Below are 55,746 nucleotides of genomic sequence, written 5' to 3'. Positions count from 1 at the left end.
GCCCCGAGCGCGAGGCCTGGGTGCTCAAGCACATCATGGACCGCAACAAGGGCCCGCTGGACAACGAAGAGATGGCGCGGCTGTTCCGCGAGATCATGTCCTCCTGCCTCGCCCTGGAGCAGCCGCTCAAGGTCGCCTACCTCGGCCCCGAGGGCACTTTCACCCAGGCCGCGGCGCTCAAGCATTTCGGCCATGCGGTGATCAGCGCGCCGATGGCGGCCATCGACGAAGTCTTTCGCGAAGTCGCCGCCGGTGCGGTGAACTTCGGCGTGGTGCCCGTGGAGAACTCCACCGAGGGCGCGGTGAACCACACCCTCGACAGCTTCCTCGAGCACGACATGGTCATCTGCGGTGAAGTGGAGCTGCGTATCCACCACCATCTGCTGGTGGGCGATACCACCAAGACCGACAACATCACCCGCATCTACTCCCACGCCCAGTCCCTGGCCCAGTGCCGCAAGTGGCTGGACGCCCATTACCCGAACGTCGAACGCGTGGCGGTGTCCAGCAACGCCGACGCCGCGAAAAGGGTGAAGAGCGAGTGGAACTCGGCGGCCATCGCCGGTGACATGGCGGCCAGCCTCTACGGCCTGACCAAGCTCTGCGAGAAGATCGAGGACCGTCCGGACAACTCCACGCGTTTCCTCATCATCGGCAGCCAGGAAGTGCCGCCGACCGGCGACGACAAGACCTCCATCATCGTCTCCATGCGCAACAAGCCTGGCGCCCTGCATGAGCTGCTGGTGCCTTTCCACAACAACGGCATCGACCTGACCCGCATCGAGACCCGCCCGTCCCGTAGCGGCAAGTGGACCTATGTGTTCTTCATCGACTTCGTCGGCCACCATCGCGATCCGCTGATCAAGGACGTTCTGGAGAAGATCAACCAGGAAGCCGTTGCCCTGAAGGTGCTGGGTTCCTACCCGAAAGCGGTGCTCTAGTGGACGGCAGCCGTCAGGTCGAGTGGCGCTCCTTGCTGGTGGGCCGTGGCCAACGCGCCAGCCTCAAGCAGCAGGAACCGTGCCTCGTCTGGCTCACCGGCTTCAGCGGCGCGGGCAAGTCGACCCTGGCCGACGCCCTGGAGCGTCGGTTGCACAGCGAGGGCCGGCACACCTACCTGCTCGATGGCGACAACCTGCGCCATGGCCTGAACGGCGACCTGGGCTTCACCGCGCAGGACCGCAAGGAAAACATCCGCCGGGTCGGCGAAGTCGCGGCGCTGATGGTCGACGCAGGATTGATCGTCATCGCCGCCTTCATCTCGCCCTTTCGCAGCGACCGCGACGCGATCCGCCAACTGCTTCCGGGACGCTTCGTCGAGGTCTTCGTCAATACCCCTCTGGATGTCTGCGAGCAGCGTGATCCGAAAGGGCTCTATCGCAAGGCGCGCGCGGGTCTGCTGAAGGATTTCACCGGCCTGGACTCACCGTTCGAGAAGCCACTGGCGGCCGAGCTGACCTTCGATACCACTGACCTGAGCGTGGAGACGGCGGTCCAGCAGATACATGACTACCTTCGACACCATCGATTTCTGGAAGGGCCGGGCGCGTAATGAACGGCCATGACCTGAACCGCAGCGAATCGACAACGATCATCGCGACCACAGGAACCAAGAGCATTGCTTATGAGCTGTGACTTCCTCGCCCTTGCCCAGCCGGGCGTGCAGAAACTTTCGCCCTACGTGCCCGGCAAGCCGGTGGATGAACTGGCCCGCGAGCTGGACCTCGATCCTGCCGGCATCGTCAAACTCGCCAGCAACGAAAACCCGCTGGGTCCGAGCCCCAAAGCGCTGGAGGCGATTCGCAACGAACTGTCCGAGCTGACCCGCTACCCGGATGGCAACGGCTTCGAACTCAAGCGCCGCCTGGCCGAGCGCTGCGGCGTGACCCCGGCCCAGGTCACCCTGGGCAACGGCTCCAACGACATCCTCGACCTGGTCGCCCGCGCCTACCTGGCACCGGGCCTGAACGCCGTGTTCAGCCAGCACGCCTTCGCCGTCTATCCCATTGCCACCCAGGCCGTGGGCGCCACCGGCAAGGTGGTTCCGGCCAAGGACTACGGTCATGACCTGCCGGCCATGCTGGCGGCCATCGATGCCGATACCCGCGTGGTGTTCATCGCCAACCCGAACAACCCCACCGGCACCTGGTTCGGTCCGCAAGCCCTGGAGGATTTCCTCGCCAAGGTTCCGGAGAACGTCCTGGTGGTGCTGGACGAGGCCTACATCGAGTACGCCGAGGGCGATGAACTGCCAGACGGGCTCGACTACCTGGCCCGTTACCCGAACCTGCTGGTTTCACGCACCTTCTCCAAGGCCTATGGCCTGGCCGCGCTGCGGGTCGGCTACGGCCTGTCCAGCGCCCAGGTGGCGGATGTACTGAACCGCGTGCGCCAGCCTTTCAACGTCAACAGCCTGGCCCTGGCGGCCGCCTGTGCGGCGTTGGAGGATGCCGACTACCTGGCCGAGAGCCGTCGCGTCAACGATGCTGGCATGGCCCAGCTGGAAGCCGGTTGCCGCGCCCTGGACCTCGGCTGGATTCCCTCCAAGGGCAACTTCATCGCCGTCGACTTCGGCCGCGATGCCGCGCCGATCAACCAGGCCATGCTGCAAGAAGGCGTGATCTTGCGCCCCGTGGCCGGCTACGGCATGCCTACTTTCCTGCGCATCTCCATCGGCCTGCCCGAAGAGAACGCCCGCTGCCTGGAGGCCCTGGCCAAGGTGCTCGGCCGTGGCTGATGTCATGTCCGTGCAACAGGGCGCGCCTATCTTCGGGCGCCTGGTGGTGATCGGCCTCGGCCTGATCGGCGGCTCCTTTGCCAAGGGGCTGCGCGAGAAGGGGCTGTTCGCCGAAGTGGTGGGTGTCGACAAGGACCAGGAGTCCTGCCGCATCGCTGTGGAAACCGGCGTGGTCGACCGTTGCGAGGCCGACCTCGCCGCTGCCTGTCGCGGTGCCGATGTGATCCAGCTGGCGGTGCCTATCCTGGCGATGGAAAAACTCCTGGCCGAGTTGGCCCGCCTGGAACTGGGCAACGCGATACTGACCGACGTCGGCAGCGCCAAGGGCAATGTGGTGCGCGCTGCGAGCCGGGTCTTCGATGGCATGCCGGCGCTCTTCGTGCCCGGTCATCCCATCGCCGGCTCGGAGAAGAGCGGAGTGGAGGCGGCCAACGCCAGCCTGTTCCGCCGTCACAAGGTGATACTCACGCCGCTGGAGAACACCGACAGAAACGCCCTGCAGCACGTCGACCAGCTCTGGCGCGCCCTGGGTGCAGATGTAGAACACATGGAAGTCGAGCACCATGACGAGGTGCTCGCCGCGACCAGCCACCTGCCGCACCTGCTGGCATTCGGCCTGGTCGACTCGCTGGCCAAGCGCAGCGAGAACCTGGAGATTTTCCGTTACGCCGCTGGCGGCTTCCGCGATTTCACGCGGATCGCCGGCAGCGACCCGGTGATGTGGCATGACATCTTCCTCGCCAACCGCGAGGCGGTGCTGCGCATCCTGGACGCTTTTCGCGCCGACCTCGACGCCCTGCGCGGCGCGGTCGACGCAGGGGATGGGCATGAATTGCTGGGCGTGTTCACCCGCGCCCGCTTCGCCCGCGAGCATTTCAGCAAAATCCTGGCCCGTAGGGCCTATGTGGACGCCATGCACAACAACGACCTGATTTACCTGGCGCAGCCGGGTGGCCAACTTGCCGGGCGCATCCGCGTGCCGGGCGACAAGTCCATTTCCCACCGTTCGATCATGCTCGGCTCCCTGGCCGAAGGCACCACTGAGGTCGAAGGCTTCCTCGAAGGCGAGGACGCCCTGGCGACCCTGCAGTCCTTCCGCGACATGGGCGTGGTCATCGAGGGGCCGCACCACGGCCGCGTGACCATCCACGGCGTCGGCCTGCACGGCCTGAAGCCACCGCCCGGCCCGCTCTACCTGGGCAACTCCGGCACCTCCATGCGCCTGCTCAGCGGCCTCTTGGCGGCCCAGCACTTCGACACCACCCTGACCGGTGACGCTTCGCTGTCCAAACGCCCGATGAACCGCGTGGCCAAGCCGCTGCGCGAAATGGGCGCGGTCATCGAAACCGGCGCCGAAGGCCGTCCGCCGCTCACCATCCGCGGTGGCCAGCGCCTCAGCGGCATGAGCTACGAAATGCCGATGGCCAGCGCCCAGGTGAAATCCTGCCTGCTGCTCGCCGGCCTCTACGCCGCCGGCGAAACCTCGGTAAGCGAGCCGGCACCGACCCGCGACCACACCGAGCGCATGCTGCAAGGCTTCGGCTACCCGGTGAAGGTGGACGGCAACACCGCCACTGTCGAGAGCGGCCACAAGCTCAGCGCCTGCCGTATCGAAGTGCCGGCGGATATCTCCTCGGCCGCTTTCTTCCTGGTGGCCGGCAGCATCGCCCAAGGCTCCGAGCTGCTGCTGGAGCACGTCGGCATCAACCCGACCCGTACCGGCGTGATCGACATCCTGCGCCTGATGGGCGGCGACATCACCCTGGAGAACGTCCGTGAAGTGGGCGGCGAACCGGTGGCGGACATCCGTGTGCGTTCGGCCAAGCTGAAGGGTATCGACATCCCCGAGGACCTGGTGCCGCTGGCCATCGACGAATTCCCCGTGCTCTTCGTCGCTGCCGCCTGTGCCGAAGGCCGCACCGTGCTGCGCGGCGCCGAGGAATTGCGGGTGAAGGAGTCCGACCGCATCCAGGTCATGGCCGACGGCCTGCAGGCCCTGGGCGTGAAGGCCGAACCGACTCCGGACGGCATCGTCATCGAAGGCGGCCCCATGGGTGGCGGCGAAGTCTGGAGCCATGGCGACCATCGCATCGCCATGTCCTTCAGCGTCGCGTCCCTGCGCGCCAGCGCGCCGATCCGCATCCATGACTGTGCCAACGTCGCTACCTCCTTCCCGAACTTCCTCGGCCTCGCGGCCCAGGTCGGCATCCGCGTTGCGGAAGAGGGCAAGGCATGAGCGCCATCGTGCCCGTGATCGCCATCGACGGACCCAGCGGCTCCGGCAAGGGCACAGTCGCCGGCCTGCTGGCCAAGCGCCTGGGCTGGCGCCTGCTGGACTCCGGTGCGCTGTACCGCCTGCTGGCCTTCGCCGCGCGCAACCACGGCGTCGACCTGACCAACGAGGAATCCCTCAAGGTCCTGGCGGCGCATCTGGACGTGCAGTTCAACGCCAAGGCCGGTGGTGGCCAGCGCATCATCCTGGAAGGCGAGGACGTCACCGACGTGATTCGCTCCGAACAGGTGGGCGCCGGCGCCTCCCAGGTCGCCGCGCTGCCGGTGGTGCGTGAAGCCCTGCTGCAACGCCAGCGCGCCTTCCTCGAAGCCCCCGGCCTGGTCGCCGATGGCCGCGACATGGGCACCGTTGTCTTCCCCCAGGCGCAGTTGAAGATCTTCCTCACTGCCAGCGCCGAGGAGCGCGCCCGCCGTCGCTACCTGCAGCTCAAGGGCAAGGGCATGGAAGCCGACCAAGCCTCCCTGCTGCTGGAAATCCAGGAGCGCGACGAGCGCGACAGCCAGCGCTCGGTGGCGCCACTCAAACCGGCCGAAGACGCACTGATCCTGGATTCCACCAGCCTCAGCATCGAAGAAGTGCAGGACAAGATCCTCGAAGCCTTCGCCGCCCTCGGCCTGGACGACTGATCCAGCGCCGCAACTGAAAACGCCGCAGTCTCATGACTGCGGCGTTTTTCTTTGTGCCGCAAGAATAGGTTGGGCAGAGCCCCGCCAAGCCCAACTATGTTGGAGGCGTTGCCGGGCGATCTGTGCCTGGCGCCGGAATGCGCGACGGGCGCGAGAATCATTGGGTTCCCGACCTGGCTGATCGATTGATTGAAGTCGCTCCCACAAGACCAGGTTGCAGCCCCACGGGTGCTGGATTTGGGAATCCGGGCGATTATCGGCCGTCACGCACGCGTTCCCATTCCCTCCTTGCCACCGCCTCATTGCACAGAAGCCCCGTCCCTGCTGGCCGCGCGCCCCGAGCCTGGCAGCGATACCTGATTGTTCTCGACTCGCGAACACTCATATCGGCAAAAGCGGCATTGTTGCCGATGAGGGCGTTTTGTAGCGTGCCCCAGCCGCACGAGCCGATCCGCCCCACGCATCGGCTCCGACAGGGCAAGCGGGCTGCCTTCCTCCGCATGTCACTGCCGACGGCCACAGGCGAACGAATAACAACAAGGTCAATGCCATGCGTCCTCACTCACCTCGCTCCCGTTCGATTCTGCACGACTCCCGCTCCAGCGCGCCTGCCCTGCGAACCCTGGTCGGCATCCACCTGCACCACCGCCTGACCGTGCGCGAAAGCGGCGCCTGACGCCGGTCCCGCACCGCACCGCAACCGATTGCAGATGCCCCATTGCTCGGCCCGCGAGGTCGCGCAAACGGGAGCGCTTCGTCCCGAAAACAAGAACAACAGCAGGAATGTCCTGAATGCGCTTAGTAAACAGCAGGGCCCCTTCGATGGCACTGAGCACTTTGATGCTGGGTGCCAGCCTCCTTCCGCACCCGCAAGCCCAGGCCTCGGGGATCCCCTTTGCGGGCAACCGGCCGCAGAGCTTCCAGTTCAGCTCGGACTTCACCGAGCCCTATGACTCCTTCGGCCAGTACGTCCAGTGGAACGACGACAGCGAGCGCTTCGACGACGACGGCGACAAGGTCAAGGGCAGCGGCACCGACACCTACGTCGGCCTGTCCTCGTTGCTGCATTACTGGAAGGTCGACGGCCTGCCGAACAACGGCTTCATCGCCAGCATCACCGTGCCGGAAGTGGCGGTGCGGGGCAACGGCGTGCGCGTCAGCGGCCTGGGCGATCCCCTGGTCGGCGGCCTCGTCTGGTACAACCCCACGCCACTGCGCACCCTGGGCGCACAGGCTTACGTGCAGCTGCCGGTTGGCGCCGACTCGGTCAGCAGCGATACCTATTCCCTCTGGCCGTCGCTCTTCTACAACGAGTGGTTCGGGCGAGTGAACGTCGACCTGCTGGTGGGCGGCATCCTCCGTGGCGATGGCCCCCATGGCACCGAGCCGGGCGATACCTTCCACGCCAACCTGCGCCTTGGCTACAACGTGCTCGACCGGCCCACCTACCAGATGACGCCGTTCCTCAGCTACGACCACCAGAAGACCCGGGAGTCCGACGATCGCTGGGGCGACGTCATCCCCAGCTCCGAATCCAACGAGACCGCCCTGGGTGCCGGCGTGCTGTTCCAGCTCAAGCCGGGCATCCAGAGCCTGTATGCGCAGAAGATGTGGGACCAGGTCTCGCTGCATTACTCCAAGGGCGTGCATGGCCGTAACACCACCGTGACCGACGGGGTGTTCCTGCAGCTCTGGCACTACTGGTAACCCGCCCGGCGCCTCGCCTTTTCCCATTTCCCGACGCGCCCCGGCATACCGCCAGGGGCCTTCATCGCACCTGGAGAGTCGACCATGAACGACGAACAACAGAAACTCGCCACCTCCCGACGCAACTTCATCAAGGCCGCCGGCGCCGGCACCGCGGCCATGGCCCTTGGCGGGCTGGCGGTCGGCAAGGCCAGCGCGGAAGGCGAGCCATTCGACAGCGAACACGACATCGTGGTCTGCGGCGGGGGAGGGGGCGGCCTGCCTGCCGCCCTGTTCGCCCGCTGGCTGGGCAACGATGTGGTCATCCTGGAAAAGGCCGCGAGCCCAGGCGGCACCGCTGCCAAGGCCGCGTTCTGGTACTGGGTGCCGAACAACAAGGCCATGCGCGATGCCGGCATGAGCGACCCCAAGCCCGACTTCCTGCGTTATGTCGCCCGTCTCACCCGGCCGCAGTCCTATGACCCTGCGCTGCTGAGACTGGGCTTGAGCGAATGGGAATACGAGATGTGCGAGGCCATCTACGACAGCGCCGCGCCCGCGGCGGACCTGCTGGCCGAGAAGGATGCGCTGCCCTACCGTCATTGCGCCGACGTGCCGGACTACTGGTGCGAGCTGCCCGAGGACAAGGCCTCCAAGGGCCGCGTGCTGGTGCCCCGGGATGCGCGCCCGAGCATGTCCGACGGCGGCCGCGTGGCGATCCGCACCCTGACCGCAGCGGCCCGCCGCGACGGCGTGGTGATTCGCACCGGCCACCGGGTGGCGAAGGTGATCACCAACGACCAGGGCGCCGCCATCGGTGTCGAGGTGGAAACCGAGGAGGGCACTCGTCTGCGGGTGCGCGCCCGCAAGGCGGTGATCTTCGCCAGCGGCGGCTTCACCCACGACCCGGAGCTGCGTCGCAACTTCCTCAATGCCCCGGTCTATGGTGGCTGCGCGGCCCTGACCAACGAGGGTGACTTCATCCGCATCGCCAGCGAACTCGGTGTGCAGCTGCGCAACATGAACTACGCCTGGTCCTGCCCGATCCTGCTGGAGAAGGCCGTGGCCAGGGACGGGTCCATGTCCGGGATCTTCACCATGACCGGCGACTCCATGCTGATGGTGAACAAGTACGGCAAGCGCGTGGTGAACGAGAAGACCGTCTACAACGAGTTGGTGCCCACCTTCTTCCAGTGGGATGGCAGCAGGGCCGAGTACCCCAACCTGGTGATGATTTCCATCTGGGACCAGCGCGCCCAGACCTACTGCGCCAGCGACGAGTACGGCTCGCCCATCGTCCCGGCGGGCGCCAACGACCGCCATGTGATCAAGGGCGACACCCTAGAAGCCCTGGCCAAGGCCATCGAAGAGCGTCTGGAGAAATACCGTTCCGAGACCGGCGGGCTGACGCTCGCTGCTGACTTCCTCGACAACCTGAAGGGCAGCGTCGCGCGCTTCAACGCTCTGGCGAAGGCCGGCAAGGACAGCGACTTCCAACGCGGTGAGCTGACCGTCGAAAAGCTCTTCAATGGCAGCGTGAAGCCGGGCGAGAACTCCGCCAACCCCACCTTGCACCCTTTGGCGGGGGAGGGGCCGTACTACGCGGCGCTGATCACCGGCGGCAACCTTGATACCAAGGGCGGTCCGAAAACCAACTCCCACGGCCAGGTGCTGGACAACGCCAACCAACCCATCCCGGGGCTCTACGGTGTCGGCAACTGCGTCGCCTCGGCATCCGGCCGCGCTTACTGGGCCGGCGGCGCAACCCTCGGCCCGATCCTGGCCTTCGCCTACCGTGCGGCGAACAAGGCCCATCTCGAATCCAAGAAGGCCTGACCCGGCCGCCGTATCCGCGAGGCAATCACGATGCGCAATCCCTTCAAACGCGAGCTGGCCCTGGGCCTCCTGTTCCTTGGCGCCGCCGGCGCGGCCCAGGCCGACGACCTGGCCCTGGCCGAAAAGCTGACCAGCAACCACTGCGCGGTCTGCCACACCTTCAAGCAGGGAGAGCCCCACGGCCAGGGTCCGAACCTGTACGGCCTGATCGGCCGCAAGGCGGGCGGCGCGGCCGGTTTCACTTACTCCGAGGGCTTCCGCCAGGCCATGGCAGACAAGACCTGGGACAACCAGCTGCTCGATGCCTGGCTGACCGACACCCAGACCGTGGCGCCGGGCAACGCCATGACCTACTTCCAGGATGACCCGGCCAAGCGCGCCCGGATTATCCAGTACGTCCAGTCCCTACACTGATCCATTTTCGCGAACCGGAGACTCCCATGCTGAGCACACAGACCATGACCGACGAGCAGCGCAAGTCGGTGGCGCTGGAATACCTGAAAGCCTTCGACAACGGCGGTATCACCTCCACGGGTGGCAGCATCCTCGACCTCTTCGCCGAAGACGCCCAGGTGCTGTTTCCCAAGTGGGGCCTGGCCACCGGCCGCGAGCAGATCGGCAAGATGTTCGGCGACCTCGGTAGCCGCCTCAAGTCGATCACCCATGACTACTCGCACTTCAACTGGATCTTCTCAGGCAGCGACCTGGTGGTCTGCGAGGGCACCAGTCACGGCGAGCATGTCGACGGCCCCTGGCGCGCCGGCGTACCCGGCTGGGGTGCGGGCCATTGGTGCGACGTGTTCGAGATCCGCGACTGGAAGATCCAGCGCTGCTTCATCTACCTCGACCCGGACTACGGCGGCCGCGATTCCGCGCGCTATCCCTGGCTGAACCAATGATGCGGCGGGCGGGTTTCCACACCGGTGCCCGCCCAGCATTTCCCTGAATTCCCGCGAGGAGCGAGCCCATGGGCATCACCGACTGGAAGCACTGGCTGGTCATCATCGTCGTCGCCGTACTGCTGTTCGGCACCAAACGCCTCAAGACCCTCGGCCCCGATCTGGGCGAGGCCATCAAGGGCTTTCGCCGGGCGATGAGCCCGGAGGCGGCGGACTCCCCGTCCGCCATCGCGGAGCCGTCGCCAACCCTCGCCCAGCCGGGGCCGCCTGCGGTCGCACGCGCCGCTGAGGTTCCCGCTTCGTCACAAGGCGGCTGAAGGGCATCCGGAACCTTTCAGGTTCTTGGAACGACGAGTGGTGGATGAGAGATATTGCGCTTGTAATATTACGAGTGTAATTTAAGTTCCTCACTCGAATCCCCGAGTCATTGCCTGGAGACAGAACCATGAGCGAACAGAAGCACCAAGGCGTTGCCCTGATCACCGGCGCGTCCACCGGCATCGGTGCCACCTATGCCAGGCGCCTGGCCGAGCGGGGCTACGACCTGTTGCTGGTCGCCCGTGATCAGGCCCGCCTGGAAGCCCTGGCGGCAGAGCTGCGCGAGCAGGCCGGGGTGAAGGTGGAGGTGATGAAGGCCGACCTGACCGACAGGGCCGACCTGAATCGCGTGGCGCAACGGTTGCGCAGTGATGCAGCCATCAGCCTGCTGGTGAACAACGCCGGCGTGGCCATCAGCGGCAGCCTGCTGGATACCGACCTGGACCGCTTCGACGCGATGATCCAGCTCAACGTGGTGGCCGTGACCCACCTGGCTGCCGCCGCGGCCGCGAATTTCGTCGCCCAGGGGCGTGGCACACTGATCAACATCGCCTCGGTGCTGGCCCTGGCGCCGGAAATGTTCAATGGCACCTACAGCGGCACCAAGGCCTACGTGCTCAACCTCAGCCAGTCGCTGAACCAGGAAGTGCGGGACAAGGGCGTGCGCGTCCAGGTGGTGCTGCCAGGGGCGACCCGTACCGAGATCTGGGAGCGCTCGGGCACCGGTATCGACAACATTCCCCAGGAAATCCTCATGGACGTGGACGAGATGGTCGATGCGGCGCTGGCTGGCCTGGACCAGGGCGAGCTGGTGACCATCCCCTCGCTGCCGGAGCAGGCTGACTGGGAGCGCTTCACCGCCGCGCGCTTCCAGATGGCGCCGAACCTGTCGCTGTCGAAGGCCGCCGCACGCTACAAGGCCTGATCGGCAGACGAAGAAAAGGCCGGGCAAATGCCCGGCCTTCTGTTTGCGGCGTCGCAGCCTCGTAGGGTGGGCTTCAGCCCACGCTGGCCCACGATGGTGGGCTGAAGCCCACCCTACGGAATTCGAGAGCGGAGTCAGGCGAAGACGAAGTACTTGCGCACCGTTTCCACCACTTCCCAGGTGCCCTTCATGCCGGGTTCGATCACGAACACGTCACCGGCCTTCAGGTGCAGCGGCTGCTCGCCTTCCGGGGTGATGATGCAATAGCCGTCGAGGAAGTGGCAGTACTCCCACTTCTCGTAGTTCACCTCGAACTTGCCCGGGGTGCAGATCCAGGTGCCCATGATCTTGCTGCCATCCTTGGAGAGGTAGGCATTGAGGTTCACGGTGTGCGGATCGCCGCCGATGCGTTTCCACTTGGTGGCATCCAGGACCGGAGTGGGGCAGGTTTCGCGCAGAACGGTGATGAAATCAGACATGTCAGCTCCAATCGATCTGATGAAAGGTCCGTCACCATAGGTCCAATGCCGTACCGGGAGTTGTCTGGATTCGACCCCCAGGTGCCTGTAAACGCGCCGGCAAAAGGTGCAAAAGGGCGCTAAGTTGAATTCCAGGGGGTCAGGTTCCCGGCCTCAGGCGGCGGCCCGCGAAGGGTTGCCTTGGCAGTAACCCTGCGGGGCGGTCGTGCTCCGCGAGGAGGTGCTCCGATGAACACCCAGTGGTTCAGGCACGACAGCGCCACCGAGGACGCCAACTTCGACAAGTGGTGGGACACCTACGGCGAGTGGTTCGAGTCCCAGGATCAGCTCTACAGCGGGGAAAGCGGCATCCAGCGGCTGCACACGCCGGATGGCCAGTTGCTCTACAGCAAGCGCCAGATCAATCATTTCCACCGCTCCATGGTCCATCCCTTCGGCCAGCCGACCATCCTCCACGAGCTGCAGGCGCTGCAGGCTCTGGCGCGGCTGGGCATCCGCGTACCCAAGGTGGTGTTCAGCGCGGCGCGCAAGACCGAGACCGAATGGCAGGCCCTGCTCATCACCGAAAGCCTGGACGGCTTCCGCAGCCTCGAAGAGTGGTATGCCGAACCGGTGCCGGCGGAGCTCAACCAGCAGTTGCTCCAGCAATTGGCCAACACCGTGGGACGCATGCACCTCGGCGGCTGGGAGCATGGCCGCCTGTACCCGAAGAACATCTTCGTCAAGGTAACGGGCGGGCGGGAAAAGAAGGTGGAGATCGCCTTGCTCGGCCTGGCCAAGAGCTGTCACCGGTTGACCAGCTACAGCGCCGCCAAGCATGACTACGAGCAGTTCAAGCAGCTGCACAAGCCGATGCCGGAAGAGGACTGGCATGCCTTCGCCGCGGCCTACCGGGATGTCATGGAAAGCGGCTATGTGCCCTGACTTCGGCCGACGATCGATCTCGGCGGTGGGCTGAAGCGGATCGCCGCCCGGCCTACCCTACGGGGTGGGCTCTTGCGGCTGGCCCAGGGTGCGCAGTGCGCCTTCGTGCAGGGGAATGGCCAGGCCGCGCCGGGCGTTGGCCGGTGACAGTTGCTCGCCCTGGATGCTGCCGGCGGCCAACCAGTCGTTGTCCGGAGCGAACAGCTGGCGCACCAGCTGGTCGACCTCGCCCGCGCTGAGTTTTTCGTCGCAGAGCAGCAGGGCGCTCACGGCCAGGGTGGGCACGGGCGCTGTCTGGTTGGGGTAGGTCCCGGCCGCCACCTGGGTGGCGAAAGTACCGGGGCGGCTAGCTTCCAGTTGGCGTATGGCGGATTCCTCCAGGGGCAGCAGGCGCAGCTGCATGGCCTCGCTGGCGGCGCGGATGCTGTCGGCGGGGGCTCCGATTACCTGCAGGGTGGCGTCCAACCGACTATCGCGAATGGCGGTCAGGGCCTGCTGCAGATCCAGGCTGGCGGCTTCGGCCAGGTCCTCGGGCCTGATGCCGTGGGCTGCCAGCACGGCCAGGGCGGTATCCCGCGAGGCGGAGCCCGGCTGGCCAAGGTTGACCCGCTTGCCGCGCAGGCCGGCCAGGTCGCGCACCGGGCTGTCTCCGCGAACCAGCACGTGCACCGGTTCCGGATAGAGGCTGGCCAGGGCGCGCAGGCTGGAGTAGGGGCCGGTCTCGGCAAAGGGGCCGCTGCCGTTGACCGCCAGCTGCGCCATGTCGCTCTGGGACAGGGCCAGCACTACGTCGCCCCGGCGCAGCATGCGCAGGTTGTCCAGGCCGCCCTCGGTATTCAGAGGCATCAGTTGCAGGCCTTTGGGGTGCAGCAGGCTGGTCATGGCCTGGGCCAGGCGCGCGTATTGTCCGGCAGCGGGTCCACCGGCCAGGGGGAAGCCCTTCTGCAGGCGGCTCAGCCGGCCCTGGATATTGCTCACTGCACGGCTCACCTCGTCGGAGATGATGGCCCGCTCCTTCACCCCGGTGCCGCCGGGCGAGAGGTTGAGCGCTGTGCTCATGGCCGCCACCAGTTGCTCGCGGGTCTGGCCCACGCCCGGCTCGATGGTTTCGGGTGCCGGCGGGGCTTTGAAGCCCTGGGGCACCACCGCCTGCCAGCCACCCTCCACCTGGCGGTAGATCAGGCTGCCGTGGGCGAGCAGCAGGTCGCCCTGTTTGTTGCCGCCGCTGCGGATTCCGGACAGGCCGCGCGGGCCCGCGCCCAGGGCGCTGATCAGGCTGGCGACGCCGGGGGAATCCCAGGAGCCGAAGTCCTGGTCGCGTTCGACTTCGAGGGTGCTATCGAAGTAGATCACCAGGCGCTTTTCGCCGGGCGGGGCATTGACGTCGCTGGCCGATCCACGCCGGTCCAGCTGTGCAAGGCCGAGCACATTGGCGCCGAAGGCCTGTTGCAGGCGTTGCTGCACTTCGGTTTCCAGGGTCGCCTGGTCGGGGCCTTTGGAGCAGGCCGCCAGCGTCAGTGCCAGCAGGCCGAGCATCAGGGCACGGAACATGGTCAACCTCCCATTCCCGGCAACGCCAGGAAGCCGGTGAGCACCAGCGCGTTGAGCAGGTCGATGAGGAAGGCGCCTACCAGCGGCGCGACGATGAAGGCCTCCGGCGCCGGCCCGTACTTGTGGGCGATGGCCTGCATATTGGCGATGGCGGTGGCCGTGGCGCCGATGGCGAAGCCGCAGAAGGCCGCCGAGAGCACCGCGCTTTCGTAATCCCGGCCGGTATAGCGGTAAACCGCCCAGGCGCCGTAGACCATGGCCAGCGCCGACTGCGCGACCAGCATCAGCAGCAGCGGGCCGGCCACGCTGGCGACGTGGCCGAGGTTGAGCGCCATCATGGTGATCACCAGGAACAGCGAGAGGGTCACCGAGGCCAGCAGGTCGATGGAGCCGTCGTTCAGCCGCACGCCGACCAGGGGCAGGAGGTTGCGAATCGCGACACCCAGCAGCAGGCACCAGAGGAAACTCGGCAGGGTGACTGCGCCCTCGCCGAACAGCCCGGCCAGCACCTGTCCGGCCACCAGAGCCGCCAGGGTGGCCGCCAGCACGGTGAGGAAGTTGCCGGCAGTGGCGGGCGTGGTGGTGTCGTCGCCGGCAATCTCATGGTGCCCGGCGTGGGCGGCGTTTCCGGCCAGCTTGTGGCGCTTGATCAGCCATTGGGCCAGCGGGCCGCCGATGATCCCACCAGCCACCAGGCCGAGGGTGGCGCCGGTCATCGACAGTTCCATGATCGATTGCAGGTTGTTCACTTCGGCGAAGCGCTCGGCATAGGCGGCGCCGGTGCCGTGGCCGCCGACCAGGGTAATGGTGCCGCCCACCAGCCCCATAAGCGGGTGCATGTCCAGGCCCCAGGCGACCAGGATGCCGAGGATGTTCTGCAGGAAGAGGAAGGGAATCAGGGCGATGACGAATAGAGCCAGGCGCTTGCCGCCGTGCTTGAGCATCGCCAGATCCGCCGACAGCCCCACGGCGGAGAAGAAGGCCAGGAGCAGGGCCGGCTTCATGGTGGTGTCGAATTCCACGCTGAAGTCGCTCACCGCGCCGGCCAGGGCCAGGCCGATGGAGACCACCAGGCCGCCGGTGATCGGCTCCGGGATGTTGTAGCGAGACAGCACGGGAATCAGGCGATTGACCAGACGCCCCAGGAGCAATGCCAGGGCGGCCACGAGAAGGGTTTCCAGGGGTTGCAGCGTCACGTCAGAGCTCCCTGCCAGACGTGGCCACGCGACAACGGGGCCACCTGCCTAGAGGTCTAGCCAAGGAGGCGGAGCTTGTCGACCCAGCCTCAGAGGTGGGTGTCCAGGGCATGGGGGCCCCGGGTCAGTTGTTCCGCAAGGAAGTCGATGCACAGTTTCACCTTGGCCGAGCCGGAAGCCCTGGCGGCGGTCACCGCCCAGACATCGGCTGCCTGCCGATAGGCAGGCAGCACCCGCACCAGTTTTCCGGCCTTGATGCTGGGCGCGGCGTCCCAGACCGACGCCATGATCACCCCGTGGCCTTCGTGGGCCCACTGGCGCACCACGTCGCTGTGGTTGGAGGCCATGGGGCCGGTCACCTTCACCGTTTCCTCGCCGTTGGGGCCGCTCAGGCGCCAGACGCCGAAGCCCAGATCGCGCTCGCGGAACAGCAGGCAATCGTGCTGTGCCAGGTCGGCCAGGGTGCGCGGCTGGCCGTGCCGCTCGAGGTAAGCCGGCGCGGCGCAGAGCATGCGGTAGCTTTCAGCGATCTTGTGGGCAATCAGGTGCGGCTCGTGCACCTCGCCCACCCGCAGGTCGATGTCGAAGTTCTCGCCGATCAAGTCCACCCGCCGGTCCAGCAGCTCCAGCCAGACTTCCAGTCCCGGATAGCGCTGGCGCAACAGGGACAGCACCGGCGACAGGTAGTCGCGTCCCAGGCGCAAGCTGGTGGCGATGCGCAGCACGCCGGTCGGTTCGCCGCGCAGCCCGGACAGGGCCTCGACCATGCCTTCCACATCTTCGAGGATCTTCTGTGCCCAGGCGAAGGCCGCCTCGCCGTCGGCGGTGATGTTCACCCGCCGCGTGGTGCGATTGAACAGCCTGACCCCGAGGGACTCTTCCAGCATCGCGATGCGCTTGCTGACGTGGGCCGGGGAGATGCCCAGTTCGGTCGCCCCGGCGACGAAGCTGGAACGCCGCGCCACGCTGCAGAACAGCAAGAGGTCGCGGAGGAAGGGGTCATTATTCGCTAATAGCGCATTCTGATTTTTCATGGAGGCGGATTATAGATCCGATAGTGAATATTAGTCTTTCGATCGCCCCTTTCCACCACCGGAACAGATCGAACGAAATGAACAGCCTCTGCATCGCCATTGCCGGCGCCGGCCTGATCGGCCAGCGCCACCTCGAACTCCTCCAGGCCAGCCGCTCCTGCGAACCCGTGGCCCTGATCGACCCCGCACCCGCGGCCCGAGCGGTGGCCGAACGGGCCGGGGTGCCGCTGTTCCCTTCCCTGGAGGCGCTGTTCGAGCAGGCGCGGCCGGACGGCATCATCCTCGCCACGCCCAACCAACTGCATGTGGAGCAGGCCTTGACCTGCTTGCAGGCGGGCGTCGCCGCGCTGGTCGAGAAGCCCGTGGCACATACCCTGGAAGAGGGCGAGCGGCTGCTGGCAGCAACCCGTGGCTCGCGGGTGCCACTGCTGGTGGGGCATCACCGCGCCCACAGCCCGATCCTGGCCCAGGCTCGGGAGATCATCCGCCAGGGTCGCCTGGGGGCGCTGGTGGCGGTGATGGGGAGCGCGCTCTTCTACAAACCGGACGACTATTTCGATGCCGCGCCCTGGCGCCGCGAGGCCGGCGGCGGCCCGGTGCTGATCAACCTGATCCACGAGATCGGCAACCTGCGCTCGCTGTGTGGCGAGATAGTCGCGGTCCAGGCCCTGGCCTCCAGCGCTACTCGTGGATTCCCGGTGGAGGACACGGTGTCCATCAGCCTGCGTTTCGCCAATGGCGCCCTGGGCAGCTTTCTGCTCTCCGACACGGCCGCATCCGCCCGCAGCTGGGAGCAGACCTCCGGCGAGAATCGCGACTACCCCAGCTACGACGACGAGGATTGCTACCTGATCGCCGGCACCGGCGGCTCACTGGCCGTGCCCACCATGCGCCTGAAGTGCTACGACCAGCCGGAGCACCGCTCCTGGTGGAAGCCCTTCACCTGCGAGGTGGCCGAGTTGCACCGCGAAGACCCATTGGCGCTGCAGCTGGAGCATTTCTGCCAGGTCATTCGCGGCGAGGCCGAACCCCTGGTGAGCGTCCGCGACGGCTTGCAGAACCTGCGGGTGGTGGAGGCCATCGCCCGGGCGGCCCGCGAGGGCAGGATGGTGGTGGTGGCGCAGGATTGACGGCGTCGCGCAGTCCTGTAGGAGCGAATTCGTTCGCGAAAGAGCCGCGAAGCGGTCCCGCAGACCCTGGCCTGCGAGACCCAGCGATCCTGAACGCCGAAGTTGGGCTGTTGGGCTGTTGGGCTGTTGGGCTTCGCGGAGCTCAGCCCAACCTACCTGCTCAGAGGGAGAGGGGGCAATCCGCGCGAGGGGCGGGCGTTATGCTTTTCCTGTGGGGGCGAATTCATTCGCGAAGCCGACTGCAGGTCGGCTCCGGTGTCCGGTGCCAGGGAGGGTCGAGCTAGCGCCCACCCCCCACATCCAGCAGGGTCCCGCTGGTATACGAAGCCTCCTCGCTGGCCAGCCAGAGGATCGCGTTGGCCACTTCCTCCGCTTCGCCGCCACGCCCCATGGGCACCGACTGGCGCACGCGCTCGACCCGGTCCGGCTCGCCACCGCTGGCATGAATCTCGGTGCGGATCACGCCCGGGCGCACGGCGTTGACGCGGATGCCATCCGCCGCCAGCTCCTTGGCCATCCCCAAGGTCATGCTGTCGATGGCGCCCTTGGCCGCCGCGTAGTCAATGTACTCGTTGGGCGCGCCCAGGCGGGCGGCGATGGAGGACAGGTTGACGATCGCGCCGCCCTGGCCGCCATGGCGGGTCGACATGCGCTTGATGGCCTCCCGCGCGCAGAGGAAGCTGCCCACCACATTGGCCCGCAGTACCCGTTCCAGGCGCGCCACGTCCATGTCTTCCAGGCGCATCTGGCGCTCCAGCATGCCGGCGTTGTTGACCAGCACGTCCAGCCGGCCGAACGCCCGGTCCAGGCTTTCGAACATGCGCAGCACCTGGGCTTCATCGCCCACGTCGGCGCAAAGGGCCAGGGCACGGCCGCCTCCGGCCTCGATCTCGCCCACCAGTGCCTCGGCCGCCTCCCGCTGCTGCCGGTAGTTGATGCCCAGGGCGTAGCCGCGCTGGGCGGCGAGGCGTGCGGTGGCAGCGCCGATGCCGCGGCTGGCGCCGGTGATAAGCATGACTTTCTGCATGGCCTTCCTCCGAACCTGTTCGCGATCTGCTGCGCGTCGGAATAACTGCGTTGAAACTGGCTTCGGACTGCTCATTTACAACTCGTAAACTCCGCGTCCTCTGCCATTTGACTCGCTTCGCTCGCCCTGCGGGCCAGCCTGCGGCTGTTACTCCTGTTGGTCGTTTCGCCTGTTCTTCTCTAGCTCGCGAGATCTGAACAGGTTCTTGGGACTTGAAATGATTTCGAGCGTCCCTATCTAAGGTAATGCGGGATGCCGAAGCCGGGTCCCGCCATTGAAACACTTGCTGATTATTCAGGAGATAACCATGAGCACTGCATTTTCCCTCGCCCCCCTGTTCCGTCATTCCGTGGGCTTCGACCGCTTCAACGATCTGTTCGAATCGGCCCTGCGCAATGAAGGCGGCAGCACCTACCCGCCCTACAACGTCGAGAAACACGGAGACGACCAGTACCGCATCGTCATCGCCGTGGCCGGCTTCCAGGAAGAAGACCTGGAACTCCAGGTAGAGCGTGGCGTGCTGGCGGTCAGCGGCGGCAAGCGCGAGAAGACCGACGACTCCGCAGTCACCTTCCTGCACCACGGCATCGCCCAGCGTGCGTTCAAGCTGTCGTTCCGCCTGGCCGACCATATCGAGGTCAAGGGCGCCGCGCTGCAGAACGGCCTGCTGAACATTGACCTGATGCGTGTGGTACCGGAAGAAGCCAAGGCCAAGCGCATCCCGATCAACGGGCATCGCGCCGTGCTGGAAAGCTGATGGTCATCCACTGAGAAAGGAAGAGGGCGCCTGCGGGCGCCCTTTTTCATGGGCGGGTGCCAAGACCTGGCCTCAGACCGGCGTCGGCCGTTGCCGGCTGTGGGCCAACAGGGCGCGGAACTCGGCCAGGGGCAGCGGCTTGCTGTAGAGGTAGCCCTGGTAGAGGTGGCAGCCCTGTTGTTCGAGGAAGGCCAGCTGTTCATCGCGCTCCACGCCCTCGGCGATCATCTCCAGGCCCAGGCTGCGGGCCATGGCCACGATGGCGCGGATGATTTCCGCATCGTTGGGGTCCTGGGTGGCGTCGCGGACGAAGGACTGGTCGATCTTCAGGGCGTCCACCGGCAGGCGCTTGAGATAGGTGAGAGACGAATAGCCGGTGCCGAAGTCGTCCATGGCGAAGCTCAGGCCCAGCTTTTTCAACCGGCGCATCTTGCCGATGGTGTCGTCGAGGTTCTGGATGACGATACCTTCGGTGATTTCCAGCTTCAGCATCTGCGCCGGTAGGCGACTACTCTGCAGGCTGCGCTCGACCCGTTCGACGAAGTCGCTCTGGCGGAACTGTCGCGGGCTGATGTTCACGCACAGGCTGAAGCCCCTGGCCTCGGCCAGACCCTCGGCGACCAGCTGTTCGCAGACATGGCACGCCTCGGCCAGCACCCAGGCGCCGACATCGAGGATCAGCCCGCTTTCTTCCAGTACCTGGATGAACTGCCCGGGCGACTGCGGGCCCAGGGTGGGGTGCTGCCAGCGGAGCAGGGCTTCGGCGCCTATCACCCGGTTGTTGCGGGCATCCACCTGGGGCTGGAAGTGCAGTTCGAACTCGCCGCGGGCCAGGGCCATGCGCAGGTCGTTCTCCAGCCGCAGGCGTTCGCTGGCGGCATCCTGCATGGTGCTGCGGAACATCTGGATGGCGTTGCGGCCGGAATCCTTGGCCCGGTACAGGGCGATGTCGGCGCGCTTGAGCAGGTCCGCCGGGCTGGCACCGTGGTCCGGGATCAGAGCGATGCCGATGCTCGGGGTGACTTGCAGGCGGTGACCCTCCAGCAGCATGGGTTCGGCCAGCAGCTTGCGCAGCTTGTCGGCGATCATGCGCACCTGGCGGGTGACCTCCGAACGCTTGCCCTCCAGGCCGGTGAGCAGCACCACGAACTCGTCGCCACCCAGGCGCGCCACCGTGTCCTCCAGCCGCACGCTGGCTTCGAGGCGGGCGGTGACCATCTTCAGCACCGCATCGCCCAGGGGGTGACCGAGGGAGTCGTTGATGTGCTTGAAGTGGTCGAGGTCGAGGAAGAGCAGGGCGCCGCGCATGTCGTGGCGCTGCAACAGGGCGATCTGCTGGGTCAGGCGATCGGTCAGCAGTGCGCGGTTGGGCAGGTTGGTCAGCGGGTCGTGGTAGGCCAGGTGCTGGATTTGCGCCTGGGCGTCCTTCAGGGCGCTGATGTCGCGGGCGGTAAGCAGCAGGCAGGGGGTGCCGTCCAGCTCGATCTGCTCGACCGAGACTTCCACCGCCTTCTGGCTGCCGTCGCGATGCTGGCCGAGCATCTCCAGGTGGTGCACGCGACCGTTGCGCGTGATGAGCTCGATCAGGTGGTCGCGCTCCGTGGGCCTGGCCCAGATGTTCATCTCGCCGGCGGTGCGACCCAGCACATCCTCCGGGCGGTAACCGGTTAAGCGGCAGAAGCCGTCGTTGACTTCGATGTAGCGGCCGGTGTCGCGCTCGGTGATGGTGATGGCGTCGGGGCTGGAGTGGAACGCCTTGGCGAACTTCTCCTGGCTGGCCTTGAGCGCCGCCTCGGCCTGCTGGCGCGCAGTGATGTCACGGAACGTGGTGGTGATGCAGAGCTGGCGCTCGACGCGGATGAAGCGGCTGGACACCACGCAGGTCAGCAGGCGGCCGTCACGGGTCAGGAAGCGCGCCTCGACGTTGTCCAGGCACTGGTCGCGCAGCAGCTCGCCGAACAGCCGCAAGCGCTGGCCGGGCTCGGCCCAGAAATTCACCTCCGGGGCGCTGCGACCGACGATCTGCTCCGGCTGCCAGCCGAACACTTCGCTGAAGCTGGGGTTGATCTCGATGAACACGCCGTCGCGGATACGCGAGACGCAGATGGGGTCGGGGCTGGCCTGGAACAGGGTGACGAACTTCTCCTCCGAGGCCGCCAGGCGCTGCTCGCGGCGCACCCGTTCGCTGATATCCATGAGGATGCCGGTCATCCGCAGCGGCCGGCCCGACTCGTCGCGATAGAGCCTGGCGGTGCTTTCCAGGTAGTGAACCTCGCCGTTGGCGAAGCGCGTGCGATAGGTCACCTGGTACTCGCTATCGCGCCCCTCCAGCAGTTCCTGGTAGGCCCGGCGCATGCTCTGGCGGTCATCCTCCGGCACGCAGACGAAGAAGTCGCGGAATTCGCCTTCGAAGGGCTCCTTGGCCAGGCCGTGCAGGGCCGAGGCGCGGGCGGAGCCGTAGAGGGTGCCATTGGCGATATGCCAATCCCAGGTGCCGAGGTCGGCGGATTCCAGCGCCAGGTTGAGGCGTTCCTGGCTTTCCTTCAGGGCCTGCTCCTGGGCGCGCTGGCGGGTAATGTCGCGGGCGGTCAGTACCAGGCAGGCGTTGCCATCCAGCTCGATCTCCTCGCCGTAGAGCAGGCAGGTGCCGCGGGTGCCGTCACGGTAGCGCAAGTTGACTTCCAGCTCGCTGAGGCTGCCGTCCTGCTGCAGGGTGTCGAGCATCGCCTGGCGCTGCCTTGGGTCTTCCCAGATACCCAGGTCCAGGGAGCTGCGGCCGATGGTCTCGTCCTTGCTCCAGCCGAACTGGCGCTCGAAGCCGGCGTTGATCTCGATGAAGCGGCCGCTGGTGCGATCGGTGATCACCACCGCCTCGGGCGTGCTACGGAAGGCCTTGGCGAACTTCTCCTCGCTCTTGCGCAGGGCGTTCTCGGCGCGCTTGCGCTCGGTGGTGTCGAGGAAGGTGCTGATCAGGTAGGGCTGGCCTTCCAGCTCGATGTACTGACTCGACAGCACGCCGTAGAGGATTCCGCCGGCGCGGGTGCGCAGCTTGACCTCCTGGGACACTGGCGCGCTATTGCCACGGGTATGGTGGTGCAGCCATTCGCGCTGTTCCAGGTCGACCCAGATACCCAGTTCGAGGGTGGTATGGCCGATGGTCTCGGCCGCCGGCCAGCCGAGCACGTCTTCGAAATGCTGGTTGGCCTCGACTATCAGACTGTCGGTCAGGCGGACCAGCAGCACCACGTCCGGGCTCAGGTGGAACAGGCTGGAATAGCGCTGCTGCGAGCTGATCAGGTCCTGGGCACGTTGCTGCTGCAGGGTGACGTCGCGGATCACGCCGATCATCCGTCGCCGCCCTTCGGCCTCCGGCTGCAGGCTGCCGCTGATCTCCAGCCAGCGCAGGCTGCCATCGGGCCAGCGGATACGGTGGCGCATGGCGCGCTCGGCCTGGCGCCCGGCGAGGACTTCGCGGAACAGGCGCAGCACCTCGCCGCGGTCGTCTTCGGGAATCAGCTGGATGTAGTCCACCGGCTCGCTCAGCGGCCGGTGCGGGTCGAGGCCGAATAGTGCCTGGGCGCCGCGGGACCAGGTGACCCGGCCGGTGTCGATATCCCAGGACCAGGCGCCCAGCTGTGCGCCATTCAGCGCGGCCAGCAGGCTGTGGGCGTCTTGCCAGGATTGCTCGAAGGCGACGGGGTCGAGGGCTGGAATATGGGGAAGCGGGGGATTCGGGTCACTGGCTTTGCGCATGCGCGCCCCTTTCCGGCGGTAGGGCAGATATACGGGTCGGTGACCGGCGCGCTTGGCAATTCGCCTTCCGACCCTGTTCTTATGCTGTGCGGCTCAACTTAGCCCTTGCCGTCACAGGTACGCAAGGTCGTCGCGCTGGGCGTCGAGCAGGGCCATGAAGGCCTTGGCGGCATTGGACAGGGTGCGCTCGGTATGCAGGATGTAGCCGAGCTGGCGGCTCAGCTGGATATCCTGCAGCGGCAGGCGCACCACCGAGTCGTCGAGCATGGTGCGCGGCAGCACACTCCAGGCGATGCCGATGGAGACCATCATCTTGATCGTCTCCATGTAGTTGGTACTCATGGCGATGTTCGGCGTCAGGCCCTCGGCCTCGAACAGGCGGCGGACGATGTGATGGGTGAAGGTATTGCCGCCGGGGAACACCGCCGGATGTCGCGCCACGTCGGGAAGGAAGATGGTCTTGTCGCGGGCCAAGGGATGCTCGGGCGCGGCGACGAAGTCCAGCGGGTCGTTCCATACCGGCACCGCCTGCACCGGCAGCGCGGTTTCCGGAGCCAGGGTGATCACCGCCAGCTCGACGCGGCCATGGAGGATCTCCTCGTAGGCCACCTCCGAGTCGAGGAACTGGATGTCCAGGGCCACCTGCGGGTACGCGCGGGTGAAGGCGCGCAGCAGTGGCGGCAGGCGATGCAGGCCGATGTGGTGGCTGGTGGCCAGGGTCAGGCGGCCGCTGATGTCGCCGGACAGGTTGCTCAGGGCGCGACGGGTGTCGTCCAGCACATTGAGGATCTGGTAGGCACGTGGCAGCAGGGCGCGTCCGGCTTCGGTCAGACTCACTTCGCGGCCGAGCCGGTCGAACAGGCGCACGCTGAGTTGCTGCTCCAGGGATGCGATGCGCTTGCTCACCGCGGGCTGGGTCAGGTGCAGGCGTTCGCCGGCTTCGGAAAAGCTGCCGGTCTCGGCGATGGCAATGAAGGCATTGAGGCTGGCGAGATCCAATTTCTTGAGCTCCAGGCGGCAGATTTTCAAGTCGCAAGCGGGTCTGTACGGAGGTTTGCTCGCGGCTTGAAGGTTGTAACTTATTTCTATTCCAGAATGGAATCCTTTGGATAAAAAATATGAATTTGAGTTATTCGATGCAAGCCCCTAGGATCGTCCCCACAAGCAAAAGGGGCTTTCGACCCCTGCGCACAGAAACAAGCTGATGAGGACCTGACGATGGCCGGCAAGACGCTCTACGACAAGCTCTGGGATGCTCACGAGGTGAAGCGCCGCGACGATGGCTCGTCGCTGATCTACATCGACCGCCACATCCTCCACGAAGTGACCTCGCCGCAGGCCTTCGAAGGGCTGCGTCTGGCCGGCCGCAAACCCTGGCGCATCGACGCCAACATCGCCACCCCGGACCACAACGTGCCGACCACCCGCGCCGAGCGCCAGGGTGGCCTCGAAGCCATCGCCGACGAAGTGTCGCGCATCCAGGTCAAGACCCTGGACGAGAATTGCGATGACTTCGGCATCCTCGAATTCAAGATGAACGACGTGCGCCAGGGCATCGTCCACGTGGTGGGCCCGGAGCAGGGCGCCACCCTGCCGGGCATGACCGTGGTCTGCGGCGACTCCCACACCTCCACCCACGGCGCCTTCGGGGCCCTGGCCCACGGCATCGGCACCTCCGAGGTCGAGCATGTGCTGGCCACCCAGTGCCTGGTGGCGAAAAAGATGAAAAACATGCAGGTGCGCGTCGAGGGCAAGCTGCCCGCCGGCGTCACTGCCAAGGACATCGTCCTCGCCGTGATCGGCAAGATCGGTACCGCGGGCGGCAACGGCCATGCCCTGGAATTCGCCGGCAGCGCGATTCGCGACCTTTCCGTCGAAGGCCGCATGACCATCTGCAACATGTCCATCGAAGCCGGTGCCCGCGTCGGCCTGGTGGCCGTGGACGAGAAGACCATCGCCTATGTCGAAGGCCGCCCCTTCGCGCCGAAGGGCGCCGACTGGGACAAGGCCGTGGCCGCCTGGCGCGACCTGGTGTCCGATGCCGACGCGCATTTCGATACCGTGGTCGAGTTGCGTGCCGACGACATCATTCCCCAGGTCAGCTGGGGCACCTCGCCGGAGATGGTGCTGCCGGTCGACCAGCGCGTGCCGGACCCGGCCGCCGAAGCCGACCCGGTCAAGCGCGGCTCCATCGAGCGCGCCCTCAAGTACATGGGGCTCACCGCCAACCAGGCGATCACCGATATCCAGCTGGATCGCGTGTTCATCGGCTCCTGCACCAACTCGCGCATCGAAGACCTGCGCGCCGCTGCCGTCGTTGCCAAGGGCCGCAAGGTCGCCGCCACCGTCAAGCAGGCGCTGGTGGTGCCGGGCTCGGGCCTGGTCAAGCAGCAGGCCGAACAGGAAGGCCTGGACAAGATCTTCATCGAGGCGGGCTTCGAATGGCGTGAGCCGGGCTGCTCCATGTGCCTGGCGATGAACCCGGACCGCCTGGAGAGCGGCGAGCATTGCGCGTCCACCTCCAACCGCAACTTCGAGGGACGCCAGGGCGCCGGTGGCCGTACCCACCTGGTCAGCCCGGCCATGGCCGCCGCTGCCGCGGTGACTGGCCGTTTCGTCGATGTTCGCGAGTTGCTCAAGTAAGGAGAGTCGAGATGAAAGCCTTTACCCAACACACCGGTCTCGTCGCTCCGCTGGATCGCGCCAACGTCGACACCGATCAGATCATTCCCAAACAGTTCCTCAAGTCGATCAAGCGCACGGGCTTCGGCCCCAACCTGTTCGACGAGTGGCGCTACCTGGATGTCGGCCAGCCGAACCAGGACAACTCCAAGCGCCCGGTGAACAAGGACTTCGTCCTGAACTTCCCGCGTTACCAGGGCGCCAGCGTGCTCCTGGCCCGCGAGAACTTCGGTTGCGGCTCCAGCCGCGAGCACGCGCCCTGGGCGCTGGACGAGTACGGCTTCCGCGCGATTATCGCGCCGAGCTATGCCGACATCTTCTTCAACAACAGCTTCAAGAATGGCCTGCTGCCGATCATCCTGAAGGAAGAAGAAGTCGATGAGCTGTTCCAGCAGGTGGAAGCCAGCGAGGGCTACCAGCTCACCGTCGACCTGGCGGCGCAGACCGTGACCCGTCCGGACGGCAAGCAGTACGGCTTCGAGGTGGATGCCTTCCGCAAGCACTGCCTGCTCAATGGCCTGGATGACATCGGCCTGACCCTGCAGGACGCCGACGCGATCAAAGCGTTCGAGGCCGGCTATCGGCAGCGCCAACCCTGGTTGTTCCGGGACGCCTGAGTGCGCCCGGTGGAGAATGCAATGAGCGACAAAGCCCATGATCAGGTGGTCCAGCGCCAGTTCGGCGAGCAGGCCAATGCCTACCTGAGTAGTGCGGTGCATGCCCAGGGCGTGGAGTTCTCGCTGCTGCAGGCGGCGGTCGACGGACGTGGCGACGCGCGCGTGCTCGACCTCGGCTGCGGCGCCGGACATGTCAGCTTCCACGTCGCGCCGCTGGTGGGAGAGGTGGTGGCGTACGACCTGTCCGAGCAGATGCTCGAGGTCGTCGCCAGCGCCGCTGCCCAGCGTGGTCTGGGCAATGTGCGCACCGAGCGCGGTGCGGCCGAGCGCTTGCCTTTTGCCGATGCCAGCTTCGATTTCGTCTTCAGCCGCTATTCGGCGCACCACTGGAGCGACCTCGGCCTCGCCCTGCGCGAAGTGCGCCGGGTTCTGAAACCCGGCGGCGTGGTGGCCTTCATCGACGTCGCCTCGCCCGGCAGCCCGTTGCTCGACACCCACCTGCAAACGGTGGAAGTGCTGCGCGATACCAGCCATGTGCGCGATTATTCCGCGGCCGAGTGGTTGCAGCAGGTCAGCGAGGCAGGGCTGTTCGTCACGGGGCACACGCGTCAGCGCCTGCGCCTGGAGTTCGCCTCCTGGATCGAGCGCATGCGCACCCCGGCGGTCTTCCGCGATGCCATCCTCGCCTTGCAGGGCGCGGTGGGCGAGGAGGTTCGCGAGTATTTCGAAATTGCCGCGGATGGCTCCTTCAGTACCGATGTGCTGGTGCTGTGGGCCGAACGCTGAGAATTGACGGCGCTGCGGCGCCTATTAATGGATGAGGAAAGCATGAGCAAACAGATTCTGGTTCTCCCCGGCGACGGCATCGGCCCGGAAATCATGGCCGAAGCGGTCAAGGTTCTGGAGCTGGCCAACGACAAGTTCCAGCTCGGCCTCGAACTGACCGAAGACGTCATCGGCGGCGCCGCCATCGACAAGCACGGTGTGCCCCTGGCCGACGAGACCCTGGAGCGTGCGCGCAAGGCTGACGCCGTGCTGCTGGGCGCCGTGGGTGGGCCGAAGTGGGACAAGATCGAGCGTGACATCCGTCCGGAGCGCGGCCTGCTGAAGATCCGTTCGCAACTGGGCCTGTTCGCCAACCTGCGTCCGGCCATCCTCTATCCGCAACTGGCCGAGGCTTCCAGCCTCAAGCCGGAAGTGGTCGCCGGCCTGGATATCCTCATCGTCCGCGAACTGACCGGTGGCATCTACTTCGGCCAGCCCCGTGAGCAGCGCGTACTGGAAAACGGCGAGCGCCAGGCCTACGACACCCTTCCGTACAGCGAGAGCGAAATCCGTCGCATCGCTCGGGTCGGTTTCGATATGGCGCGTGTGCGCGGTAAGAAGCTCTGCTCGGTGGACAAGGCCAACGTCCTGGCCTCCAGCCAGCTGTGGCGCGAAGTGGTGGAGGAGGTGGCCAAGGATTACCCTGACATCGAACTCAGCCACATGTATGTCGACAACGCCGCCATGCAGCTGGTGCGCGCGCCCAAGCAGTTCGATGTAATGGTCACCGACAACATGTTCGGCGACATCCTGTCGGATGAGGCTTCCATGCTCACCGGTTCCATCGGCATGCTGCCATCTGCCTCGCTGGATTCGAACAACAAGGGCATGTACGAACCCTGCCACGGCTCGGCGCCGGACATCGCCGGACAGGGCATCGCCAACCCATTGGCGACCATACTCTCGGTATCGATGATGCTGCGTTACAGCTTCAACCAGACCGCTGCCGCCGACGCCATCGAGAAGGCCGTCAGCCTGGTCCTGGACCAGGGGCTGCGGACCGGCGATATCTACTCCGCCGGTGCGACCAAGGTCGGTACCCGTGAGATGGGCGATGCAGTGGTCGCCGCACTGCGGAATCTGTAATCTGTCGGGCTCGCTGGAAAACCAGCGGCCCACTTTTTCAAGAAAGGTGTAGTTGTCATGAAGCGTGTAGGTCTGATCGGTTGGCGCGGCATGGTGGGTTCCGTGCTCATGCAGCGAATGCTGGAAGAGCGGGATTTCGACCTGATCGAGCCGGTGTTCTTCACCACTTCCAATGTCGGTGGCCAGGGCCCCGCGGTCGGCAAGGACATTGCCCCGCTGAAGGACGCCTACAGCATCGACGAGCTGAAGAGCCTCGATGTGATCCTGACCTGCCAGGGTGGCGACTACACCAACGAGGTGTTCCCCAAACTGCGCGAAGCCGGCTGGCAGGGTTACTGGATCGACGCCGCCTCCAGCCTGCGCATGCAGGATGACGCGGTCATCGTCCTCGACCCGGTCAACCGCAAGGTCATCGACCAGCAGCTGGACGCGGGCACCAAGAACTACATCGGCGGCAACTGCACCGTCAGCCTGATGCTGATGGCCCTGGGCGGCCTGTTCGAAGCCGGTCTGGTGGAGTGGATGAGCGCCATGACCTACCAGGCAGCCTCCGGCGCCGGCGCGCAGAACATGCGTGAGCTGATCAAGCAGATGGGCGCGACCCATGCGGCGGTCGCCGATGACCTGGCCAATCCGGCCAGCGCCATCCTCGACATCGACCGCAAGGTGGCCGAAGCCATGCGCGGCGAAGACTTCCCCACCGAGAACTTCGGTGTGCCCCTGGCGGGCAGCCTGATCCCCTGGATCGACAAGGAACTGCCCAACGGCCAGAGCCGTGAAGAGTGGAAAGGCCAGGCCGAGACCAACAAGATCCTCGGTCGTTTCAAGAGCCCGATCCCGGTGGACGGCATCTGCGTGCGCATCGGCGCCATGCGCTGCCACAGTCAGGCGCTGACCATCAAGCTGAACAAGGATGTGCCGATCGCCGACATCGAAGGCATGATCAGCCAGCACAACCCCTGGGTTAAGCTGGTGCCGAACCAGCGCGAGATCAGCATGCGCGAGCTGACCCCGACTGCCGTGACCGGCACCCTCAGCGTTCCGGTTGGCCGTCTGCGCAAGCTCAACATGGGTTCGCAGTACCTCGGTGCCTTCACCGTCGGTGACCAGCTCCTCTGGGGTGCCGCCGAGCCGCTGCGCCGGATGCTGCGTATCCTGCTGGAGCGTTGATGATTCGCGGGGCGTCGATGAGGCTCGTCGGCGTCCCCTGACCCTCGATTGCCTGCGTGCGGGGGGGCGGTTAAAGTGCCGCTCCCCGCATCGCCAGAAGTAGTCCTCCCATGAGCCAGTCCCTCGACATCGCCGTGATCGGCGCCACCGGCACCGTTGGCGAAACCCTCGTCCAGCTCCTCGAGGAGCGGGAATTCCCGGTCGGCACCCTTCATCTTCTCGCCAGTGGCGAGTCCGCCGGCGCCTCGTTGCCCTTCAAGGGGCGCAACCTGCGCGTGCGCGATGTGGCCGACTTCGACTTTTCCCAGGTGCGCCTGGTCTTCTTCGCCGCCGGCGAGGCCGTGACCCGCAGCTTCGCTGCTCGGGCAACCACCGCGGGCTGTTCGCTGATCGACCTTTCCGGGGCCCTGGATGCCGCAGCGGCGCCAAGTCTGGTGCCGGAAGCCAACCCGCAGTTGCTGGAAGGTCTGGCGGCGCCCTATCAGCTGACCAGTCCCAGCGCCTCCGCCGTGGCCTTGGCCTGTGTGCTTGCGCCCCTGAAGGACCTGTTCACGGCGCAGCGCCTCAGTGTGACGGCCAGCCTGGCGGTCTCCAGCCGCGGTCGCGAAGGGGTCACCGAACTGGCCCGACAGACTGCCGAACTGCTCAACGCCAGGCCGCTGGAGCCGCGTTTCTTCGACCGGCAGATCGCCTTCAACATCCTGGCCCAGGCCGGTGCGCCCGATGCCCAGGGGCATATCGCCCTGGAGCGGCGCATGGCCAGCGAGATCAGGCAATTGCTCGGTGAGCCCGGGTTGCGTGTGTCCGCCACCTGTGCCCTGGCGCCGGTGTTCTTCGGGGACAGCCTGGCGGTTTCCCTGGTGGCGGACAAGGCAGTGGACCTTGCCGCCGTTTTCGAGCGCCTGCGCGAGGCGCCGTGTGTCGAATTGGTGGAGGAAGAGGGCGATTATCCGACCGCTGTCGGCGACGCTGTGGGGCAGGATTCGGTATATGTAGGCAGGGTGCGCGGCGGGCTGGATGACCCGTGTGAACTCAATTTGTGGATTGCTTCAGATAATGCAAGAAAAGGCGCTGCGCTCAATGCCGTGCAGTCTGCCGAGTTATTGATAAAACACTATCTGTCAAAGATACTTACCTGAAAATTTGTAGAATTATTCTAGCTTGACAATACTGGCTTGGCCTTATCGTTGATGGGGAGCCGCCGTTTCGGCGTGCGCAGGCAGCGACTTAAGACCCTCCTCTCGCGCAGCGGGAAAAAAGATAAAACAAGGGAATCACTCTATGGTTCGGGTTCGCAAACTTGTGCTGGCAATCGCGGCCGCATCCGCGCTGACTTCGGGCATGGCCCACGCGCTCGGGCTTGGGGAAGTCACCCTGCGCTCCTCCTTGAACCAGCCTCTGGTCGCGGAGATCGAGCTGCTCGAAGTGCGCGATCTCGCATCGGCCGAGGTCAAGCCGAGCCTGGCGTCGGCCGAGGAGTTCTCCAAGGCCGGGGTCGATCGCCAGTACTTCCTGGCGGACCTCAAGTTCACCCCGGTCCTCAAGCCCAATGGCCGCAGTGTCATCCGGGTGACGTCGAGCAAGCCGGTCCGCGAACCCTATCTGAATTTCCTCGTCGAGGTGCTCTGGCCCAACGGCCGCCTGCTGCGTGAATACACCCTGCTGCTGGATCCGCCGCTCTATTCGCCGCAAACCGCGGTAGCCGCCGCGCCGAAGATCCCGGTCGCAGCTCCCACTCCGGCACCGCGTGCGGCGGTTGCGCCCGCGCCGGTCCGCAGTGCGCCCGCTGCAGCTTCGGCTCCCGCCGCCGCGCCGCGTCCGAGCGCTCCCGCGGCCCCTGCTCCCGCGCCAGCGGCCAAAGCGCCGACCGACCAATACCGCACCACCTCCCGCGATACCCTGTGGGAGATCGCTGAACGCACCCGCGCCAGCGGCTCGGTGCACCAGGCCATGCTGGCCATCCAGGACCTGAACCCGGACGCCTTTGTCGACGGCAACATCAACCGCCTGAAGAGTGGCCAGGTTCTTCGCCTGCCCGATGAGCAACAGATTGCCAGCCGCAGCCAGGCGGAAGCCCTGAGCCAGGTCGCGGTGCAGAACACCGCCTGGCGCGAAGGACGCAGCCTGGCAGGGGAGGGCAAGCGCCAGCTGGACGCTACCAAGCGCGCCAGCGCCGGTGAGGCGCCCGAGAAGGTCGATACCGAGGACAGCCTGCGCTTGGTAGCTGCTGCCAGCGGCAAGGCTTCCAGCGGCAGTGACAAGGGCGCTAATGGCGAAAGCAAAGCCCTCAGCGACAAGCTGGCCGTCACCCAGGAAAGCCTGGACTCCACTCGTCGCGAGAACGAAGAGCTGAAGAGTCGCATGGGCGATCTGCAGAGCCAGATGGACAAGCTGCAGCGCCTGATCCAGCTCAAGGATGACCAGTTGGCCAAGCTCCAGGCGGACATGGCCGCCCAGGGCAAGCAAGCCCCCGCAGCTCCGGCCGCCGCCTCCGCCGAGGAGGCCAAGCCCGCAGCGGATCCGGTCCAGCCCGCTCCGACTCCCGCGCCGGCCACCCCCGAGGCGTCCGTTGCCGAGGCACCTGCCCAGCCCGCCGCTCTTGCTGCTGCCCCGGCACAACCGGCTGCTCCGGCCGAGTCCGGTACTCCTGCTCCGGCTCCTGAAGCGGCCGCCCCAGCGGCGCCCGTTGCCGCGGCGCCTGCCCAGCCCGCCGAACCGGCGCAGGCTGCCCCGGTTGCCGAACCGCCGAAGTCCAGCATCATCGACGACGTGCTGGCCAACCCGATGCTTCTCATGCTGGCCGGCGGCAGCGCCCTGGTGGCCCTGCTGGTGTTGCTGATGGTGCTGTCCCGTCGCAATGCACTGAAGGAAGCCGAGCTGCAGAACAGCCTGGCCGCCCGCGATGACGAGAACGGCTTCGACAGCGACCTCGACCTGAAGGACGACAGCTTCGCTGCCCTCGATGCCCTTGGGCTGGAAACCGCGGAAACCGCAGAAGCCTCGGCTCCGGACGCGGCGCAGGACAAACCTGAAGAGCGCGTCACCGCCGAGACTGGTGATGTGATCAGCGAAGCCGACATCTATATCGCCTACGGCCGCTTCAGCCAGGCCGGCGAGCTGCTGCAGAATGCCATCAACGATGAGCCGCATCGCAGCGACCTGCGCCTGAAACTGCTGGAGGTCTATGCCGAACTGGGCGATCGCGATGGTTTCGCCCGTCAGGAAAGGGAGCTCCGCGAAATCGGCGGCGCTGCCAGCGAGATCGAGCAGCTGAAGGGCCGGTATCCGGCCATCGCAGTGGCTGCGGTTGCCGCCACCGCTGCCGCCGGTCTGGCCGCGGCCGATGACCTCGACAGCTTCAGCCTCGATGACCTGACCCTGGACGATGCTCCTGCCGCCAGCAGCGCTGCGCCGGGCGCGGATCTGGACGACGCGTTCGATCTCAGCCTGGACGACCTGGAATCCAGCCTGGATATCGAGCTGGCGGAGGAGAAGCCGGCGGCGATCCAGCCCGCGGCAGCTCCGGCCAATGAGCTGAGCCTCGATGATCTGGAGTTCGATGCGCTCGCCGAGCAGGCCAAGGCTGCGGACGGCCTGGAGTTCGACCTGGATATCGGTGGCGACGAAGAGTTGCCGACCAGCAACGAGAGCCTCGAGCTCAGCGATGACCTCGCCGATTTCAGCCTCGACCTGGAGCCCGCTGCCAAGCCGGTTACCGCCGAGGAGGACGACTTCCTGCTAAGCCTGGACGACGATTTCGACGCGCCGACGGCGCCCCGGGAACCGGCTCCCGCACCGGAGGTGGCCATCTCCGGCCTGCTCGACCTGCCGGCTGACTTCGACCTGTCCCTGCCTGATGAATCGGTTGCCGAGCCGCTGGCCGACAACGACAGCTTCGCGGCTCAGCTCGACGAGGTCAGTGCTGAGCTCGACCAGCTCTCCGCCAGCCTGCAACAGGCGCCAGAGCCGGTCGCGGTCCTGGAGGACAAAGTGCCGGCACCGGGCCTGGATGAGGAGGACGACTTCGACTTCCTTTCCGGCACCGATGAAACCGCGACCAAACTGGACCTGGCTCGCGCCTATATCGACATGGGCGACACGGAAGGCGCTCGCGACATCCTCGACGAGGTGATCTCGGAGGGGAATGACACCCAACAGCAGGAAGCGCGCGAACTGATCGCACGTCTCAGCTGATAGATGACTCAAGCAGTACCCGCAGCGGCAGCCAATTCGGCTGCCGCTGGCGTTTCAGTAAGGCGTTGAATACGCCACTTCCAGCCCGTCCATTTCCGCAACTATTCCGGCCATTTCGGCAACCCCTTGGCTATTTCACGGGGTTCACCGCCTTACCGATGCGCCGGTAAACCCGCTTGGTGATTTCCTGTTTGGTGTGTCCCAGGAGGTCGGAAGCGTTCTCCAGGCTCACGATTTCCGAGGCGGCTTTCGGCCGGATGTCGCGGAACTGAAGCTGCATGATGGCCTCGGCCAGGTCCGGGTCATGGGTGGTTTCGGTTTTCGGGGCTAAGCTGATCCGGAGTTGAAGGCAAGGGATTGCACAATGAACAAAGCCCAGAGGTTGTTTGTTGAGCGGTCGCTATGGATCGCGCTATGGCTGGCCGGTGTTGGGTGGGCTGTCGTGTTGATCTGGGGAATAGAGGCTTCCTATCTGGCCGACCACCCGTTCCAGAGTTTCACCAACGACGTTCTTGCTCTTGATCGGGTCCTTCTCGTTGATGCGGCAAAGTTCCTGGGCGCCTTCCTTTGGGTGTGGCTCTCCGTATTTGTCCGGGTGGGGCGAAAGAAGGAGCCAAATCTCCTGCCGCCCGTGGAGTAGTAATTGGGTGTCGGCAATCCCCTCGCAGGATAGGCGGAAAAGAGTTTCCGAAAACGGGTAATAGGTTTCCGGGGAGGGGTGACAGGTCCGCTACTCAGGCTGCAGCGGCCTGATGCGAATGCGCTCCTGCTTGGCGTGGCTGCTGCCCTCGATCGCCATGGAAGTGACGAAGTAGAAGTTCTTGCGCCGGTTGTAGACGACCTCCTCGCGGTCGCTGCCAGGGTTCAGGACCTCGGCAACGTGCACGGTGATGGATTTGCCATTGAACTGGATGCGGATTTCATCGCCGGCGACGATCTGGCCGGGCGCGTACAGGCGCTCCCACTCGAACGCCTCTTCGCGCTGCACGCCAGCGCAGGTGGTCCGCGCTGCCCGAGCAAGGGCGCTGGCCAGGTCCTGCGGGGGCTGGCGCCGAATCATGTCCGGATTGAACTTCCTGGCGCACGGCTTGGTGAAGTAGTCGACGTCGAGGCCGTATTCGTTCTTCATGCCGCCCACTCCTTGCGCCAGGTGCGCTCCTGATCCTGCTTCGCCTTCAGCGCGGCCTTGTACCTGGCCTTGGCCGCCTTCATGGTTCTGCACCAATCACCCAGCGGGACTAGTTCATCGACGCCCAGGAAACCCTGGCGCATGTGCAGCAGCCCCGGCGCCAGGCTGGCGCTCTGGTTCTCTTCAGGCACAGGGGATTTCTTCGCCATAGTGGCGCTATGACATTAAGTGGTCTATTGGTTGCTTGTCGGACATGGAGCCAGACAAGGAGAGAAAGGATGGATCGCAGCTACGTCTACCAGCAGTTCATCGGCCGGTACCCGGACGCAAAAGAACATACCTTCGAGGCCAGCCAGGATCGTTCCTGCTCTGTCATGGTCGGCTTGTTCTTTGGCGTGGTGGAGGTTGTATTTGTGGGGGTGTATCGCCCTGACGGCCGGTTCAAATCGGAGCATCTGTATTTCGAGGGCGACCTGTGTAAAGCGCTCGGCGTCATTCGCGTAGATCCAGAAGATGCCCTGCTCTTCGGCAAGCAGCGCGCTACGACTACGTGCCTGACAGGCCATGTCTAACAGGAGGCAATGGCTGATTCTTCGCCAGTAGGTCCCCGGCGTCACTTCGCATGACCGTTGGCTTGGCGAAGTTGGTCGCTGGGCTAAAGGAGCCTGTACGCATCGAGATGCAAGTAAGGACAAGGGAGGCCCAGCGATGGGCGGCGACGGCTGGCTGGGGTAGGGCGATTGGCTCGTACCACTTTCTGTACCAATCACTGGGGAAAGGAGGGGCTGGGGGAATGTCGCGAGTGGGATAACGCGATGTTTCGCGCCCTGGACGCCCCTCTAGACTCCATTGCGGGCGCTGGTTTCATGCTCAAGGTGTTGATCTGAAAGGACTTTCGGCGATTCGCCACGGTATCCCAGGCTAGGACACGATGATGAACCCGTCGAGGAGGGATGGAAGGTCGTCCATTGGAGGCGCCTTCCTATTAAAAGGAAGGGCAGTGGCGCATGGCAGAAATGCCCTCAAAATCGTTTCCGCAATTAAAACCGGGTCCCGCGTGGCACTAGGCCTCCAGCCCGGTATAATTTGCGCCGTTGTGGAAACGAAAAGGCTATAAGTCCTTGATTGATATAGATTCTCCGGCAGCCGCCTCGGCTGCCGCTGGCATTTACAGAATCGCCCTCGGCGTCGAATACAAAGGCTCTCGCTACCGCGGTTTCCAGCGCCAGCGCGCCGGTGTGCCCTCGATCCAGGAATCCCTCGAAACGGCCCTGAGCCGTGTGGCGGGCGGCGCGCCCGTGACACTATCCTGCGCCGGCCGCACTGATGCCATGGTGCATGCCAGCGGCCAGGTGGTGCACTTCGATACTCCGGTAGTGCGCTCCATGCATTCCTGGATCATGGGCGCGAACATGAATCTGCCGGGAGATATCAGCGTCACTTGGGCCAAGGAAATGCCGACGACCTTCGACGCTCGCTTCAGCGCCATGGCTCGGCGTTATCGCTATGTGATCTACAACGACGAGATCCGCCCGGCGCACATGGCCGAAGAGGTGACCTGGAACCATCGCCCGCTGGATATCCAGCGCATGCGCGAGGCGGCCCGGTGCCTGGTCGGCATGCACGACTTCAGTGCTTTCCGCGCCAGGCAGTGCCAGGCGAAATCGCCGATCAAGACGGTGCATCACCTCGAACTGATCGAGCATGGCCGCATGATAGTGCTCGATATCCGCGCCAACGCCTTCCTCCACCACATGGTGCGCAATATCGCCGGGGTGCTGATGACCATCGGCGCCGGCGAGCAATCGGTGGAGTGGGCCAGGCAGGTGCTGGAGGGGCGAATCCGTCGGGAGGGCGGGGTGACCGCGCACCCTTACGGGCTCTATCTGGTGCGGGTGGAATACCCGGAACAGTTCGAGCTTCCCCAGCGCTACCTGGGGCCGCACTTTCTTTCCGGACTGGCCGATTCGGCGGGCTGACGCTGCGCCGGGCCTTTGCTAACATCCTTGGACTTTCCCCATCAGGTTTCCGCATCTTGTCAGCCGTTCGCATCAAAATCTGCGGCATTACCCGAATCGAGGACGCCCTGGCCGCTGTCGCTGCCGGGGCCGATGCCATAGGACTGGTGTTCTACGCCAAGAGCCCGCGCGCCGTGACGCCGGCCCAGGCCAAGGCGATAGTCGCCGCGCTGCCGCCTTTCGTGACCAGTGTCGGGCTTTTCGTCGATATGCCCCGTGCTGAGCTTAAGCAGCTGCTGGCGGAGGTGCCGCTGGACCTGCTGCAGTTCCACGGCGACGAGAGTCCGGAAGACTGTGCCGGCCATGGCCGGCCCTTCATCAAGGCGCTGCGGGTCAAGACGGGCGACGACGTGGCCGCGGCCATCGCCCGTTACCCCGATGCCGCCGGCATCCTGCTGGATACCTATGTTCCTGGCACCCCGGGCGGCACCGGCGAAGCCTTCGACTGGAGTCTGGTGCCCCGGGATGCGGCAAAGCCCGTGGTTCTGGCCGGTGGGTTGACGCCTGAAAATGTCGGCGATGCCGTACGCCAGGTGCGTCCTTATGCGGTGGATGTGAGTGGCGGCGTCGAGGCCAGCAAGGGCATCAAGGATGCGGCGAAAATCAAGGCGTTCATCCAACGGGCACGTGCCTGACATGCAATGCGTGGAAACTTTCGCCGGGCGGCTCGCTGGCGCGTCTCCTGCATATGTGACGGACGGCGTTTCACTGCCGTCCATAACCGAGTTGCCTACGCAGGCGAAGCCTGCCGGGTCGCGCGGCAAGGCTGCGTCGATCGGGCCTGTTTTTTTAAAGGGTGATGGCACGGCCATCGCCAGGGTGATTCCCGGACAGACCATGACCGCCGGGGTCGCAACCATGAATTCGCTCAAGGACATGCGCGGGGCTGTGAACCGCTAGCGCGTGTTCGAGCCTGAAAGCTGTGGAGAACTGAAGCATGAGCAACTGGCTGGTAGACAAGCTGATCCCTTCGATCATGCGTTCCGAGGTGAAGAAGAGCTCGGTGCCGGAAGGCCTCTGGCACAAGTGCCCGTCCTGCGACGCGGTGCTGTACAAGCCCGAGCTGGAAAAGACGCTGGACGTCTGCCCGAAATGCAATCACCACATGCGTATCAATGCGCGCGCCCGCCTGAACATCTTCCTCGACGCCGAAGGCCGCGAGGAGATCGGTGCCGACCTGGAGCCGGTGGATCGCCTGAAGTTCCGCGACAGCAAGAAGTACAAGGACCGCCTGACCGCCGCGCAGAAAGACACCGGCGAGAAGGATGCCCTGATCGCGATGCGCGGCACCCTGCACAAGATGCCGGTCGTGGCCTGCGCCTTCGAATTCTCCTTCATGGGCGGCTCCATGGGCGCCATCGTCGGTGAGCGTTTCGTCCGTGCGGCCAACGTCGCCCTGGAACAGCGCTGCCCGCTGGTCTGCTTCTCCGCCTCCGGTGGCGCGCGCATGCAGGAAGCCCTGATCTCCCTGATGCAGATGGCCAAGACCTCGGCTGTCCTGGCGCGTCTGCGCGAGGAGGGCATTCCCTTCATCTCGGTGCTGACCGACCCGGTCTACGGTGGCGTATCCGCCAGCCTGGCGATGCTTGGCGACGTGATCGTCGGCGAGCCGCGTGCCCTGATCGGCTTCGCCGGTCCGCGCGTGATCGAGCAGACCGTGCGCGAAAAGCTGCCGGAAGGTTTCCAGCGCAGCGAGTTCCTGCTGGAGCACGGCGCCATCGACATGATCGTCCCTCGCGCGGAACTGCGTGAGCGCCTTGGCAAGTTGCTGGCGCAGATGATGCGCCTTCCGTCCCCGGCTATCGCATGACCCAGAGAATCCTCGCCGACTGGCTCGTTTACCTCGAACAGCTCCACCCCACGGCAATCGACATGGGGCTGGAGCGCAGCCGCGAAGTTGCCAGCCGCCTTGGCCTTGGCCGGCCGGCACCGCGGGTGATCACGGTCACCGGCACCAACGGCAAGGGTTCCACCTGTGCTTTCCTGGCTGCGCTGCTGCGCACCCAGGGACTCAAGGTCGGCGTCTACAGTTCGCCGCACCTGCTGCGATACAACGAGCGCGTGCAGTTGGATGGCCGTGAGGCCAGCGACCAGGCGCTCTGCGATGCCTTCGCTGCCGTCGAGGCGGCACGTGGCGAGATTTCCCTGACCTACTTCGAAATGGGCACCCTGGCGGCCTTTTGGCTGTTCCAGCGCTCCGGCCTGGATGTCGTGGTGCTGGAAGTGGGCCTGGGCGGGCGCCTGGATGCCGTCAATCTGGTGGATGCGGATCTGGCCCTGGTGACCAGCATCGGCCTCGACCATGCCGACTGGTTGGGCGATACCCGCGAGAGCGTGGCCTTCGAGAAGGCCGGTATCTTCCGCGCCGGCATGCCAGCCCTCTGCGGCGACCTGGATCCGCCCCAGCCCCTGCTCGAACAGGCGAAACAGCTTGGTTCCCCGCTGTTCCTGCGTGGGCGGGACTTCGATCTGGCAGTGGGCGAGGGCGGCTGGCACTGGCGCGGAGTCGGCCAGGCCGGACAGGTGCTGGAGCTTCATGACCTGCCGCTGCTCGACCTGCCGATGGAGAATGCCGCGCTGGCGCTCCAGGCGTATGCACTGCTCGGTCTGTCCTGGCAGCCCTCGGCCCTGCAAGGGGGGCTGCTGGCCGCCCGGGTCGCCGGCCGTCTGGATCGCCGCCGCACCACCTGGCGCGGCAAGCCGGTTTCCCTGTTGCTGGACGTCGGCCACAACCCCCATGCCGCCGAGTATCTTGCTGCGCGCCTGGCTTCTCGGCCCATCTCCGGTCGTCGACTGGCCGTGTTCGGCCTGCTCTCCGACAAGGATCTGCCGGGCGTGCTGCAGCCTTTGCAGGGGCTGGTGGCCAGCTGGGCAGTGGCGCCGCTGCCGACGCCGCGCAGTCGTCCCGCCGGCGAATTGCAGGCGGCATTGACGAACCTTCACGCAAGCGTCAGTGTCCACGAAAATATCGTCGCCGCACTTGAAGCGCAGTGCGAGCAGGCCGCACCGGACGACGAGATCCTGGTGTTCGGATCGTTTTATAGCGTGGCTGAGGCCCTGAGCTGGCTGGCAGGCCACGCCTCTGGGGAGTAGGGGAAATGGCAGTGCTGGACAAGGGACTCAAGCAACGTATCGTCGGCGCGCTGGTGCTGGTGGCGCTGGCGGTGATCTTCCTGCCCATGCTGTTCAGCCGCGAGGATGAACTGCACCGGGTCGTGGTCGAGGCGCCGCCCATGCCGAAAGCGCCGGACATGCCGCCCGTGGAGCTGGAGCAAGTGCAGGTTCCCGAGCCCCAGGCCCTGCCCCAGGAGCCGGTTCCGCCACTCGAGCCCGCACCGGAAGCCCTGGCATCCAGCCCCGAACCTGCCTCGGTTCCCGAAGCCGCGCCTGCCGCCCCCGCACAACCGGTTGCGCCCGCCGTGCCGACACCTGCCCCGGCGGCTCCTCAGCCCCAGGTGCAGGCCAAGGCTCCCGCACCGGCTCCGGCCGCTCCGGTAGCTGAAGCGAAGACGGAAGAGAAGCGCCTGGACGTGAACGGCCTGCCGGTGAGCTGGTCGATCCAGCTGGCGAGCCTGTCCAGCCGCGCCAGCGCCGAGAACCTGCAGAAGAGCCTGCGCACCCAGGGTTACAACGCCTATATCCGCAGCGTCGAAGGCATGAACCGGGTCTTCGTCGGCCCGCTGATCGAGCGCGCCGAAGCAAACCGCCTGCGTGACCAGCTCAGCCGTCAGCAGAAGCTGAATGGCTTCATCGTGCGTTTCCAGCCGGAAAAAGGCTGATAGAGCAGGATAATCAGGGCCTTTCTGATCCGCGGGTTACCGGAGTTGCAGGGCTCTGCTAAAATGCAGCGCCTTTTCAGTTTGTGGGCTGCACTGTGGCATTCACCTGGGTCGATTGGACGATCATCGCCATCATCGCCATTTCCAGTCTGGTCAGTTTGAGTCGGGGCTTCGTCAAGGAAGCCCTCTCGCTGCTCACCTGGATAGTCGCAGGCGTAGTCGCCTGGACCTTCGGCGGCGCACTGTCGCTGCACCTCACCGAATTCATCGAAATGCCCTCGGCCCGCATCATTGCGGCGTGCGCCATTCTCTTCGTCGCCACCCTGCTGGTGGGGGCATTGATCAATTTCCTGATCGGCGAGCTGGTCAGGGTCACCGGCATGGACGGCACCGACCGCGTGCTCGGTATGGCCTTCGGCGCCGCCCGTGGTGCGCTGCTGGTCGTGCTGCTCGTCGGCCTGCTCAGCCTCGCGCCGGTGCAACAGGATCCTTGGTGGCAGCAGTCCACGCTGGTGCCGCATTTTCTCATGGTCGCCGACTGGTCGAAGAACCTCATACTGGGCTTCACCAGTCAGTGGCTCGCGAGCGGCATCAGCTCACCCAGCTGATGCGTCGCACCCGGAAGGGTATCCAGCCATGCCCAAACGGCCTGGATGGGTACTCGATTAGCCTGAACTACTAGCAGGGGTTGCGTCACATGTGTGGCATCGTCGGTATCGTCGGTAAGTCGAACGTCAATCAGGCGCTGTATGACGCGCTTACCGTCCTTCAGCATCGCGGCCAGGACGCTGCCGGTATTGTGACCAGCCACGACGGCCGGTTATTCCTGCGCAAGGACAATGGCCTGGTCCGCGACGTCTTCCAGCAGCGCCACATGCAGCGCCTGGTGGGCAGCATGGGTATCGGCCATGTGCGCTATCCCACCGCTGGCTCCTCCAGTTCCGCCGAGGCCCAGCCGTTCTACGTCAACTCGCCCTACGGCATCACCCTGGCGCACAACGGCAACCTGACCAACGTCGAGCAGCTGGCCAAGGAAATCTACGAGTCCGACCTGCGCCACGTGAACACCAACTCCGACTCGGAAGTGCTGCTCAACGTGTTCGCCCACGAGCTGGCCCATCGCGGCAAGCTGCAGCCCACCGAGGAAGATGTGTTCGCCGCGGTTTCGGGCGTGCATGAGCGCTGCAAAGGTGGCTACGCCGTGGTGGCGATGATCACCGGCTACGGCATCGTCGGCTTCCGCGACCCCCATGCCATCCGCCCGATCGTCTTCGGCCAGCGTCACACTGACGAAGGCGTGGAGTACATGATCGCGTCCGAAAGCGTCGCCCTGGACGTGCTCGGCTTCACCCTGATCCGTGACCTCGCCCCGGGCGAAGCGGTGTACATCACCGAAGAAGGCAAGCTGTTCACCCGCCAGTGCGCCGCCAGCCCGCAGTACGCCCCCTGCATCTTCGAGCACGTCTACCTGGCGCGCCCGGACTCCATCATGGACGGCATCTCGGTCTACAAGGCGCGCCTGCGCATGGGCGAGAAGCTGGCCGAGAAGATCCAGCGCGAGCGCCCCGAGCATGACATCGATGTGGTCATCCCGATCCCGGACACCAGCCGCACCGCGGCCCTGGAATTGGCCAACCACCTGGGCGTGAAGTTCCGCGAAGGCTTCGTGAAGAACCGCTACATTGGCCGTACCTTCATCATGCCGGGCCAGGCCGCACGCAAGAAATCTGTGCGCCAGAAGCTCAACGCCATCGAACTGGAATTCCGCGGCAAGAACGTAATGCTGGTGGACGACTCCATCGTGCGCGGCACCACCTGCAAGCAGATCATCCAGATGGCACGCGAAGCGGGCGCCAAGAACGTCTACTTCTGCTCGGCGGCCCCGGCCGTGCGCTACCCCAACGTCTACGGCATCGACATGCCCAGTGCGCACGAGCTGATCGCCCACAACCGCTCCACCGAGGAAGTGGCCGAGCTGATCGGTGCCGACTGGCTGGTCTACCAGGACCTGCCGGACCTGATCGATGCAGTTGGCGGCGGCAAGGTGAAGATCGACCATTTCGACTGCGCGGTGTTCGATGGCAAGTACATCACCGGCGACGTTGACGAGCATTACCTGAACAAGATCGAGCAGGCGCGCAACGATGCGACCAAGGCCAAGGCCCATGCGGTCAGCGCCATCATCGATCTGTACAACAACTGAGTCGCGTTCGTCTGGCGGCAAGCTGAAGTCTGTAGCCCTGATCGCATCCGGGCTTCGTTTCTGAAGAGGTAGGGATATGACGCAGGAATGGGAAGCCGGAAGGCTGGACAGTGACCTGGAAGGCGCGGCCTTCGACACCCTGGCTGTGCGTGCCGGCCAGCGCCGCACGCCGGAAGGTGAGCACGGCGAGGCGATGTTCCTGACCTCCAGCTACGTGTTCCGCACCGCCGCCGATGCCGCTGCGCGTTTCGCCGGCGAAGTGCCGGGCAACGTCTATTCGCGCTACACCAACCCGACCGTGCGGACTTTCGAGGAGCGCATCGCCGCCCTCGAAGGCGCCGAGCAGGCGGTGGCCACCGCTTCCGGCATGTCGGCCATCCTCGCCATCGCCATGAGCCTGTGCAGCAGCGGCGACCATGTGCTGGTCTCGCGCAGCGTGTTCGGCTCCACCATCAGCCTGTTCGAGAAGTACCTCAAGCGCTTCGGCATCGAGGTCGACTACCCGGCGTTGTCCGATTTGGACGGTTGGAAAGCGGCGATCAAGCCGAATACCAAGCTGCTGTTCGTCGAGTCGCCGTCCAACCCCCTGGCCGAGCTGGTGGACATCCGTGCGCTGGCCGAGATCGCCCATGCCAAGGGCGCGCTGCTGGTGGTGGACAACTGCTTCTGCACCCCGGCGCTGCAACAGCCGTTGAAGCTCGGCGCCGACATCGTCATGCATTCGGCCACCAAGTACATCGACGGCCAGGGCCGTACCATGGGCGGCGTGGTCGCCGGCCGTGCCGAGCACATGAAGGAAGTGGTGGGGTTCCTGCGTACCGCCGGTCCGACCCTCAGTCCGTTCAATGCCTGGGTGATGATCAAGGGCCTGGAAACCTTGCGTGTACGCATGCAGGCCCATTGTGCCAGCGCCCTGGAAATCGCCCGCTGGCTGGAGCAGCAGCCCGGCGTCGAGCGCGTCTACTACGCCGGCCTGGAAAGCCATCCGCAGCACGAGCTGGCCAAGCGTCAGCAGAGTGGCTTCGGCGCCGTGGTGAGCTTCGAGGCCAAGGGTGGCAAGGAAGCGGCATGGCGTTTCATCGATGCCACCCGGATGATCTCCATCACCACCAACCTCGGTGATACCAAGACCACCATCGCCCATCCGGCCACCACCTCCCACGGACGCCTGTCGCCCCAGGAGCGTGCCAATGCCGGCATCAGCGACAGCCTGATCCGCCTGGCCATCGGCCTGGAAGACGTCGCCGACCTCAAGGCCGACCTGGAACGCGGGCTCGCCGCTCTGTGATCGACTGGACCCTGCAGGCGCGCAGCGCGACCAATGGTAAGGTTGCGCTGGTCACCGGCGCGTCGCGGGGGATCGGCCTGGGCATCGCCGCCTGGCTGATCGCCGAGGGCTGGCAGGTGGTGCTCGCGGACATCGACCGGGCCCGTGGCACGAAGGTGGCCAAGGCGTTGGGCGAGAACGCCTGGTTCGTGGGCATGGATGTGACCCACGAAAGCCAGGTCGCGGTGGGCGTCGCCGAGGTGCTCGGGCATTTCGGCCGGCTCGATGCCCTGGTCAGCAATGCCGCAATCGCCGAACCGCACAACCCGCCGCTGGAAAGCCTCGAGCTGGCGCGCTGGAACCGTGTCCTCGCGGTCAACCTGACCGGCACCATGCTGCTGGCCAAGCACTGCGCGCCTTACCTGCGGGCCCATCGTGGCGCCATAGTCACTATCGCCTCCACCCGCGCTCATCAGTCCGAGCCCGACAGTGAAGCCTATGCCGCCAGCAAGGGTGGCCTGCTGGCCCTGACCCACGCACTGGCCATGAGCCTGGCGCCGGAGATCCGGGTCAACGCGGTCACGCCCGGATGGATCGACGCCCGCGACCCCTCGGCGCAGGAGGAAGCCCCGCTCAGCCAGGCGGACCACGACCAGCATCCCGTTGGGCGCGTCGGTCTGGTGGAAGACGTGGCGGCGCAGGTGGCCTGGCTGCTCTCGGAAAATGCCGGCTTCGTCACCGGTCAGGAATTCGTGGTCGATGGCGGCATGACCCGCAAGATGATTTATCTCGACTGACAGCCGATCGGGGAGGGCAGGGCGGCGTTACCCCAGGGGCGCCGCCTTTTGCTTTTCCAGGCCGGTGGAAATCTGCCTTGCGGATTTTCACCCTAGGTGGACGGGGCTATTGCAGCGTGGATAAGGCAGCGCCTTATCCACCGGATGGTTGTCAGGGTTTGCGCACGTCGATCGCCGGTACTTCCTGGCCGTCGAAGAGCTCCACCGGCTTGCGTGGCAGGATGGCAGGGCGACCTTCCTTGCTGTACGAATCGATGATGCGGATGTCGTTGTACTTCTTCCCGGACAGTGCGGCGAGGCCGGCGCGGTCGCGCACCACGGTCGGGCGCAGGAACACCATCAGGTTGCGCTTCACGTGGGTGTCGCGGGTGGAGCGGAACAGCCGGCCGAGGATGGGAATGTCGCCCAGCAGCGGTACCTTGGAGTCGGTCTGGGTGATGTCGTCCTGGATCAGGCCGCCGAGCACTATCACCTGTCCGTCCTCGGCCAGGATTGTGCTCTTGATCGAGCGCTTGTTGGTGATCAGGTCTACCGCCTCGGCAGTCAGGGTGGCACTCGGGGCGATGGAGGAGATCTCCTGTTCGATCTCCAGGCGCAGGGTGGCGCCTTCGTTGATGTGCGGGGTCACCTTGAGGGTGACGCCGATGTCCTGGCGCTCGATGGTGGTGAAGGGGTTGTTGGCGCCCGATGCATCGGTGGTGAAGGTGCCGGTCTGGAAGGGCACGTTCTGGCCCACCAGGATTTCCGCCTTCTGGTTGTCCAGGGTCAGCAGGCTTGGAGTCGACAGCAGGTTGCTCTTGCTGTTGGCCGAGAGCGCGGTGATCAGGGCGGCGAAGTGGTCGGTGCCGATGCCGATGATGGCGCCATCCGGCAGGGTAAGGGGGATCTCGTCGTCGCGGATGGCGTTGAGTACCGTGCCCACCGAGAGTCCGGTATTGCCGAAGTTCACGCCGCCCAGGCCGCCGGTGTTGCCACGGGCGTCAATGGCCCACTGCACGCCGAGGGCTTCGGTGATGTCGCCGGAAATCTCCACGATGGCCGCTTCCACCATCACCTGGGCGCGGGGCACGTCGAGTTGGCGGACGATGTCTTCCATGGCGGTGACCACGTCCGGCTCGGCCAGCATCACCAGGGCGTTGAGGCTCTCGTCGGCGCGGATCAGGATGTTCTGCGGCTTTCCGCCGCTGGGCGCGCCCTGTTCGCCACCATCGCCGCCTTCCTCGCCTTTCAGGCCTTCGGAAATCTCGCCGAGGGTTTCGGCAAGCGCCTTGGCGTCGTTGTGGCGCAGGCGGATCACCCGGGTATTGGCCGAGCGCGAGGTCGGGGTGTCGAGGGATTGCGCCAGGGCCGCCAGTTTCGCTCGGGCGGACGGCGGGCCGAGGATGATCAGGCGGTTGGTACGGGCATCGGCGATCACCTGAGTGCCGGAGGTGCCCTTGGACTGGCCGCGGTTCAGGGAGGCATTGAGCACTTCGGCGGCGTCCATCACCCAGGCATGCCGCAGGTTCAGCACTGTGTAGTCGCGGTCACCCTTCTGGTCGAGTTGGCGCATCAGGTCTTCGATTCGCGCGATGTTGGCGGCGCGGTCACTGATGATCAGGGCGTTGGCCGAGGTCACGGCGGCCAGATGGCCGTACTGGGGGACCAGCGGTCGAATCAGTGGAATGAGTTCTGTCACTGGCGTGTGCTGCACCTGGATCACCCGGGTCTCCAGGCGCTCGGCACCGGCGCGGCTGCTGCCGGCCTCGGCCTTGGCTTCGGCATTGGGAATGATGCGTGCCTGGTCGCCCTGCGTGACCACGGTGAAGCCGTGAGTGGCCATCACCGAGAGGAACAGCTGGTAGACCTCATTGAGCCCGAGCGGCGCCTTGGAGACCACACTGACCTGGCCTTTCACCCGCGGGTCGACGATGAAGGTCTCGCCGGTGATGTCGGCGATCTGGTCGATGAACTCGCGGATGTCGGCATCCTTGAGGTTGATGGTCCAGCCATCCTGCTGCTGTTGCTGCGCGTTGCCGGCGGGGGCGCTGGCCGGCCGGGCGGCGAGCGAAGGCAGCGGCGTGGCCAGCACGCCGGCGGCGAGCAGAGCGAGCGTGAGGCGCGAGAAGGTCGGAGTCATCGTGTCATTCGCTTTCCTGGGGCTGTTCGGTGGAAGGATCGACAGGCACGCTGTCCGGATCTTCCATTTGTTGGCGGAGTTTCTCCATGCGCTCACGCAACTCCGCGGCATTGTCTTCCTGCAGACCGCTGAGTTCGTCGATCACGTCGGCCGAAGGCTCCTGCGAGCTGCCGCCAACGGCGGTGAAGCGCGAGCGTGGCGGCGGGAAGCTGAGGCTTTCCAGGCGGCCGTTGCGTTCGATCTCGACGCGGTCGCGGTACACCGCATGCACCTTCACGCCGCTGGTGATCTCGTCGCCGGCGGTGAAGCGGCGCGGCTTGCCGCCTTCGTACTGGATGATGGCGATGGACTTGTCCGGCCCGGCATGGACGAAGCTGCCGAGCAGGGTCAGGCGCAGGTTGGTGCTGGGGGGCGGGCCGCTGGGCTGGGCTACTGGAGCCGGGCCGAACAGCGGTTCGAGATTCTGCAGGGGTTGGGCGCTGGCGAGCGAGGCGCCGGCTTGCTCGGACGCTTCGGCCCGGGCGTCGACCAGGCGTAGCCATTGCACGGTCTGCCAGGCGAAGCTGGCGCCCATGGCCAATACCAGCAGCGCGCCACCGAGGGCTGGCGCGTGGCGTTGCAGCCAGTGCATGGAATCCGAAGCTTGCAAGTGAGTCCAACTCCCAATGCGGTGCAGTTCTTTGGTCTTATGTGTTGGCAGAACTGCTTTGATCATAGCAGTGCCTAAGAGTGCCATGCTCCACCGTCCGAATGATGTTGGGACCCTGGCACTGTGATAAAGATATCTCTGAATTTTTACGGCTTTAGGTGGTTTTGTTCACAAGCAGCATAAGAAACCGTCACTGGCTGTGCACAATCGTCAGATTGCGCTGCAATACTTTCTTCTGGATCCATCTGAAACAGGCACCCACGGATGAACCCTCCACTTGCTGAAGCTCCCCTGCGTCGCTTGCCCTTCGGCTTCGCCAAGCGGCATGGCGTATTGCTCCTGGATGGCCTGGAGCCCTGCCTGGCCCACCGCCCCGGCGTCGAGCTGGTGGCGCTGGCCGAGGCACGGCGCTTCGCCGGGCGCGGATTGCCTCTCCGGCCCCTGAGCGCAGATGCCTTCGAGCAGGCCCTGGCCCTGGCCTACCAGCACGACTCTTCCGCCGCCATGCAGTTGGCCGAGGATCTGGGCGGCAGCCTGGATCTCGCCGCCCTGGCCGAGCAGATTCCGGAAACCGAGGACCTGCTGGAGCAGGAGGACGATGCGCCGATCATCCGCCTGATCAACGCCATCCTCGGCGAGGCGATCAAGGAGAACGCCTCGGACATCCACCTGGAAACCTTCGAGAAACGCCTCGTAGTGCGCTTCCGCGTCGACGGGATACTCCGCGAAGTGCTGGAGCCCAAGCGCGAGCTGGCAGCGCTGCTGGTGTCGCGGATCAAGGTCATGGCGCGGCTGGACATCGCCGAGAAGCGCATTCCCCAGGACGGCCGCATATCCCTGCGCGTCGGCGGGCGCGAAGTGGACATCCGTGTCTCGACCCTGCCGTCGGCCAACGGCGAACGCGTGGTGCTGCGCCTGTTGGACAAGCAGGCCGGGCGCCTGACCCTGCAGCATCTGGGCATGAGCGACCGCGATCGCCACCTGCTGGAGGACACCGTGCGCCGGCCTCACGGCATCCTGCTGGTGACCGGCCCCACCGGCTCGGGCAAGACCACCACCCTCTACGCCAGCCTGGTCACCCTCAACGACCGCACGCGCAACATCCTCACCGTTGAAGACCCGATCGAGTACCACATCGAGGGCATCGGGCAGACCCAGGTCAACCCCAAGGTGGACATGACCTTCGCCCGTGGCCTGCGCGCCATACTGCGCCAGGACCCGGACGTGGTGATGGTCGGCGAGATCCGCGACCAGGAAACCGCCGAGATCGCCGTGCAGGCGTCCCTCACCGGCCACCTGGTGCTGTCCACCCTGCACACCAACAGCGCCATCGGCGCCATCACCCGGCTGGTGGACATGGGCGTCGAACCCTTCCTGCTGTCCTCGTCCCTGCTCGGGGTGCTGGCCCAGCGCCTGGTGCGGGTTCTCTGCCCGCACTGCAAGGAGGCCTACCAGGCCGATGCCGCCGAATGCACGCTGCTCGGCGTGGAGGCAGACGGCGCGCCGACCCTCTACCGTGCCCGTGGTTGCGCGGACTGCCATCAGCAGGGCTACCGCGGACGTACCGGCATCTACGAACTGGTGGTATTCGACGACCATATGCGCAGCCTGATCCACAGCGTCGCCTCCGAGCAGGAGCTGATTCGCCACGCGCGGCTGTCCAGCCCGGGCATCCGCGAGGACGGCCGGCGCAAGGTGCTGCAGGGCGTCACCACAGTGGAAGAAGTGCTGCGGGTCACCCAGGAAGAGTAAATGGCCGCATTCGAATACCTCGCCCTCGACCCCAAGGGCCGCCAGCAGAAAGGCGTGCTCGAGGCGGACAGCGCCCGCCAGGTGCGCCAGTTGTTGCGCGAACGTCAGCTGGCCCCGCTGGAAGTGCGCCCGACCCGTGTGCGCGAGCAGGCCGAGCGCGGCCGCTTCAGCCTGTCCCGTGGTCTCTCCGCCCGCGACCTGGCCCTGGTCACCCGCCAGCTCGCGACCCTGGTGCAAGCCGCACTGCCCATCGAGGAAGCACTGCGGGCGGCGGCCGCGCAAGCGAGCAATTCCCGCATCCAGTCCATGCTGCTGGCGGTGCGTGCGCGGGTGCTGGAGGGCCAAAGCCTGGCCAGCAGCCTGCGCGAATTCCCGTCGGCTTTTCCCGAGCTCTATCGCGCCACTGTGGCCGCGGGCGAACACGCCGGCCACCTGGGGCCGGTGCTCGAGCAATTGGCCGACTACACCGAACAGCGCCAGCAGTCGCGGCAGAAGATCCAGCTGGCGCTGCTCTATCCGGTGATCCTGATGTGCGCCTCCCTGGCCATCGTCACCTTCCTGCTCGGTTTCGTCGTGCCTGACGTGGTCAAGGTATTCATCGACTCCGGGCAGACCTTGCCGCTGCTCACCCGTGGCCTGATCGCCCTGAGCGACCTGGTCAAGCACTGGGGCTGGTTGATGCTGCTGGTGCTGATCGCTGCCTTCCTGGCCGCGCGCTGGGCGCTGCGCGACCCGGCGATCCGCCAGCGCTGGCACGGACTGATGTTGCGCATCCCGCTGGTGGGCCGGCTGATCCGCGCCACCGATACTGCGCGCTTCGCCTCGACCCTGGCGATCCTCACCCGCAGCGGCGTGCCGCTGGTGGAGGCGCTGGGTATCGGTGCCGAAGTGATCTCCAATCGGGTGATCCGCGGGCATGTCGTGCTGGCCGCGCAGAAGGTCCGCGAGGGCGGCAGCCTGACCCGCGCCATCGAGGCCAGCGGACAGTTCCCGCCGATGATGCTGCACATGATCGCCAGCGGCGAACGTTCCGGCGAACTGGACCAGATGCTCGCCCGCACCGCACGCAACCAAGAAAACGACCTGGCTGCGCAGATCGCCCTGCTGGTCGGGCTTTTCGAGCCGTTCATGCTGGTGGTCATGGGCGCGGTGGTGCTGATGATCGTCATGGCCATCCTGCTGCCTATCCTTTCTCTCAACCAACTCGTGGGGTAATCGCGTGAATCTGCGCCGTAGTCAGTCGGGCTTTACGCTCATCGAAATCATGGTCGTGGTGGTCATCCTCGGAATCCTCGCGGCCCTCGTGGTGCCGCAGGTGATGAACCGCCCCGACCAGGCCAAGGTCACGGTGACCAAGGGCGATATCAAGGCCATCGGCGCCGCGCTGGACATGTACAAGCTCGACAACTTCGCCTACCCCAGCACCCAGCAGGGTCTGGAAGCCCTGGTGAGCCGTCCGTCCGGCAACCCGCCCGCGAAGAACTGGAGCAAGGACGGCTACCTGAAGAAGCTGCCCATCGATCCCTGGGGCAACCCCTATCAGTACCTTTCCCCGGGCAGCAAGGGTACCTATGACCTCTATTCCCTGGGGGCTGACGGCAAGGAAGGCGGCAGCGACAACGACGCCGACATCGCCAACTGGGACAACTGATGGGTAGCGGGCGGCAGGGCCAGCGGCGGGGCGGCGGTGGCCGGGCTCGCGGTGCCGTGCTGTCCGCGGGTTTCACCCTGATTGAAGTGCTGGTGGTAATGGTGGTCATCGCCTGCCTGGCCGGCCTGGCGGTGATCAGCGCCGGCACCGCCGGCCCTTCCCGTGAGCTGAAGGGCGAAGCCGAGCGCCTCGCCGGGCTGATCGGCGTGCTGGCCGATGAGGCCGTGCTGGACAATCGCGAATACGGACTACGTCTGGAGCGCGATGGCTACCAGGTGCTTTTCTACGACGAAACCGGCGGCCGCTGGCAGGCGCTGTCCGATGGCGCCCGCCGACTGCCCGAATGGGTCGAGCTCAGCTTCGAACTCGAGGGTGACCCCCTGGCGCTGCCCGCACCGGGCAAGGACGAGAAGCAGCCCAAGGACGCGAGGCCGGTGCCGCAGCTGCTGATCCTCTCCAGCGGCGAGCTCAGCCCCTTCCGCCTGGAATTGGGCGAGCGGCGCAAGGACGGGCTGCGCCTGCAGCTCTCCAGCGACGGCTTTCGCCTGCCGCGGGTCGAGACGCCCACCGGCAAGAGGCGCGCCGGATGAGAGCCCGCGGCTTCACCCTGATCGAAGTGCTGGTGGCCTTGGCCATCTTCGCCGTGGTCGCCGCCAGTGTGCTCACCGCCAGCGCCCGCAGCCTGCAGATCGCCTCGCGGCTTGAGGACAAGACACTGGCGATGTGGATCGCCGACAACCGCCTGACCGAGCTGCAACTGCGCGAGACGCCGCCAGGCGACGGTCGCGACCAGGGTGAGCTGGACTATGCCGGACGGCGCTGGGAGTGGCTGACCGAGGTGGAAGGCACCAGCGACCCGGCCCTGCGCCGGGTCACGCTTTGGGTGGCGCCGCGACCGACAAGGGGCATCGGCGGCAAGCTGGAGGAGCGCGCCACGGTGCGCCTGGTGGGCTTCCTCGGGAGTACCCCATGAAGCGCTGCGCCGGCTTCACCCTGCTGGAACTGCTGATCGCCATCGCCATCTTCGCGCTGCTGGCCGTGGGCACCTGGCGCATGCTCGGTGCGGTGATCGACAGCGACGAGGCGACCCGCGTCCAGGAGCAGCAGCTGCGCGAACTGGTGCGCGCCGTCTCGGCCTTCGAGCGCGATGTCCGCCAGGTGGTGTCGCGGCCGATCCGTGATCCCTATGGCGAACTCCGCGCGGCGCTGCTCGGCGAGCACCAGGGCGACAACGACGCCCTCGAGCTGACCCGCAGCGGATGGCGCAATCCTACCGGCGCCCAGCGTTCGCGCCTGCAGCGGGTGCGCTGGCAGCTTTCCGGCGAACGCTGGGAGCGGCGCTACTGGACGGTGCTCGACCAGTCCCAGGACAGCCTGCCCCAGGTGCAGAACGCGTTGGATGGGGTCACCGCCATGACCCTGCGCTACATGGACGACAACGGCGATTGGCAGGACAGCTGGCCGCCCGCCGGGCTGACCGAGGACGAACGCTTGGGCCGGCTGCCGCGCGCCCTGGAGCTGACCCTGGAGCATCGTCGCTATGGCGAGCTGCGGCGAGTGCTGCGCCTGGTGGATACCCCGCCACGGCAGCCGCCCCAGGTCGGTGGCGAAGAGCAGCCGGAGGGCCAGCAGCAAACCTCACAGGAGAACCAGCAGGGTGGCGATGGCCAGGAGGTGGCGCCATGAGGCGTCAGCAGGGCGTCGCGCTGCTCACCGTGCTGCTGGTGGTGGCGGTGGTCACCGTGGTCTGCGCCGGGCTGATCGCGCGCACCCAGCTGTCCATCCGCTCCAGCGGCAACGAACTGCACCTGCGCCAGGTGACCCAGTACGCCCTGGGCGGCGAGGCCCTGGCCGAGGCCATGCTCGTCCGCGACCTGCGCCTGGGGGACCCGCGTACTCCGGTGGACCATCCGGGTGAGGCCTGGGCGTTGCCGCTGAGCACTTTCCAGCTGGACGATGGCGGATCCCTGAGCGTGCGCATCGAGGACCCCAGCGGCCGCTTCAACCTCAACAGTCTGGTGCGCGACGGACAGTTGAACGAGCAGGGCATCCGCCAGTTCCGCCGCCTGTTGCTGCGCCTGGGGATAGAGGCGCCTTATACCGAGCGCCTGGTGGACTGGCTCGACCAGGACCAGGAGCCCTATGGGCCCAGTGGCGCCGAGGACAACCAGTACCTGCTGCTGCGCCCGCCTTACCGCGTGGCGAACCAGGCCATGAGCGATGTGTCCGAGTTGCGCCTAGTGTTAGGCATGACCGAAGTGGATTACCGCAAGTTGCTGCCCTTCGTCTGCGTGCTGCCGGCGGACGCCTCGCTGAACGTCAACACCGCCAATGCGCTGGTCCTGTCCACCCTGGCCGACAATCTGGACGCGGACAGTGGCGCATTGCTCATGGCGGCGCGAGGTGCCACCGGCTTTCGCAGCCTGGATGCCTTTCTCGGCCAGCCGGCCCTTGCCGGCATGGGCCTGGAGGCCCAGGGCCTGGCAGTGGGCAGCCAGTATTTCCAGGTGATCAGCGAGGTTCGCCTCGCCGGTCGCCGCCAGGTTCTCGTCAGTACCCTGCAACGCGGCAGCGACGGCAAGGTACGGGTTCTCTCTCGTGATCTCGGGCAGGGCGGCTTGCCGCCGGCGCCCGTCAAGGAGCCGCAGTCATGACACAGGCTTGCATCTTCCTCCCGGTGGCCGCCTGCAATCAGGTGGATGCTGAGCTGGAGGTGGTGCTCTGGCAGGGTGGCAGTCGCCGCCTGCCGTTCGCCCGGGCGCTGGAAGAGGTGGTGGCGCCCTGGCGCCTGATCCTGCCGGTGGAGGCGGTCACCTGTTGCGCCGTCCGCCTGCCCACGCAGAAGGGCCGCTGGCTGCGCCAGGCGCTGCCTTTCGCGGTGGAAGAGTTGCTGGCCGAGGACGTGGAGCATTTCCACCTCGGCTTGGGCGGCGCCCTGGCCGATGGCCGCCACCGGGTGTTCGCCGTGCGCCGCACCTGGCTGGCAGGCTGGCTGGAGCTGGCCGGCAAGCTCGGCCCGGCGCCGGACGCTATCCAGGTGGATGCCGACCTGCTGCCGGAGCAGGGCACCCAGCTGTTCTGGCTGGAGCGGCGCTGGCTGCTGGGCGGGGAGGGCAGTACGCGCCTGAGCTTCGAGGAGCAGGACTGGTCCTACCTGCGGGAGGCCTGTCCGGCGCCACGCAGCGGCCATGCGTCCGCTGAGCGCCAGGCGCTGGAAGGGCTGGATGACTGGCGCGAAGAAGGCGATCCCCATGGCTGGCTCGCCGCGCAAAACGGCAGTGACCTGGCGCAGGGCGAGTTCACCCTGAAGGAAGAGCGCCAGCGCTGGTCGCGCTGGAAGCCGCTGCTGGGCCTGGTGGGTCTGTGGCTGGTGCTGCAGTGGGGCTTCAACCTGGTCCAGGCCTGGCAGCTGCAGCGCCAGGGCGATACCTACGCGGCTGCCAACGAAGCGCTCTACCGCGAGCTGTTTCCTCAGGACAGCAAGCTGGTGAACCTGCGCGCACAATTCGACCAGCACCTTGCCGAAGGTTCGACCTCCGGCCAGGGCCGGCTATTGGCCCTGCTCGGCCAGGCGGCCCAGGCGTTGATCGCCGAAGGCGTCCAGGTGCGAGTGCAGCAATTGGACTTCAGCGAAATCCGTGGCGACCTTGCCCTCCAGGTCCAGGCGCCCGGCTTCGACGCCTTGGAGCGCCTGCGCGAAAGGCTGATCGGCAGCGGGCTGTCGGTGCAGATGGGGTCGGCGAGCCGCGATGAAAGCGGCGTCAGTGCACGACTGGTAATAGGGGGATGAAGATGCTCGACGCGATCAAGACACCGCTGCAGACGCAATGGCAGGCCTCTTCCCTGGCCGTGCGCTGGCGCGCTCTGCCGCCGCGGGACCGTATGGCCCTGGTCGGGCTGGGGCTGTTCCTGGGCCTGGTGCTGCTCTATCTGCTGCTTTGGCTGCCGGCCGAGCGGCGGCTGACCAGCGCCCGCGAATATTTCGAAGCCCAGCGCGGGCTGCACGCCTACCTGCAGCGCCATGCGCCCCAGGCGCGAACGCTGCAGAGCAGGCCGCAGAGCCAGGTGGAGCCCGAGCGGCTGCAGGGGCTGGTCACCGCCACAGCAGCCGAGCAGGGGCTTGCCGTGGAGCGCATCGACAGCGACGCCCCGGGCGCGGTGCAGGTTAACCTGCAGCCGGCGGCATTCCCCAACCTGCTGCGCTGGTTCGGCGTGCTGGAAGGGCAGGGGGTACGCATCGAGGAAGCCGGTCTGGACCGCAGCGAGGATGGCCGGGTCGCCGCGAGGGTGGCGCTGAAGGTGGGCAACTGATCGGGCCCCAATCCGGTGCGGCTGCGCTTCCGTGGTGCGAAAACTCGGACCCCGGTGTGGTCGGCAAGCTGCCCGAAAAGCCCGCTTGAAGAAAAAATCCATACAGGGTGTTGACTTAGCTGGGGCCTCTGCGTAAATTGCGCGCCTCGCAAGGCGAAGGGTGATTAGCTCAGCCGGGAGAGCATCTGCCTTACAAGCAGAGGGTCGGCGGTTCGATCCCGTCATCACCCACCATCCTTGTGAGATTTCGGACGAAAGTCCGGCCGACGCGCAGCGGTAGTTCAGTCGGTTAGAATACCGGCCTGTCACGCCGGGGGTCGCGGGTT

At 65.9% G+C, this 55,746-nt stretch carries 54 protein-coding genes, 1 tRNA gene and 1 pseudogene (1 of these 56 only partly in view); 44 read left to right on the top strand and 12 right to left on the bottom strand.

What is annotated here, in order from left to right; all coding sequences use genetic code 11:
- The 12 genes from pheA to E8F12_RS26205 form a co-directional block, all read left to right on the top strand.
- Window positions 1-941, top strand: partial view of a prephenate dehydratase gene (gene pheA, locus E8F12_RS26260; RefSeq protein ID WP_280328381.1) — the 3' portion only. Its footprint begins 157 nt before the window's first position; 941 of the gene's 1,098 nt are visible here — the last part of the coding sequence; its start codon lies off the left edge, out of view; its stop codon occupies window positions 939-941.
- Entirely contained in the window at window positions 941-1,552 is a 612-nt protein-coding gene (gene cysC / locus E8F12_RS26255) for an adenylyl-sulfate kinase (RefSeq protein WP_280328153.1), read from the top strand. Before pheA ends, cysC begins: the two co-directional genes overlap by 1 nt.
- 72 nt (window positions 1,553-1,624) lie before the next feature.
- The gene (gene hisC, locus E8F12_RS26250) at window positions 1,625-2,737 is read left to right on the top strand and encodes a histidinol-phosphate transaminase (protein WP_280328152.1); all 1,113 of its coding nucleotides are present in this window, start codon (window positions 1,625-1,627) and stop codon (window positions 2,735-2,737) included.
- Window positions 2,730-4,973 carry a bifunctional prephenate dehydrogenase/3-phosphoshikimate 1-carboxyvinyltransferase gene (locus tag E8F12_RS26245; RefSeq protein ID WP_280328151.1) on the top strand — a complete coding sequence of 748 codons (2,244 nt, stop codon included), beginning with the start codon at window positions 2,730-2,732 and terminating at the stop codon, window positions 4,971-4,973. Before hisC ends, E8F12_RS26245 begins: the two co-directional genes overlap by 8 nt.
- Window positions 4,970-5,656: a (d)CMP kinase gene (gene cmk / locus E8F12_RS26240; protein ID WP_280328150.1), complete on the top strand. Its 687-nt coding sequence runs from the start codon at window positions 4,970-4,972 to the stop codon at window positions 5,654-5,656. The genes E8F12_RS26245 and cmk overlap by 4 nt, the downstream gene beginning before the upstream one ends.
- A gap of 550 nt (window positions 5,657-6,206) precedes the next feature.
- The gene (locus E8F12_RS26235; RefSeq protein WP_280328149.1) at window positions 6,207-6,332 is read left to right on the top strand and encodes a hypothetical protein; all 126 of its coding nucleotides are present in this window, start codon (window positions 6,207-6,209) and stop codon (window positions 6,330-6,332) included.
- A gap of 146 nt (window positions 6,333-6,478) precedes the next feature.
- The gene (locus E8F12_RS26230) at window positions 6,479-7,363 is read left to right on the top strand and encodes a transporter (protein WP_280328148.1); all 885 of its coding nucleotides are present in this window, start codon (window positions 6,479-6,481) and stop codon (window positions 7,361-7,363) included.
- 84 nt (window positions 7,364-7,447) lie between these two features.
- On the top strand, window positions 7,448-9,178 hold the full coding sequence (locus E8F12_RS26225) for an FAD-dependent oxidoreductase (protein ID WP_280328147.1): 1,731 nt from the start codon (window positions 7,448-7,450) through the stop codon (window positions 9,176-9,178).
- 30 nt (window positions 9,179-9,208) lie between these two features.
- The gene (locus E8F12_RS26220; protein WP_280328146.1) at window positions 9,209-9,592 is read left to right on the top strand and encodes a c-type cytochrome; all 384 of its coding nucleotides are present in this window, start codon (window positions 9,209-9,211) and stop codon (window positions 9,590-9,592) included.
- 26 nt (window positions 9,593-9,618) lie between these two features.
- Entirely contained in the window at window positions 9,619-10,077 is a 459-nt protein-coding gene (locus tag E8F12_RS26215; RefSeq protein WP_280328145.1) for a nuclear transport factor 2 family protein, read from the top strand.
- Window positions 10,078-10,145: 68 nt separating this feature from the next.
- Window positions 10,146-10,394: a twin-arginine translocase TatA/TatE family subunit gene (gene tatA / locus E8F12_RS26210; protein WP_280328144.1), complete on the top strand. Its 249-nt coding sequence runs from the start codon at window positions 10,146-10,148 to the stop codon at window positions 10,392-10,394.
- 128 nt (window positions 10,395-10,522) lie between these two features.
- Window positions 10,523-11,320, top strand: coding sequence for an SDR family oxidoreductase (locus E8F12_RS26205; protein ID WP_280328143.1), 798 nt, complete (start codon window positions 10,523-10,525; stop codon window positions 11,318-11,320).
- A gap of 134 nt (window positions 11,321-11,454) precedes the next feature.
- Here E8F12_RS26205 and E8F12_RS26200 read toward each other — a convergent pair whose 3' ends face one another.
- A complete protein-coding gene (locus tag E8F12_RS26200; RefSeq protein ID WP_280328142.1) occupies window positions 11,455-11,799 on the bottom strand; it encodes a cupin domain-containing protein in 345 nt (114 codons plus the stop codon).
- Between the two features lie 228 nt (window positions 11,800-12,027).
- Between E8F12_RS26200 and E8F12_RS26195 the strand changes: the two genes are divergently transcribed.
- A complete protein-coding gene (locus E8F12_RS26195) occupies window positions 12,028-12,723 on the top strand; it encodes a lipopolysaccharide kinase InaA family protein (RefSeq protein ID WP_280328141.1) in 696 nt (231 codons plus the stop codon).
- Window positions 12,724-12,780: 57 nt separating this feature from the next.
- On the opposite strand, the gene E8F12_RS26190 is transcribed toward E8F12_RS26195, so the two are convergent.
- The 3 genes from E8F12_RS26190 to E8F12_RS26180 all read right to left on the bottom strand — a co-directional run bounded on the left by E8F12_RS26190 (window position 12,781) and on the right by E8F12_RS26180 (window position 16,504).
- Window positions 12,781-14,274 carry a TAXI family TRAP transporter solute-binding subunit gene (locus E8F12_RS26190; RefSeq protein WP_280328140.1) on the bottom strand — a complete coding sequence of 498 codons (1,494 nt, stop codon included), beginning with the start codon at window positions 14,272-14,274 and terminating at the stop codon, window positions 12,781-12,783.
- 2 nt (window positions 14,275-14,276) lie between these two features.
- On the bottom strand, window positions 14,277-15,470 hold the full coding sequence (gene gltS, locus E8F12_RS26185; protein WP_280328139.1) for a sodium/glutamate symporter: 1,194 nt from the start codon (window positions 15,468-15,470) through the stop codon (window positions 14,277-14,279).
- Window positions 15,471-15,559: 89 nt separating this feature from the next.
- Entirely contained in the window at window positions 15,560-16,504 is a 945-nt protein-coding gene (locus E8F12_RS26180) for a LysR family transcriptional regulator (RefSeq protein WP_280328138.1), read from the bottom strand.
- 77 nt (window positions 16,505-16,581) lie between these two features.
- On the opposite strand from E8F12_RS26180, the gene E8F12_RS26175 reads away from it, so the two are divergent.
- Window positions 16,582-17,634: a Gfo/Idh/MocA family oxidoreductase gene (locus E8F12_RS26175; RefSeq protein ID WP_280328137.1), complete on the top strand. Its 1,053-nt coding sequence runs from the start codon at window positions 16,582-16,584 to the stop codon at window positions 17,632-17,634.
- 280 nt (window positions 17,635-17,914) lie between these two features.
- Here the strand turns inward: E8F12_RS26175 and E8F12_RS26170 are convergent, their stop codons facing one another.
- Window positions 17,915-18,661: an SDR family oxidoreductase gene (locus E8F12_RS26170; protein WP_280328136.1), complete on the bottom strand. Its 747-nt coding sequence runs from the start codon at window positions 18,659-18,661 to the stop codon at window positions 17,915-17,917.
- Window positions 18,662-18,968: 307 nt separating this feature from the next.
- Between E8F12_RS26170 and E8F12_RS26165 the strand changes: the two genes are divergently transcribed.
- Window positions 18,969-19,418, top strand: a complete 450-nt coding sequence (locus E8F12_RS26165; RefSeq protein WP_280328135.1) for an Hsp20 family protein — start codon at window positions 18,969-18,971, stop codon at window positions 19,416-19,418.
- A 72-nt stretch (window positions 19,419-19,490) separates the two neighbouring features.
- Here E8F12_RS26165 and E8F12_RS26160 read toward each other — a convergent pair whose 3' ends face one another.
- The gene (locus E8F12_RS26160) at window positions 19,491-23,171 is read right to left on the bottom strand and encodes a PAS domain S-box protein (protein ID WP_280328134.1); all 3,681 of its coding nucleotides are present in this window, start codon (window positions 23,169-23,171) and stop codon (window positions 19,491-19,493) included.
- 111 nt (window positions 23,172-23,282) lie between these two features.
- Window positions 23,283-24,170 carry a LysR family transcriptional regulator gene (locus E8F12_RS26155; RefSeq protein ID WP_280328133.1) on the bottom strand — a complete coding sequence of 296 codons (888 nt, stop codon included), beginning with the start codon at window positions 24,168-24,170 and terminating at the stop codon, window positions 23,283-23,285.
- 219 nt (window positions 24,171-24,389) lie between these two features.
- On the opposite strand from E8F12_RS26155, the gene leuC reads away from it, so the two are divergent.
- From leuC to E8F12_RS26120, 7 genes are all read left to right on the top strand, one after another.
- On the top strand, window positions 24,390-25,814 hold the full coding sequence (gene leuC / locus E8F12_RS26150) for a 3-isopropylmalate dehydratase large subunit (RefSeq protein WP_280328132.1): 1,425 nt from the start codon (window positions 24,390-24,392) through the stop codon (window positions 25,812-25,814).
- A gap of 11 nt (window positions 25,815-25,825) precedes the next feature.
- The gene (leuD, locus tag E8F12_RS26145) at window positions 25,826-26,470 is read left to right on the top strand and encodes a 3-isopropylmalate dehydratase small subunit (protein ID WP_280328131.1); all 645 of its coding nucleotides are present in this window, start codon (window positions 25,826-25,828) and stop codon (window positions 26,468-26,470) included.
- 21 nt (window positions 26,471-26,491) lie between these two features.
- A complete protein-coding gene (locus E8F12_RS26140) occupies window positions 26,492-27,256 on the top strand; it encodes a class I SAM-dependent methyltransferase (protein WP_280328130.1) in 765 nt (254 codons plus the stop codon).
- Between the two features lie 42 nt (window positions 27,257-27,298).
- A complete protein-coding gene (gene leuB, locus E8F12_RS26135) occupies window positions 27,299-28,381 on the top strand; it encodes a 3-isopropylmalate dehydrogenase (RefSeq protein ID WP_280328129.1) in 1,083 nt (360 codons plus the stop codon).
- Window positions 28,382-28,438: 57 nt separating this feature from the next.
- Window positions 28,439-29,551: an aspartate-semialdehyde dehydrogenase gene (gene asd, locus E8F12_RS26130; RefSeq protein WP_280289043.1), complete on the top strand. Its 1,113-nt coding sequence runs from the start codon at window positions 28,439-28,441 to the stop codon at window positions 29,549-29,551.
- A 110-nt stretch (window positions 29,552-29,661) separates the two neighbouring features.
- Complete coding sequence (locus tag E8F12_RS26125; RefSeq protein ID WP_280328128.1) at window positions 29,662-30,690, top strand: aspartate-semialdehyde dehydrogenase; 1,029 nt, start codon at window positions 29,662-29,664, stop codon at window positions 30,688-30,690.
- A gap of 142 nt (window positions 30,691-30,832) precedes the next feature.
- Entirely contained in the window at window positions 30,833-33,745 is a 2,913-nt protein-coding gene (locus E8F12_RS26120) for a FimV/HubP family polar landmark protein (RefSeq protein ID WP_280328127.1), read from the top strand.
- A gap of 130 nt (window positions 33,746-33,875) precedes the next feature.
- On the opposite strand, the pseudogene E8F12_RS26115 reads toward E8F12_RS26120, so the two are convergent.
- A pseudogene (locus tag E8F12_RS26115) lies at window positions 33,876-34,049 on the bottom strand (integrase); the annotation flags it as partial.
- Between the two features lie 60 nt (window positions 34,050-34,109).
- Between E8F12_RS26115 and E8F12_RS26110 the strand changes: the two are divergent.
- A complete protein-coding gene (locus E8F12_RS26110; RefSeq protein WP_280328126.1) occupies window positions 34,110-34,385 on the top strand; it encodes a hypothetical protein in 276 nt (91 codons plus the stop codon).
- 90 nt (window positions 34,386-34,475) lie between these two features.
- On the opposite strand, the gene E8F12_RS26105 is transcribed toward E8F12_RS26110, so the two are convergent.
- Both E8F12_RS26105 and E8F12_RS26100 read right to left on the bottom strand, forming a co-directional pair.
- Window positions 34,476-34,874, bottom strand: coding sequence for a hypothetical protein (locus E8F12_RS26105; protein ID WP_280328125.1), 399 nt, complete (start codon window positions 34,872-34,874; stop codon window positions 34,476-34,478).
- Entirely contained in the window at window positions 34,871-35,065 is a 195-nt protein-coding gene (locus E8F12_RS26100; protein ID WP_280328124.1) for a hypothetical protein, read from the bottom strand. The genes E8F12_RS26105 and E8F12_RS26100 overlap by 4 nt, the downstream gene beginning before the upstream one ends.
- Before the next feature lie 87 nt (window positions 35,066-35,152).
- Between E8F12_RS26100 and E8F12_RS26095 the strand changes: the two genes are divergently transcribed.
- The 11 genes from E8F12_RS26095 to E8F12_RS26045 all read left to right on the top strand — a co-directional run bounded on the left by E8F12_RS26095 (window position 35,153) and on the right by E8F12_RS26045 (window position 44,938).
- On the top strand, window positions 35,153-35,446 hold the full coding sequence (locus E8F12_RS26095) for a hypothetical protein (protein WP_280328123.1): 294 nt from the start codon (window positions 35,153-35,155) through the stop codon (window positions 35,444-35,446).
- 549 nt (window positions 35,447-35,995) lie between these two features.
- A complete protein-coding gene (gene truA / locus E8F12_RS26090) occupies window positions 35,996-36,853 on the top strand; it encodes a tRNA pseudouridine(38-40) synthase TruA (RefSeq protein ID WP_280328122.1) in 858 nt (285 codons plus the stop codon).
- A 56-nt stretch (window positions 36,854-36,909) separates the two neighbouring features.
- Window positions 36,910-37,527, top strand: coding sequence for a phosphoribosylanthranilate isomerase (locus E8F12_RS26085; protein ID WP_280328121.1), 618 nt, complete (start codon window positions 36,910-36,912; stop codon window positions 37,525-37,527).
- Window position 37,528: 1 nt separating this feature from the next.
- Entirely contained in the window at window positions 37,529-37,792 is a 264-nt protein-coding gene (locus tag E8F12_RS26080; RefSeq protein WP_280328120.1) for a hypothetical protein, read from the top strand.
- A gap of 37 nt (window positions 37,793-37,829) precedes the next feature.
- Window positions 37,830-38,702 (top strand): acetyl-CoA carboxylase, carboxyltransferase subunit beta, encoded by an 873-nt coding sequence (accD, locus tag E8F12_RS26075; protein ID WP_280328119.1) that lies wholly within the window; start codon window positions 37,830-37,832, stop codon window positions 38,700-38,702.
- Window positions 38,699-39,985 carry a bifunctional tetrahydrofolate synthase/dihydrofolate synthase gene (gene folC, locus E8F12_RS26070; RefSeq protein ID WP_280328118.1) on the top strand — a complete coding sequence of 429 codons (1,287 nt, stop codon included), beginning with the start codon at window positions 38,699-38,701 and terminating at the stop codon, window positions 39,983-39,985. Before accD ends, folC begins: the two co-directional genes overlap by 4 nt.
- Window positions 39,986-39,990: 5 nt before the next feature.
- Window positions 39,991-40,671, top strand: coding sequence for an SPOR domain-containing protein (locus E8F12_RS26065; RefSeq protein WP_280328117.1), 681 nt, complete (start codon window positions 39,991-39,993; stop codon window positions 40,669-40,671).
- A 95-nt stretch (window positions 40,672-40,766) separates the two neighbouring features.
- Window positions 40,767-41,279, top strand: a complete 513-nt coding sequence (locus E8F12_RS26060; protein WP_280328116.1) for a CvpA family protein — start codon at window positions 40,767-40,769, stop codon at window positions 41,277-41,279.
- A gap of 89 nt (window positions 41,280-41,368) precedes the next feature.
- Window positions 41,369-42,874: an amidophosphoribosyltransferase gene (purF, locus tag E8F12_RS26055; protein ID WP_280328115.1), complete on the top strand. Its 1,506-nt coding sequence runs from the start codon at window positions 41,369-41,371 to the stop codon at window positions 42,872-42,874.
- Window positions 42,875-42,950: 76 nt separating this feature from the next.
- Complete coding sequence (locus E8F12_RS26050) at window positions 42,951-44,162, top strand: O-succinylhomoserine sulfhydrylase (RefSeq protein WP_280328114.1); 1,212 nt, start codon at window positions 42,951-42,953, stop codon at window positions 44,160-44,162.
- 11 nt (window positions 44,163-44,173) lie between these two features.
- Entirely contained in the window at window positions 44,174-44,938 is a 765-nt protein-coding gene (locus E8F12_RS26045) for an SDR family oxidoreductase (RefSeq protein ID WP_280328380.1), read from the top strand.
- Between the two features lie 151 nt (window positions 44,939-45,089).
- Here the strand turns inward: E8F12_RS26045 and gspD are convergent, their stop codons facing one another.
- Both gspD and E8F12_RS26035 read right to left on the bottom strand, forming a co-directional pair.
- On the bottom strand, window positions 45,090-47,057 hold the full coding sequence (gspD, locus tag E8F12_RS26040; protein WP_280328113.1) for a type II secretion system secretin GspD: 1,968 nt from the start codon (window positions 47,055-47,057) through the stop codon (window positions 45,090-45,092).
- A 4-nt stretch (window positions 47,058-47,061) separates the two neighbouring features.
- A complete protein-coding gene (locus E8F12_RS26035) occupies window positions 47,062-47,688 on the bottom strand; it encodes a type II secretion system protein N (protein ID WP_280328112.1) in 627 nt (208 codons plus the stop codon).
- Between the two features lie 282 nt (window positions 47,689-47,970).
- On the opposite strand from E8F12_RS26035, the gene gspE reads away from it, so the two are divergent.
- The 10 genes from gspE (at window position 47,971) to E8F12_RS25985 (ending at window position 55,654) form a co-directional block, all read left to right on the top strand.
- Window positions 47,971-49,458 (top strand): type II secretion system ATPase GspE, encoded by a 1,488-nt coding sequence (gene gspE / locus E8F12_RS26030; protein ID WP_280328111.1) that lies wholly within the window; start codon window positions 47,971-47,973, stop codon window positions 49,456-49,458.
- A complete protein-coding gene (gene xcpS, locus E8F12_RS26025; protein ID WP_280328110.1) occupies window positions 49,459-50,673 on the top strand; it encodes a GspF family T2SS innner membrane protein variant XcpS in 1,215 nt (404 codons plus the stop codon).
- Between the two features lie 49 nt (window positions 50,674-50,722).
- Window positions 50,723-51,109, top strand: a complete 387-nt coding sequence (gene gspG / locus E8F12_RS26020; protein ID WP_280328379.1) for a type II secretion system major pseudopilin GspG — start codon at window positions 50,723-50,725, stop codon at window positions 51,107-51,109.
- On the top strand, window positions 51,109-51,699 hold the full coding sequence (gspH, locus tag E8F12_RS26015; protein ID WP_280328109.1) for a type II secretion system minor pseudopilin GspH: 591 nt from the start codon (window positions 51,109-51,111) through the stop codon (window positions 51,697-51,699). The genes gspG and gspH overlap by 1 nt, the downstream gene beginning before the upstream one ends.
- A complete protein-coding gene (gene gspI, locus E8F12_RS26010; protein ID WP_280328108.1) occupies window positions 51,696-52,082 on the top strand; it encodes a type II secretion system minor pseudopilin GspI in 387 nt (128 codons plus the stop codon). The genes gspH and gspI overlap by 4 nt, the downstream gene beginning before the upstream one ends.
- Window positions 52,079-52,795, top strand: a complete 717-nt coding sequence (gene gspJ / locus E8F12_RS26005) for a type II secretion system minor pseudopilin GspJ (RefSeq protein WP_280328107.1) — start codon at window positions 52,079-52,081, stop codon at window positions 52,793-52,795. Before gspI ends, gspJ begins: the two co-directional genes overlap by 4 nt.
- Window positions 52,792-53,763: a type II secretion system minor pseudopilin GspK gene (gene gspK / locus E8F12_RS26000; RefSeq protein WP_280328105.1), complete on the top strand. Its 972-nt coding sequence runs from the start codon at window positions 52,792-52,794 to the stop codon at window positions 53,761-53,763. Before gspJ ends, gspK begins: the two co-directional genes overlap by 4 nt.
- Window positions 53,760-54,899, top strand: coding sequence for a type II secretion system protein GspL (gene gspL / locus E8F12_RS25995; protein WP_280328104.1), 1,140 nt, complete (start codon window positions 53,760-53,762; stop codon window positions 54,897-54,899). Before gspK ends, gspL begins: the two co-directional genes overlap by 4 nt.
- Window positions 54,900-54,901: 2 nt before the next feature.
- A complete protein-coding gene (locus tag E8F12_RS25990) occupies window positions 54,902-55,420 on the top strand; it encodes a type II secretion system protein M (protein WP_280328378.1) in 519 nt (172 codons plus the stop codon).
- A gap of 158 nt (window positions 55,421-55,578) precedes the next feature.
- Window positions 55,579-55,654: transfer RNA gene (locus tag E8F12_RS25985), tRNA-Val, on the top strand.
- The last annotated feature ends 92 nt before the right edge of the window (window positions 55,655-55,746 follow it).

The organism is Pseudomonas sp. BN102 (genome assembly GCF_029871245.1).
GTDB lineage: Bacteria > Pseudomonadota > Gammaproteobacteria > Pseudomonadales > Pseudomonadaceae > Metapseudomonas.
The sequence above is the reverse complement of the archived record's forward strand: the minus strand, read 5'-3'. Positions and strand labels throughout refer to the sequence as shown.

Excerpts from the sequence above, each read along its gene's own strand:
- hisC (WP_280328152.1), top strand. The coding sequence starts at position 1,625 with ATGAGCTGTGACTTCCTCGCCCTTGCCCAGCCGGGCGTGCAGAAACTT.
- cmk (WP_280328150.1), top strand. The coding sequence starts at position 4,970 with ATGAGCGCCATCGTGCCCGTGATCGCCATCGACGGACCCAGCGGCTCC.
- E8F12_RS26235 (WP_280328149.1), top strand. The coding sequence starts at position 6,207 with ATGCGTCCTCACTCACCTCGCTCCCGTTCGATTCTGCACGACTCCCGC.
- E8F12_RS26230 (WP_280328148.1), top strand. The coding sequence starts at position 6,479 with ATGGCACTGAGCACTTTGATGCTGGGTGCCAGCCTCCTTCCGCACCCG.
- E8F12_RS26225 (WP_280328147.1), top strand. The coding sequence starts at position 7,448 with ATGAACGACGAACAACAGAAACTCGCCACCTCCCGACGCAACTTCATC.
- E8F12_RS26220 (WP_280328146.1), top strand. The coding sequence starts at position 9,209 with ATGCGCAATCCCTTCAAACGCGAGCTGGCCCTGGGCCTCCTGTTCCTT.
- E8F12_RS26215 (WP_280328145.1), top strand. The coding sequence starts at position 9,619 with ATGCTGAGCACACAGACCATGACCGACGAGCAGCGCAAGTCGGTGGCG.
- tatA (WP_280328144.1), top strand. The coding sequence starts at position 10,146 with ATGGGCATCACCGACTGGAAGCACTGGCTGGTCATCATCGTCGTCGCC.
- E8F12_RS26205 (WP_280328143.1), top strand. The coding sequence starts at position 10,523 with ATGAGCGAACAGAAGCACCAAGGCGTTGCCCTGATCACCGGCGCGTCC.
- E8F12_RS26200 (WP_280328142.1), bottom strand. The coding sequence starts at position 11,799 with ATGTCTGATTTCATCACCGTTCTGCGCGAAACCTGCCCCACTCCGGTC.
- E8F12_RS26195 (WP_280328141.1), top strand. The coding sequence starts at position 12,028 with ATGAACACCCAGTGGTTCAGGCACGACAGCGCCACCGAGGACGCCAAC.
- E8F12_RS26190 (WP_280328140.1), bottom strand. The coding sequence starts at position 14,274 with ATGTTCCGTGCCCTGATGCTCGGCCTGCTGGCACTGACGCTGGCGGCC.
- E8F12_RS26180 (WP_280328138.1), bottom strand. The coding sequence starts at position 16,504 with ATGAAAAATCAGAATGCGCTATTAGCGAATAATGACCCCTTCCTCCGC.
- E8F12_RS26175 (WP_280328137.1), top strand. The coding sequence starts at position 16,582 with ATGAACAGCCTCTGCATCGCCATTGCCGGCGCCGGCCTGATCGGCCAG.
- E8F12_RS26170 (WP_280328136.1), bottom strand. The coding sequence starts at position 18,661 with ATGCAGAAAGTCATGCTTATCACCGGCGCCAGCCGCGGCATCGGCGCT.
- E8F12_RS26165 (WP_280328135.1), top strand. The coding sequence starts at position 18,969 with ATGAGCACTGCATTTTCCCTCGCCCCCCTGTTCCGTCATTCCGTGGGC.
- E8F12_RS26160 (WP_280328134.1), bottom strand. The coding sequence starts at position 23,171 with ATGCGCAAAGCCAGTGACCCGAATCCCCCGCTTCCCCATATTCCAGCC.
- leuC (WP_280328132.1), top strand. The coding sequence starts at position 24,390 with ATGGCCGGCAAGACGCTCTACGACAAGCTCTGGGATGCTCACGAGGTG.
- leuD (WP_280328131.1), top strand. The coding sequence starts at position 25,826 with ATGAAAGCCTTTACCCAACACACCGGTCTCGTCGCTCCGCTGGATCGC.
- E8F12_RS26140 (WP_280328130.1), top strand. The coding sequence starts at position 26,492 with ATGAGCGACAAAGCCCATGATCAGGTGGTCCAGCGCCAGTTCGGCGAG.
- leuB (WP_280328129.1), top strand. The coding sequence starts at position 27,299 with ATGAGCAAACAGATTCTGGTTCTCCCCGGCGACGGCATCGGCCCGGAA.
- asd (WP_280289043.1), top strand. The coding sequence starts at position 28,439 with ATGAAGCGTGTAGGTCTGATCGGTTGGCGCGGCATGGTGGGTTCCGTG.
- E8F12_RS26125 (WP_280328128.1), top strand. The coding sequence starts at position 29,662 with ATGAGCCAGTCCCTCGACATCGCCGTGATCGGCGCCACCGGCACCGTT.
- E8F12_RS26120 (WP_280328127.1), top strand. The coding sequence starts at position 30,833 with ATGGTTCGGGTTCGCAAACTTGTGCTGGCAATCGCGGCCGCATCCGCG.
- E8F12_RS26110 (WP_280328126.1), top strand. The coding sequence starts at position 34,110 with ATGAACAAAGCCCAGAGGTTGTTTGTTGAGCGGTCGCTATGGATCGCG.
- E8F12_RS26105 (WP_280328125.1), bottom strand. The coding sequence starts at position 34,874 with ATGAAGAACGAATACGGCCTCGACGTCGACTACTTCACCAAGCCGTGC.
- E8F12_RS26095 (WP_280328123.1), top strand. The coding sequence starts at position 35,153 with ATGGATCGCAGCTACGTCTACCAGCAGTTCATCGGCCGGTACCCGGAC.
- E8F12_RS26080 (WP_280328120.1), top strand. The coding sequence starts at position 37,529 with ATGCAATGCGTGGAAACTTTCGCCGGGCGGCTCGCTGGCGCGTCTCCT.
- accD (WP_280328119.1), top strand. The coding sequence starts at position 37,830 with ATGAGCAACTGGCTGGTAGACAAGCTGATCCCTTCGATCATGCGTTCC.
- folC (WP_280328118.1), top strand. The coding sequence starts at position 38,699 with ATGACCCAGAGAATCCTCGCCGACTGGCTCGTTTACCTCGAACAGCTC.
- E8F12_RS26065 (WP_280328117.1), top strand. The coding sequence starts at position 39,991 with ATGGCAGTGCTGGACAAGGGACTCAAGCAACGTATCGTCGGCGCGCTG.
- purF (WP_280328115.1), top strand. The coding sequence starts at position 41,369 with ATGTGTGGCATCGTCGGTATCGTCGGTAAGTCGAACGTCAATCAGGCG.
- E8F12_RS26050 (WP_280328114.1), top strand. The coding sequence starts at position 42,951 with ATGACGCAGGAATGGGAAGCCGGAAGGCTGGACAGTGACCTGGAAGGC.
- gspD (WP_280328113.1), bottom strand. The coding sequence starts at position 47,057 with ATGACTCCGACCTTCTCGCGCCTCACGCTCGCTCTGCTCGCCGCCGGC.
- E8F12_RS26035 (WP_280328112.1), bottom strand. The coding sequence starts at position 47,688 with ATGCACTGGCTGCAACGCCACGCGCCAGCCCTCGGTGGCGCGCTGCTG.
- gspE (WP_280328111.1), top strand. The coding sequence starts at position 47,971 with ATGAACCCTCCACTTGCTGAAGCTCCCCTGCGTCGCTTGCCCTTCGGC.
- xcpS (WP_280328110.1), top strand. The coding sequence starts at position 49,459 with ATGGCCGCATTCGAATACCTCGCCCTCGACCCCAAGGGCCGCCAGCAG.
- gspG (WP_280328379.1), top strand. The coding sequence starts at position 50,723 with ATGGTCGTGGTGGTCATCCTCGGAATCCTCGCGGCCCTCGTGGTGCCG.
- gspH (WP_280328109.1), top strand. The coding sequence starts at position 51,109 with ATGGGTAGCGGGCGGCAGGGCCAGCGGCGGGGCGGCGGTGGCCGGGCT.
- gspI (WP_280328108.1), top strand. The coding sequence starts at position 51,696 with ATGAGAGCCCGCGGCTTCACCCTGATCGAAGTGCTGGTGGCCTTGGCC.
- gspJ (WP_280328107.1), top strand. The coding sequence starts at position 52,079 with ATGAAGCGCTGCGCCGGCTTCACCCTGCTGGAACTGCTGATCGCCATC.
- gspK (WP_280328105.1), top strand. The coding sequence starts at position 52,792 with ATGAGGCGTCAGCAGGGCGTCGCGCTGCTCACCGTGCTGCTGGTGGTG.
- gspL (WP_280328104.1), top strand. The coding sequence starts at position 53,760 with ATGACACAGGCTTGCATCTTCCTCCCGGTGGCCGCCTGCAATCAGGTG.
- E8F12_RS25990 (WP_280328378.1), top strand. The coding sequence starts at position 54,902 with ATGCTCGACGCGATCAAGACACCGCTGCAGACGCAATGGCAGGCCTCT.